A 47,572-nucleotide genomic window follows, 5' to 3' on the forward strand; every position below is an offset into this window, starting at 1 on the left:
CGGTACGGGACGCCGGTTGTCGGGGTCGACCAGGGCCCGGTACTCGGCCTCCGTGCCCTGATAGAGGTCCGGTACGCCGGGCATCGTCAGCTGGACCAGGGCGGCGCCCAGCATGTTGGCCCGGATGTGCGGCTCCAGTGCCGTGCGCAACGCGGCCACGTGCTCGCCCGGCGCCCCGCACGGGCCCGCCGCGACGAACGCCGCCACCGTCTCCTCGTACGGCGGCTCCTGCTCCGTCCAGCTCGTGTACAGGCCCGCCTCGCGCACATGCTTCAGCAGGGCCTCCTGGACGCGCTCCGCGTCCGCGGGGCCGAGCCCGAACACCGTCTGCCAGGCCGCCCACGCCAGTTGCGCGTCCGGCACGCCCTCCCCGGTACGGGTCACCTCGGACAGCACGTCCGCCCAGCGCTCCGGCACCTCGGTGAGCACGGCCAGCGCGGCCCGTACGTCGGCGCTGCGCTTGGTGTCGTGGGTCGACAGGACGGTGCCCATGGCGGGCCAGTCGCGCTGCACGCGCGCGCAGTACGCGTGGAAGTCCTCCGGGGACACCGCGGGGCTGCCCGGGTTCCCGCCCACCTCGGTCGCCGACAGCAGCGGCACATAGCGGTAGAAGGCCGTGTCCTCCACGGACTTGGCCCGCAGCGCGGACGCGGTCTGCGCGAACCGCGTCCGGAACTCGACCTGCTCGGGCCCGTCCCCGTACCGCCCCAGCAGCAGCTCCCGTACGACGTCGACGGCGCCCGCCTCCTCCGGGACGACGAACGCCTGCCGGGCCTCGGCCGCCGCCTCCTCGGTGACGACGGCGGCGGTGTCGCCCGAGATGTACGGCCGGTACACCTCCAGGCGGACCAGCAGCTCCAGCAGCGCGGTCCGCAGCGCCCAGGGGGCCCGGTCGCGCAGCGCCGGGTCCGGGGAGGTGGCGCACAGGTGGGCCGCGACCCGGGTCAGCCGGTCCATCTCGGCGACCAGCTCGTGCGTGAGCACCTTGTACGCCGCCCGCCGTACCGTCGCCTCCCACTGCCCGCCCCGGTCGGTCTGCGGGGCCGCGAACCTCCGGTACTGGCCCAGGAGTTCACCGGCGCCCGCCGGGTCCGTGAACAGCCCGTCGACCTGCCTCAGGGCGTCGTAGCCGGTGGTGCCCGCGACGGGCCAGGACGCCGGCAGGTGCTCCCCGTCCGCGAGGATCTTCTCGACGACCGTCCAGCGGCCCCCGGTCGCCTCGTGCAGCCGCCGGAGGTAGTCGTCGGGGTCGGCGAGGCCGTCGGGGTGGTCGACGCGCAGCCCGTCGACGACACCCTCGCGCAGCAGCTGCAGCATCTTCGCGTGGGTGGCGTCGAAGACCTCCGGGTCCTCGACGCGCACCCCGATCAGCTCCGAGATGCTGAAGAAGCGCCGGTAGTTGAGCTCGGTGCGGGCCAGCCGCCACCACACGGGGCGGTACCACTGCGCGTCCAGGAGCCGCGGCAGCGGCAGTTCCGCGGTGCCCTCCCGCAGCGGGAAGACGTGGTCGTAGTAGCGCAGGACGTCCCCGTCGACCTCCAGGTGCTCCAGCTCCGCGCCGACCGGACCGCCCAGCACCGGCAGCAGCACCTGCCCGCCCTGCGCCTCCCAGTCGATGTCGAACCAGCGTGCGTACGGCGATTTGGGGCCCTCCCGGAGGACCTCCCACAGGGCGTGGTTGTGGCGCGGGGCCATCGCCATGTGGTTGGGGACGATGTCCACCACGAGCCCGAGACCGTGCTCCCGCGCGGTGCGCGCGAGGGCCCGCAGGCCGTCCTCGCCGCCGAGTTCGTCCCGTACGCGCGCGTGGTCGACGACGTCGTAGCCGTGCGTCGAGCCCGGGACGGACTCCAGGACGGGGGACAGGTGCAGGTGCGAGACGCCGAGCGACGCCAGGTACGGCACGGCCGACGCCGCCGCCGCGAACGGGAACTCGGGCTGCAGCTGCAGCCGGTAGGTGGCCGTGGGCACTGCCGGGTCGGGTCGCTCAGGTGTCATGCAGACCTACGTACCCGCCCGGCCGTCTTTCGTGTCATCGGCTCCCGCATCCGGTCCGCTGATCGGCGGACCGGAGCGTCCGCCTAGGTGGGCCGTCGCAGCACCGTCATGCTGCGGTCCACCAGGGTCAGCCGGTCACCGGCCTTCACCTTCGCGCCCGTGCCCGCCGGCACGCCCTCCGGGCGGCCCGTGTCCACGATCACCTCCCACTGGCGGCCGTGATTGACCGGCACGACGAATTCCAGCGTCTCCGGGGAGGCGTTGAACATCATCAGGAAGGAGTCGTCGGCGATGCGCTCCCCGCGCGGGCCGGGCTCCGAGATGGCGTTGCCGTTCAGGAACACCGACAGCGCGGACGCCTGCGCCGAGTCCCAGTCCCGCTGCGCCATCTCCTTGCCCTCCGGGGTGAACCAGGCGATGTCCGACAGCTCGTCGTGGGTGCCCTCCACGGGCCGCCCGTGGAAGAACCGCCGGCGCCGGAACACGGGATGCTCCTTGCGCAGCCACACCAACGCGCGCGTGAAGGCCAGCAGCTCCGCCGAATCGCCGTCGCCCTCCGGCCACTTCACCCAGGCCAGCTCGCTGTCCTGGCAGTACGCGTTGTTGTTGCCCTTCTGGGTGCGCGCGAACTCATCCCCGTGGCTGACCATCGGCACACCCTGGGACAGCATCAGCGTGGCGATGAAGTTGCGCTTCTGCCGCTCGCGCAGTTCCAGGACGGCCGGGTCATCGGTGTCACCTTCGGCCCCGCAGTTCCAGGACCGGTTGTGGCTCTCGCCGTCCCGGTTGTCCTCGCCGTTGGCCTGGTTGTACTTGTCGTTGTACGACACCAGGTCGTTCAGGGTGAACCCGTCGTGGCAGGTCACGAAGTTGATGGACGCCAGGGGACGACGGCCGTCGTCCTGGTAGAGGTCGGACGAGCCGGTCAGCCGGGACGCGAACTCCGCGAGCGCGCGCCCCTCGCCCCGCCACAGGTCCCGCACGGTGTCGCGGTACTTGCCGTTCCACTCCGTCCACAGGGGTGGGAAGTTGCCCACCTGGTAGCCGCCCTCGCCGACGTCCCAGGGCTCGGCGATCAGCTTCACCTGGGAGACCACCGGGTCCTGCTGCACCAGGTCGAAGAACGACGACAGCCGGTCCACCTCGTGGAACTGCCGTGCCAGGGTGGCCGCGAGGTCGAAGCGGAAGCCGTCGACGTGCATCTCGGTGACCCAGTAGCGCAACGAGTCCATGATCAGCTGGAGCACGTGCGGGGACCGCATGAGCAGCGAATTGCCCGTCCCCGTGGTGTCCGTGTAGTAGCGGGGGTCCTCCGCCAGCCGGTAGTAGGAGGGGTTGTCGAGGCCCCTGAAGGACAGCGTCGGCCCCAGGTGGTTGCCCTCGGCGGTGTGGTTGTAGACGACGTCCAGGATGACCTCGATACCGGCCTCGTGCAGCGCCCGCACCGCCGACTTGAACTCCAGGACCTGCTGGCCGCGGTCGCCCCAGGAGGCGTACGCGTTGTGCGGGGCGAAGAAACCGATCGTGTTGTAGCCCCAGTAGTTGTTCAGCCCCATGTCGACCAGCCGGTGGTCGTTCACGAACTGGTGCACGGGCATCAGCTCCAGGGCGGTCACCCCCAGCTGCACCAGGTGCTCGATGACCGCCGGATGGGCGAGCGCCGCGTACGTGCCGCGCAACTCCTCGGGCAGCCCCGGGTGTTGCATCGTCAGGCCCTTCACATGGGCCTCGTAGAGCACCGTCTCGTGGTATCCGTGCCGGGGCAGCCGGTCGTCGCCCCAGTCGAAGTACGGGTTGACCACGACCGACGTCATGGTGTGCGGCGCCGAGTCCAGGTCGTTGCGCTTGTCGGGCGCGTCGAAGTGGTAGCCGTACACCTCCTCGCCCCAGGCGATCGATCCGCTGACCGCCTTCGCGTACGGATCGAGCAGCAGCTTCGCGGAGTTGCACCGCTGGCCGCGCTCGGGGGCGTACGGGCCGTGCGCGCGGAAGCCGTAGCGCTGGCCGGGCATGATGCCGGGCACGTACGCGTGCCGCACGAAAGCGTCGCTCTCGCGCAGTTCCACCGCCGTCTCCGAGCCGTCGTCGTGCAGCAGACACAGCTCTACTCGGTCCGCGGCCTCGGTGAAGACCGCGAAGTTGGTGCCGGCGCCGTCGTACGTGGCACCGAGTGGATACGCCTCTCCAGGCCAGACCTGCATGGTCACGACTCTTTCAGCCGGGCCCCGCCACCGGGGCTCCTTGGCCATGAGTCTCCCCGAAAGTGAGGGAACCACCTATGACTTACGTCCCTCTTACCAAATGACCAGTGGATACGACGTATGCCGTATCCCGAACCGAGTGGGACAGACACCGCTCCCGATGGTCCGGGGAGGACCCAGGGGGAGTAGGGGGAAATGTGCGAAGGACAGTGCACCGCCACCTGGGCAAAGTGGTGGCGGGGACGGCCATAGCGGTGGCCGGGACCGCCGTGATGGTCGCCGTCACCCTGCCGGGCACGGCGGGGGCCGACGAGTCGGGCGGCACCGGAAAGGCGGCCGGGTCCGCCCAGCAGGCGGCGGACGGACAGGGCGCGGCACCCGGAGTGGTGCAACAGGCCCCCGCCGAGGGCGAGAAGGGCAAGGGCCGAGACCCGCTCACCGACGACGAGACCAAGCGCGTCGAGCAGATCGCGGTGAACCAGCAGTTCCTCAACTCCAGTGAGAACGTGGACGGGAAGCGCGGACCGCAGCGCCTCGACGTGGAACTCGCCGACCCCGAGACCAGCGAGCTGGACAACCCGGACGCGCCGCGCCGCGCGGACGTGACGTTCTACGACTACAAGGACGACACCGTCGTCACCAAGACCGTCAACCTCGACAGCGGCAAGGTCGAACAGACCGGCACCCAGCACGGGGTGCAGCCGCCGGCGAGCCACGCCGAGGACGTCGAGGCGGCCGAGCTGCTGCTCGCCAGCCCGCTGGGCGCGGGCCTGAAGGCCGACTACAAGGACGCCACCGGCAACGAACTCACCTCGCCCGACCAGCTGTTGCTGACGGCCATGGTCTACAAGGCCACCCCGGGACGGCAGTCCGCCGACCTCGACCAGTGCGGCGAGCACCGCTGCGTACGGCTGTTCCCGAAGGTCAAGAACGGGCCGTGGATCGACGCCCGTGACTTCGTCATCGACCTGAGCGCCCGCAAGGTCGGCAAGCTCACCGGCTGAACCGACCGCGCCCACCGCGCGGTTCCTCGTCCACTGTCCCAACTTGCTTCTCCTGTAAGGGAGTCACTTCTTCATGCGTGTCAACAGAATCAGCCGTGCCCGCAGGCGGGGGGCCGTCGGGCTCGCCCTCGCCACCCTGGCCGCCGGTGCCACGGCCGGCGCGGGACCGGCCGTCGCCCAGCCGAAGGCCGCCCCGGCCGCCGCCGCACCCGGGTGCAGCGCCGCCTACACCATTGAGCAGAAGCTCTCCACCGGCACCACCTGGCGGATGTGCTGGCACTACGAGCGCGAGGCCGGCCTCGTCCTGGAGAACATCTCCTACCAGCCGCCCGGCCAGGCCACCCCCATCAAGGTGCTCGCCGACGCCAAACTCGCCCAGATCCATGTCCCGTACGACGACGGCAAGAACGAGTACAGCGACCTCACCCAGTACGGCTTCGGCACCGGCCTGATGAACATGCAGCCCGGCGAATGCCCCGGCGGCACCATCAAGACCGTCAAGGTCCCCGACGCTCAGGACCCGGCCCATCCGAACGTCAAGGGCCTCTGTACGACGACCCGTTCGCGCGGTCACGCCTTCCGCATGCAGGGCGACAGCGCCAACAAGGTCTTCCAGACCCAGGGCAAGGACTTCCTCGTCTACACGGTCAACCAGGTCGGCTGGTACGAGTACATCACCGAGTGGCGCTTCCAGGACGACGGCACCATCAACATGAACGTCGGTGCCACCGGCAGCCTTTCGCCCTACGACTACGACGCGGGCGACGGCCGCGGCTGGCCACTCGGCAAGGGCGCCACGGCGTACGCGACGAGCCACCAGCACGACGTCTTCTGGAAGTTGGACTTCGCGCTCGACGGCTCCTCCAAGGGACGCGTCGAGCAGTACGACTCCAAGGTCACCACGCACGGCGCCAACACGCCCACCAACAAGACCACGTTGACCAAGGTCACCAAGGAACTCGCGGGCGACGCCAAGAACATGCGCTGGTGGCGCGTCGTCAGCGCGACCGGCAAGAACACGGACAAGCACGCCCGGTCCTACGAGATAGTCCCCGGCCCCAGCACCAAGTACCCGGGCCGCAGCTTCACCCAGCACGACGTGTACTTCACCGAGTACAACAAGTGCGAGCAGTTCGCCAGCGACAACCTGCCCAACTGCGGTGCGGGGCACCCGAAGCAGGTCGACAAGTGGGTCAACGGACAGACCCTCACCCACCCCGTGGTCTGGGTGAACGTCGGTTTCCACCACATCGCCCGTGACGAGGACCAGCAGCCGATGCCGGTCCACTGGCAGGGGTTCTCCATCGCCCCGCGCGACGTCACCGCTATGAATCCGCTCACTCCGGCCGCGCTCGCCGACCAGAACGGCAATGTGAACGGCGGAAGTTGAGAAACGACCCTGTCCATCCGGCTGCACCGCCGACCGGTCCCGGAGTACCCTTCCTTGATCGTTGAGACTGGGGAGAGCTCGGGGGAGCGGAAGGCGGTGCACGGGTGGGCTCGGGAGGGCTGGAGTTGCCCCCTGGTGACGAGGGTCACGAGGGGAACTCCGCAGAAGTCCCGCCCGGCGCGGTGTCCCTGGCACGTCCGATGGACGCGGCTGGTTCCATCGGTCCGGAGCTGGACTGGGACGCCGACGCCTGGCGCGAGGTGCGTACGCGCGCCCAGCGAGCCGGCCGCGCCTACATCTGGCTGAACCTGGTCGAGCAGCGGCTGCGCGCCGTCGTGGCCGCCGTGCTGCGGCCCATCTACGAACCCGTCCACGGCGACGAGTGGGTGGTCGCCGCGGCCGGTCCGGCAGGCCAGGAGTGGGTGCAGCGCGCGGTCGCCGTCCGCGAAGTCAGCCGCCGCAAGGGCTACTTGCTCGACCCGGCCGACGACAACGTGCTCAGTTTCCTGACGCTGCCGCAATTGCGCGAGCTGATGGTGCAGCACTGGCCGTGCTTCGAGCCGTACTTCGACGAGCGCCGGGACGTCGAACTCGCCCTGGACGAACTGGAAGTGACCCGCAACGTCGTCTCCCGCAACCGCGCCCTGTCCGAGGCCGTCCTCAACCAGGCCGAGCGGGCCTCCGCGAAACTCCTGGAGACCCTCGGCGCCGGCAGCGACGTGCCCTCGGCGCGCCGGCTGCCCGTCGACGCGGTCGAGGAACTCATCGGCGACCGGTTCGCGGACGTGGTCGCCGTACACCCCGACCGGGTGCGGCTGATGCGGCAGTTCCCGGCCGAGGACATCTTCGGCGGGGCCCGCCGGGTCGACGCCATCGGCATCGGCCTCAATCTGCTCGTGCAGAACTTCTCCGGCCGACGCCTGGTCCGCCTCGCCGAGTCGGGCTGCCGGGTACGCCTGCTGTTCCTCAACCCCGCCTCCAGCGCGGTGAAGCGGCGCGAGCGTGAACTCGGCATCAAGCGGGGCGAGTTGAGCCGCGCGGTCGAGATGAACATCCTGCACATGCGGCGGGTGCGGTCCCGGCTGCGCGACCCGGCCGCCTTCGAGATCCAGGTCTTCGACGAGACACCCCGCTTCACGGCGTACCTCGTCGACGGCGACGGCTCGGACGGCATAGCCGTCGTGCAGTCCTATCTGCGCCGCACCCGCGGCATGGAGGCGCCGGTGCTGGTGCTGCGGAACGGCAGTCGACTGGTCAAGTCGGACGAAATGGATGACAGCGCACTTTTCCCCACCTACCGCGATGAGTTCGAGCAGATGTGGGCGGATTCGCGACCGGTGTCCTGACCTGTCCCAGGGCCGGGGCCGCGACCGGGGTCCGCTCCGGCGGTAAGCGGAACGCGGTCATCGGATTGTCAGTGGCTCATGCGATCGTGGAGACCACTGGGGGAAAGCACCACCGAGAAGGGGGGCCGTGATGGCCTGGCACCAGGAGCTGCTCATCGGCTTCGACCTGGAGACGACGGGGACCGAGCCGCGCGAGGCGCGCATCGTCACGGGCGCGGTCATCGAGGTCAGGGGCGGACGGCCGATAGGCCGCCGGGAGTGGCTGGCCGATCCGGGCGTGGAGATCCCGGCGGACGCCGTCGCCGTGCACGGCATCACGAACGAGCGGGCCACCGCCGAGGGCCGCCCCGCCGACCAGGTCGCCGAGTCGATCGCGGACGTCCTCGTGACGTACTGGAAGACGGGCGTCCCCGTCGTCGCCTACAACGCGGCCTTCGACCTGACCCTGCTCTCCGCCGAGCTGCGCCGGCACGGACTGCCGTCCCTGCGCGACCGGTTGGGCGGCACCGACCCCGCCCCGGTCATCGACCCGTACACGATCGACCGCTCCGTCGACCGCTACCGCCGCGGCAAGCGCAACCTCGAAGCGGTCTGCCAGGAGTACGGCGTGGTCCTCGACTCCGCGCACGACGCCTCGGCCGACGCCCTCGCCGCCGCCCGCCTGGCCGGCGCGATAGCCGACCGCCACCCCAAGGTCGCCGCCCTGGGCCCGGCCGAACTCCACCGCAGCCAGATCGAGTGGTACGCGGAATGGGCCGCCGACTTCCAGAGCTTCCTACGCCGCAAGGGCGACCAGGACGCGGTGGTAGACGGCACGTGGCCACTCCGCGAGCTGGAGGACGAGACAGTCTGACCCGTCGCACTCCTGTGGCGCCCCAAAGGGAGGCGCCCCAAAGGGGCGCGGGGAACTGCGCGACCAGCCACAGACGACCGTCAGCCGCCCGAACACCTATCGGCCCCGTTCAATAGGCGCTCAGAACGGAAACCACCGCACAGTCTCGTCCCCGTCCCGCAAAGACGCCACCCGCCGCCGAAACTCAACCAGCGCCTCAGGGTTGCTCGGCGCATGCTGAGCAACCCAGGCACAGCTGGCCGTCTCCCGAGCCCCGCGGAGCACCCCGCAGCCGTCCCACTCCCGCACATCCCACCCGTACGCCTCGATGAACGAGTCGTAGGCCCGGGCCGGAAAGGCATACCGGTCGCGGGAGAGAGCCATCACCACCAGGTCGTGCTCGCGCAGGTCGGCGGAGAAGGTCTCCAGATCGACCAGCACCGGCCCGTCCGGCCCGACATGCACATTGCGGGGCAACGCGTCACCGTGAATCGGCCCCGGCGGCAGGTGCGGCGTGAGCGCGGCGGCGGCCGCCGCGAAACCGTCCCGCCGCTCCCGCAGATACACCGCGTCCGCCGGGTCGATCGCGTCGCCCGCCAGACGCAGCCAGCGTTCCACACCGCCCAGCAGCTCCCGGGGCGGGAGCTCGAAGGGGGGAGAAGGGAGGGCGTGGACCACCCGTAGGAGTTCGGCCAAATCCCGGGGCTCGGCGGGTCGTACGGAATCGGCCAGCCGGTGCCACACCGTCACCGGGTGCCCCTCGACCAGGCGGGCTTTCGGCTCGGCGGCCCGCACCGCGGGGACGCCCGACTCGGCCAGCCACAGCGCGACATCCAGCTCGCGCCGGGCGCGGTCGAGGAGTTCGGCGTCACGGCCCACCTTGACGACCAGGTCACCGGCGGCGAACACCGCGTTCTCGCCGAGGGCGAGGAGCCGCGCGTCCCGCGCCGGGCCGGGCAGTACGTCCGCCGCGTCCAGTACGTCCCGGGCCCGTGCCTCGTCCATCGTGCGCCTCCGAGTGATCCCTGTGCGTGTGCGTACGGCGTCGGGTTCCCGCCATCCGACGGCCAGTGTCGCATTCGCACAGGTGGGACGGCGTGCGAGGTGCCTTGACGAGGCACGACGCGTTCACGACCATGACGGGGCCCGACCAGGCCGCGCAAAGGGGCTGATTCCATGACATCGGTGACGGGGGTATCGGTCACGGAGGTGCGGAGGCCGCCGAGCCGCGCGCCGGGCAGGGGCCGTCAGCGGCGCGCCTCCGACCACGCGGCCTGGTTCCTGGTGTTACCCGCCCTGATCCCGATCCTCGTGCTCAGCGTCGGACCCCTCCTCTACGGAATCCTGCTGGCCTTCACCGACTCCCAGTCGGGCCGGACCGCTCCCACCCAGTGGATCGGCGGGCTCAACTTCCGGGACCTGCTGCACGACACGCTGTTCTGGGAGTCGTTCCGGATCGGGCTGGTGTGGGCGGTCGGTGTGACCGTCCCGCAGTTCCTGCTCGCCCTCGGCCTCGCCCTCCTCCTCAACCAGGACCTGCGGATGCGCTGGCTCGCCCGGGCGCTCGCGATCGTCCCGTGGGCGATGCCCGAGGTCGTCGTCGGCATCATGTGGCGGATCGTCTACAACCCGGACGCGGGCATCCTCAACGAGACCCTGCGCGACCTCGGCCTCGGGGACGGCCGGGACTGGCTCAGCAGCCTGACGACCGCGCTGCCCGCCGTGATCGTCGTCGGCGTCTGGGCCGGCATGCCCCAGACGACGGTCGCCCTGCTCGCCGGACTGCAGAACACCCCGCGCGAACTCCACGAGGCGGCGGCGGTCGACGGCGCCGGAGCCTGGCGCCGCTTCCGCACGGTCACCTGGCCCGCCCTCAGACCGGTGGCGCTGGCGATCACGGCCCTCAACCTCATCTGGAACTTCAACTCGTTCGCCCTGGTCTACGTCCTGACCAACGGCGGACCCGGCGGCCGCACCCGGCTGCCCATGCTCTTCGCCTACGAAGAGGCCTTCCGCTACGGGCAGTTCGGCTACGCGGCGGCGATGGGATGTGTGATGGTCGCGGTGATCTCGGTACTCCTCGCCGTCTTCCTCGTAGGCAGGTTGAGGGGAGGAGACGACGCATGAGGACCAGCGCCAAGTCCGGTACGCGGACCAACGCCACGTCAGGGATGAGGACGAGCACCGGAGCCCGCGCCGGACAGTACACCGCCCTGCTCGCGTACCTCGTCTTCCTCGCCTTCCCCCTCCTCTGGCTGATCTCCACCGCATTCAAGTCCCCGCAGGAGCTGGGCAGTCTGCACCCCACCTGGATCCCGAGGCACCCCACCCTCGCCAACTTCCGCCAGGCCTTCGACGAACAGCCGCTGCTGCACGCCGCGTTGAACTCCCTGCTCGCCGCGCTCGGGGCCGCGCTGATCGCCGTGGTGATCGCGACACCGATGGCCTGGGTCGTGGCCCGGCGCCGGACACCGCTCGCGCGGGCCGCGACCGGGTGGGTGGTGGTCAGCCAGGCGTTCCCGTTCGTGCTGGTGATCATCCCGCTGTTCCTGGTGCTGAAGAACCTGCGGCTGATCGACTCCCTGGCCGGGCTGGTGCTCGTCTACGTCGTATGGTCGCTGCCGTTCGCTCTGTGGATGCTGGTTGGCTATGTCCGGGCGGTACCACCGGAGTTGGAGGAAGCGGCGGCGGTCGACGGCGCCGGGAGGCTCCGCACACTCGTGTCGGTGACGGCACCGCTGCTCGCGCCCGGGATCGTGGCGACGGCGCTGTTCGCGTTCGTCACCGCGTGGAACGAGTTCTTCTTCGCGCTGGTCCTCCTCAAGACCCCGGAGAAACAGACCCTGCCGGTCGTCCTCACCCACTTCATCGGCGCGGAGGGCGTAGCGGACCTCGGCCCGCTGGCCGCCGCCGCGTTCCTCGCGACCCTGCCCTCGCTGATCGTCTTCTCGCTGATCCAACGGCGGCTCACCGGCGGCATGGTGACCGGGGCGGTGAAGAGCTGATGCGACCCCGATGGATCCTCGCCCTCGCCCTGACCCTGCTCCTCACCGGTTGCACAGGCGGCGGAAGCAACTCCGCGAACGGCCGGATCACCCTCCGCTTCCAGTCCCTGGCCTGGCAGGACGAGTCCGTCACCGCCAACAAGGAACTGGTGGAGGAGTGGAACGCCGCCCATCCGGACGTCAAGGTCGAGTACGTCCAGGGCAGTTGGGACAGCGTCCACGACCAACTGCTCACCTCCTTCGAGGGTGGTGAGGCGCCGGACATCATCCACGACGCCTCCGACGACCTCGCGGACTTCGCCTACGGCGGCTACCTCGCCGACCTCCGCGACCTGCTGCCCGCCCGCCTCAAGTCCGATATCCCGCAACGCAGTTGGGACACGACGACCTTCGGGGACGGGATCTACGGCGTGCCCTTCCTCCAGGAGCCGCGGGTACTCATCGCCAACGCCACCTGGCTGAAGAAGGCGCGCGTACGCATCCCGACTCCCGAACACCCCTGGAGCTGGGCCGAGTTCAGGGACATCACCGGGCGGCTGAGCGGCGACGGCAAGTACGGCGTGGCCTGGCCGCTCAAGGAGCCGGTGTCCGCCACGCTCAACCTGTCGCTGTCCGCGGGCGGCGAACTCTTTCACCGGGGTGAGGACGGCAAGGTGACCGTCCGCTTCGACAAGGCCGATCAGGTAGTCCCCCGCACGATCCACGATCAGGCGAACGTGGAACACAGCGCCTCACCCACCACCCTCGGCAGCGGCGGCTCGGACACGCTCCCCGGCTTCTTCGGCGGCAAGTACGCGATGATCCCGCTCGGCTTCTCCTACCGCCAGCAGATCGTGCAGCAGGCACCCAAGGGCTTCGACTGGCAGGTCCTGCCCGCCCCGGCAGGCGCCGACGGCCTCACCCAGGGCGTCAGCCCACAGACCCTGTCCATCGCCGAGGACAGCCCGCACAAGAAGCAGGCCGCCGAGTTCATCGACTTCCTCCTCCAGCCCAAGAACATGGTCCGCCTGGCCCTCGGCGACTGGATGCTCCCCACCGGAACCCAGGCCCTCAAGTCCCCGGCCCTGCACACCCCCAAGGACGACTGGTCCACCGGCACCGCACTGGCCACCGACCTGGTCTCGGCCCCCGCACAGTCGGTACGCGGCTACCCCGAGTGGAAGGACAAGGTGGCAACCCCGGCATTCCAGGAGTACTACAGCGGAGCAATCACACTCGCCGAGCTGCGCCAACGCCTGGAGAGGGACGGCAACTTGGTCCTGGCGAGATACCAACGCTGACGAGGGTTTTTAGGGGCGCGGGGAACTGCGCGACCAGCCCCCACGGGCCTTCACCCGCCGAACAACCGCACCACGCTCCCCGGATGGCGCCACCACAAAAATCCCGTTGCCCCGCCCCACCCGAACCCCCTAGCGTCCCCCACATGTCAGCCGCGAACGCGATCACGAACTCCGGTCTCGGCCGGAGCTGCACGTATGCGATCCGCATCCGCCGCAGCCCCGGTGCCCTGACCGGCCCGGGCATGCACGCCCGCTGACTCTTCTCCCCTTTCTTCCGGTCAGGGCCTTCGTCTGCCCGTATGCCCTTCACGGAAGACAAGGACCGCAGGCCATGGCCCGCCGCCCCACCCACGTTTCCCGCGCGCTCTCGCAGAACTTCCTGGCCGACCGCGCCACCGCCGAATACGTAGCCCGCCTAGCCGTCCCGCAGGGACAACAGGTACCGCTTCTCCTCGAAGTGGGCGCAGGAAAAGGCGCGTTGACCGCGAAACTCGCACCCCGCTGCCACGAACTCCACGCCCACGAGATCGACCCCCGCCTCGTACCGAAACTCCGCACCCGCTTCTCGACCACACCCCAAGTACACGTGGTCGCCGGGGACTTCATGGACACCCGGCCCCCACGCACCCCGTTCGCCGTCGCCGGCAACGTGCCGTTCTCCCGCACCGCCGACATCGTCGACTGGTGCCTGCGCGCCCCCGCCCTCACCGACGCCACCCTGCTCACCCAACTCGAATACGCCCGCAAACGCACCGGGGACTACGGCAGTTGGACCCTGCTGACGGTCCGCAGCTGGCCCCGGTACGAGTGGCGACTGGTCGGGCGGGTCGACCGGCGCCGGTTCAGTCCCGTGCCGCGCGTCGACGCCGGGATCGTACGGATCGAGCGGCGCCGGACCCCGCTGCTCGAACCGGCTGAACTGCCCGCTTGGCGACACCTGGTCGAGCTGGGTTTCTCGGGCGTCGGCGGCTCCCTGCACGCTTCCCTGCGCCGGGCCCACCCGAGGCGACGCGTGGACGCCGCGTTCCGTACGGCACGCCTGGATCCACGCGTCCTGGTGGGCGAGGTGTCCCCGGACCACTGGCTGCGGCTGCACGCGGCGCTGAAGATGCCGTAGGACACGGGTGAGGGCCTGTTGGTTCCCCCGGGATACCAACAGGCCCTCGATCAGGGGGAGTCACACCAGCGGACTCAGACCCGCAGGGGCTCGCCCTCGCCCGTCACCGCGGACGTGGGCGCGATCTCCTCCGGGGACTCGTCATGGGTCAGGTCGGGCAGGCGGTGGAGCCACTTCGGGAAGTACCAGTTGCGCTCGCCGAGCAGGGCCATCACCGCGGGGAGCAGGACGCCCCGGATGACCGTCGCGTCGATGAGGACCGCGGCGGCGAGGCCGACGCCCATCTGCTTCATGGACTGCATGGACAGGGTGCCGAAGATCGCGAAGACGGCGACCATGATGACGGCGGCGCTGGTGACGACGCCGGCCGTGGTGACCACCCCGTGCCGGATCGCGTCCTGTGTCGAACGGCCGCGCAGCCGCGCCTCGCGGATACGGGAGACGACGAACACGTGGTAGTCCATCGACAGGCCGAACAGGATGACGAAGAGGAACAGCGGCAGCCAGGTGACGATCGCGCCGACACCCTCCGCGCCCACCAGCGAGGCGCCCCAGCCGTGTTGGAAGACGGCGACGAGGATGCCGTAAGCGGCGCCCACGGAAAGGAGGTTGAGGACGATCGAGGTGATCGCGACCGTCAGTGAGCGGAACGAGAGCAGCATCAGCAGGAAGGCGAAGACCACGACGAACGCGAAGACCGGCACGACCGACCCGATCAACTGGTCGTTGAAGTCCTTCGAACCGGCGACCTGTCCGGTGATCGGTGCCTGGACGCCGTCGACCTTGCCGAGGGTGGCGGGCCGTACGTCGTCGCGCAGTTTCTCCAGGCTCTTCGAGGCCTTGTCCTGGTCGGAGCCGCCGACGAGCGGGACGTAGACGAAGGCGACGTTCTGCGCGTCGTGCAGCTTGATGTCGACCGGGCCGCGCGAGGCACCCGAACTGACCGCCTGCGCCTTGAAGTCGGCCAACGCCTGCTTCACATCAGGTGCGTTGATGTCCTTCGCCTTGACGATGACCTCGGCCGGATCGGAGCCGCCCGGGAAGGCGTCGTTGACGCGGTTGTAAGTGCCCACGATCGGCAGGGAGTTGCCGAACTCCTGGTCCAGGGTGAGGTTCTCGGTCTTCATGCCGACCGCGGGAGCGGCGATCGCGAGCAGCGCGCCGGCCGCGACGAGGACGGAGACGAGGGGCTTGGCGAGGACGCCCTTGAGGACGGCGGTCCAGAACCGGCTCTCGCCGTTGCCCCGGCGGCCGCGCCGGCGCAGGAACGGGATGCGGCCCTTCTCGACCCGCTCGCCCAACAGCGAGAGCAGCGCGGGCAGTACGGTCACCGAGCCGACCATGGCGACCGCGACGACCATCAGCGAGGCCAGGCCCATCGCCTCGAACTCGGCGAGCCCGGTGAACAGCATGCCCGCCATCGCCACGCACACCGTGACACCGGAGACGATGACGGCGCGGCCACTGGTCGCGGCGGCGATCCGCAGCGCGGCCCCGGCGTCGCGGCCGGCCTCGCGCTCCTCGCGTTCGCGGCGCAGATAGAACAGGCAGTAGTCGACGCCGACGGCCAACCCCACCAGCAGCATCACGGAGTTGGCGGTGTCGCTCATCGGCTGGACGTGGCTGACGAGGCCCATCAGGCCCATCGTCGCCACGATCGCGGTCATGGCCAGAGCCACCGGCAGCAGCGCCGCCACCAGCGCGCCGAAGGCGATCAGCAGGATGCCGAAGGCGACGGGTACGGCGGAGTACTCGGCCTTCTTGAAGTCGTTGCCGAAGGCGTCCTTGTATTGCTTCGCCATGCTGGCGCCGCCGATCTCCTCGATCCGCAGCGAGCCGTGGTCCTTCTGCACCCCGGCGACGGCTTTCAGGACCGGCTCCACCCGGTCGCCGGCGGTGTCCGCGTCGCCGCGCATGTCGAACTGGACGAGCGCGCTCCGGCCGTCCTTCGAGATCGTCTTCGTGTCGTACGGCGAGGTCACGTCCGTGACCCGGCCGGTCCCCTCGACGGCCTTGACGACGGCGGTGACCGTGGAGCGGAACTCGCTGTCGGTGGACGTGACCGACGCGTCCTTCGACTGGATCAGGATGGTCTCACCGGCCGGTTCCTTGATCCCGGCGTCGTCGATGATCGTGGCGGCGGTGTGCGTCTCGCCCTTCAGCTGGTCGCTCTCGTCGACGTCGACGCGGCCCGCCGCCGAACCGATCCCCATCGCCAGCACCACGAACAGCACCCAGATGCCGACCGCGGCCCACCGGTGCCGGGCGCTCCAGCCGCCGGCTCGGGCGGCGAGCCCCCGTACCCGCGAATCTCCGTTCCCCATGACGGGCTTGCCCCCTTGTGCACGGTGACAGCCCCCTGCCGCCACCTCATGGTTCGAAGGTATGCGCGGAATAAGAAGATCCCCTCGTGCTGACCGGTGAGGTATCGGACGACCGGCTCCTCCGCACGGACAGCGGGCCCTCAGCACTGGGGAGGACGGCGGCCCCTTACATCTATCGGAGCGGCTCGGGGGTGATGATCAGGGTGTCCGATGCGTCGGCAGGGGTCCGCTTTGTTATTACGAAACCTTGTTGAACAAGTCACAGGTGTCGGCAGGTGTGCCTGTAGGTGTTGATCCGGAGCCACCTCATCCGCCAGAGTTTCCGCACACCCGCGCACCACAGGGAGCGGTCGTCGTGCCCACCCCCACGGGGCACGAAGGCCGCTCTATGGTGTGCGGATGACGACGACCTATGCGGCGCTCCTGCGCGGAATCAACGTGGGCGGCAACAAGAAGCTCCCGATGGCCGAGCTGCGCACGCTCCTCGAAGGCCTCGGACACGACAACGTCCGCACCTATCTGCAGAGCGGCCAGGCCGTGTTCACGAGCGGCCACGGCGACGGGGAGTCCCTCGCGACGGAACTCGCGCAGGCGATCGAGAAGCGGTTCGGCTTCACGGTCGACGTCATCGTCCGCGACCACGCCTACCTCAAGGCGATCGCCGACAACTGCCCGTTCCCGGCAGCCGAGTTGGAGGGCAAGCAACTCCACGTCACGTACTACTCGGCGCCGGTCGCCGAGGACCGCTTCGCAGAGATCGACCAACCCGCGTACCTCCCCGAGGAGTTCCGCCTCGGCGACCGCGCCCTGTACCTCTACGCCCCCGACGGCCTCGGCCGCTCCAAGCTCGCCGCGGAACTCTCCCGGCCGCGGCTGAACAAGGGGCTGATCGCGACGTCCCGCAACTGGAACACCGTGGTCAAACTCGTTGAGATGACCGCCGGTTGACCTGATGCCGTACCCGCCGACCGGGCCCGCACGCGCTGTGCGAGGCTCGTCCCATGCGCTACATCATCATCGGAGCAGGGGCGGTCGGCGGGGCCATCGGTGGCCGGCTGGCCGGAGCGGGGTGCGAGGTCGTGCTGGTCGCGCGGGGCGCGCAGCGGGCGGCGCTGGCCGAGCACGGGCTGCGGCTCAAGGTGCCGGACGGCGAGTCGTCGTATCGGCTGCCGGTCGTCGAAGGGCCCGCCGAACTGGGCGAGTTGAGGACCGACGACGTCCTCGTCCTCGCCGTCAAGACACAGGACAGCGAGGCCGCGCTCGCGGCCTGGGGCCCGGCACCGGTCGCAGGCGGCGGTACGGCCGCCGAACGACTCCCCGTCGTCTGCGCGCAGAACGGGGTGGAGAGCGGGCGGCTGGCGCTGCGCCGCTTCCAGCGGGTCTACGGCGTCTGCGTCTGGCTGCCCGCGACCTTCGTCGAGCCGGGTGTGGTCGCCGCCGGGGGAACCCCGCTCACCGGCATCCTGCACCTCGGCCGCTACCCGCACGGCACGGACGAGACCGCCCGGCTGATCGCCGCCGACCTGGAGAAGTCGCGGTTCGAGGCGCCGGTCGTGCCGGACGTGACGCGCTGGCAGTACGCCAAGCTGCTCAGCAATCTCGGCAACGCGATCGAGGCCGTCGTCGAGGTGCTCGACGCCGAGGAGCACCTGGCGTTCTACCGGCGGGTGCGGGCCGAGGGCGCGGCCGTGCTCGGCGCGGCCGGTATCGCGTACGCGAGCGCCGAGGAGGAGAAGGAGGCGCGCGGCGACAAGATCCGGCTGGTGGAGATCGACGGCGCCCCGCGCGGCGGCGGCTCCTCCTGGCAGTCGCTGAACCGGGGCACCGGCACCATCGAGGCCGACTACCTCAACGGCGAGATCGCGCTGCTGGGGCGGCTGCACGGTGTACCGACACCGCTCAACGACCTGCTGCAACGGCTCGCGAACGGCTTCGCGCGTGAGCGCAGGGCGCCCGGTTCGCTGCCGTTCGACGAACTGGTCCGCCTCGCCGACGACGCTGTCGCGTTTGTTCAAGAGTCCTGACGGCGCCCTCCCTAGCGTGGCGGGCATGAGCAACCACGACCTGCACCCGTACATGATCGAATGCGCCGCCGAGGCCGCCCGTGTCGCGCGCGGTGTCCGTGCGACACAGCTCGACGACCCCACGCACTGCCCCGACTGGGACGTCCGCGCGATGGTCAACCACTGGGTCCTCTACACCTCGCACGGCCTGGAACACCGTGCTCTGCGCAAGCAGCTCTCCGAGGAGCTGACCGCGCGCGACTTCACCGCCGACCCGGACTGGGCGGAGGCGTACGCCGCCCAGCTGGACCGGGCCGTCGCCGCATGGGCCGACCCGGCGGTGTGGGAGGGCGAGGTCGACCTCGGCATGGCGAAGATGCCGGCCGACGAGATCGCCTCGATGATCATCAAGGAGCTGGCGGTCCACGGCTGGGACGTGGCCACGGCCACCGGCCAGCGGTACACCGTCTCGGACGGCGCGGCCCGCCTCGTCCTCGCCGTGGTCGAGAAGCACGGCGACCTCTACCGCCAGTACGACGGCTTCGCCGACCCGGTCCCCGTACCGGACGACGCCCCCGTCTTCGAACGCGCCCTCGCGGCCGGCGGACGGAACCCGCGGCAGCGGGCCATGGGCAAAGTGGACCAGTGAAAGAGTGCCGTATTGGGCCGGGCGCTCGGCCTAATCGGCGTTTAGCGTTGCCTGCATGAGTCACGACAACCCGGTCCGCGTCGACTTCTACTTCGACCCCGCCTGCCCCTTCGCGTGGATCACCTCCCGCTGGCTGCTGGAGGTCGAGCGCGAGCGCCCGCTCGACCTCCGCTTCCACGCGATGAGCCTCTACCTCCACAACACCGGCAACGAACTCCCCGACTGGTACCGGGAGTTGGTCGACAAGTCCATCGGCCCGGTCCGGGTCGCCGTGGCCGCCGCCGAACAGCGGGGCGACAAGGTACTGCGGGACCTGTACACGGCCTTCGGCATCCGCATCCACGAGCGGCGCTACGACGACTTCGACGCCGTCATCGCCGAGTCCCTCGCCGAGCTCGGACTCCCCGCAGAACTGGCCGACGCCGCACATGACGTGTCGTACGACGACGCCGTGCGCCGCAGCCATGAGGCGGGCGTGGAGGCGGAGTCGGGCGGTTATGTGGGGACGCCGACCCTGCATGTCGACGGCACGGTGTGGTTCGGGCCTGTGCTGCGGGCGATTCCGCGCGGCACGAAGGCGGCCGAACTCTTCGACAGCTTCCGGGTGTTGGCCACGTGCCCGGACTTCTTCGAGTTGAAGCGGACGCGTACCGGGGGTCTGTCCCTCGACTGAGCCCGAGCTTCGTGGACGGGGGTTCACCGGTGACGGGGTACACGGCCCGGGTGTACGACGCGTCGGGCGGCGAGGCGGGTCAACAGACGGTGAGCGTCGGCGAGTTCAAGAGGACCGCCCTCGTGCGCGTCGGCGGACTCACCGGTGGCCCCTTCACCGTGACCGTCACCACGGCCAACGCCCACGGCAGCAGCGCGCCACCCTGGCCTGGACGCCGCCGACCGCGACGGGGGACGCGAAGGCCGTCGGATACCTGGTCAGCGTCTCCGACGGGTGGGAGCCGATCTCCGTCACCGGCCGGGACGTCCTGGTCGGCCGGCCCTCCGCGAAGGGCATGTTCCGGGTGATCGGCGGGCTCCGGCCCGGCACGTCCTGCACGGTCACCGTCGCGACGGTCACGGCGGCGGGCGCCGGGCCCGCGGCCGAGGTCACGGCGACGACTCGGACGTGAGACCCCTCCGGAAACGGGGTCCGGGACCTGTTCTCGTCGCGCAGTGACATAAACGCGGCGCGAGACGCAGTACAAAAAGCGACCCCCGCGATCATGTTCATGCCGCCGGGGGCCGTGCTGCGGACGGGCCGTCCGGGGTCCGACATCACAGGGGAGTGCCGGACTTCGGGCGGCGCCTCCCCGTCGATCGCCGGGCCGGTCACGTCCCGAGGCCGGTCGTCTCCGACGTCGGTCACGCGCCGGGCTGCTCGGTGCGCCGCCCCCGTCCCGACAGCCGTCCCGCGAGGCGCCCCAGCGCGCCGGGGCGGTTCCAGGCGCGGAACGCGTCGAGTTTGCCGCGGCCCGCGCGATCGAGCGCCGCCTCGACCTCGGCCTGGTCCCCGGCGGGCAGCGCCCGCACGATCGGCCGCAACACCTTCGCCAGCAGGGCCGTACGGGTCTCGTCCCAGGCCGGATGGGTCCCCGGGAACGCGCTCCAGTCGCAGAACCGGGCGGCGACATACGCGGGCCCGGTCCGCAGCCGCTCGCCCACCCGCTCCGAACGGGCCGCCCGCTCGTACGCCGCGAGAAGGCGCGGCTCGGCCGAACGGGCGAGCGCGTACAGCTCGTTCTCCGGTGCCGTCCCCTCCAGGAGCCGCCACGCGAGGGCCTCGAAGGCGCGTTCGGCGACGGTCTCCGGCAGTGGTTCGGCGGCGTCGGCCTTCAGGCTCAGCACCCGGGCGACCCACTCCTCGCCCTCGGCCGCGGTGCCGAGCGCCCCGGTGAATTCCAGAAGGAGCAGTGCCGTACGCCGAGTCGGGCCCAGTTCCGTGCTGAAGCAGCGGAGCAGATCGGTGGCGAGCGCCGGTACGTCGGAGTCCTCCGGGGGAGCGGCGAGTGCCGCCTCGATCAGCGACTCCCGGGTGCCGGCGGCGCGGTGGGTGTCGGAGCCCAGTTTCCTCAGCAGCAGGCTCGCCTCCCGGCCGGTCGGCAGCTCGCCGCCGGGCCAGGTGAGGCGGAGTGCGGTGTGCAGCACGGCGGGATCGGCCAGCGGTGAGACACCGGCCGTGCGGAGCAGACCGTGGAACCCGTCGAGCCGGTCCTCCGGCCCGATGGGCGCGACACACATCCGCAGATGCGGGAAACCGGACTGCTGGAGGTCGAGCGGCAGCCCGGAACCCTTCAACACCCTTGCCACAGACGCTGGTTCCGCCAAGGCGAGCGTGTCGAGCGACCCGAACAGCGCGACCCGCAGCCCGGGGTGGGTGTGCACCGCGTCCAGGAGCGCGGGCGGACAGCCCATGGCGGGAGGCTCGCCGCCCGGACGGCGCTCGGCGGGTTCGGGCGAGGGCTTCGTGCCGCCGCCCGACAAGGACGCGGCCGGGGAGCCCACCAGCTCCCGCGCCAACCGTTCGGCCAGCTCCGGGAGTTGGTCCTGGCAGTCGACGTCGAGCAGGTCGGCGGCCCGCAGCAGTGCGAGAGGCCGTCCGACGGCCGGTTCCGCCGTGTCCGCGATACCGGCCCGCAGGGAGGGCGCGAGATCGCGGGCCAGGTCGGCATGGTCCCGCGCGGTCAGGGACCCGGCGCGCAGCACGGGCACCGGTCCATGGGCGAGGACCGCCGACGCCAGCACGCGCGCGGCGAGCGGCGCCGACACCGTGGCCGTCACGCGCCCGTCCAGCCGGGCCAACAGCGCGGCCAGGGCGACCTGTTCGGCCTCGCCGGGCAGGGTCGCCGAGCTGGACCCCAGGTGCGGCACCGGGCCGCCGCACAATCCGGCGACCAACGCCGCCAGTCTGTCGTCGGGCAGTGCGTCCACCTGCTCGGCCGCCCAACTCGCCGCCACCGCACGGGCGTCCGTCCGCAGGTCGATGCCCGCGACGAGGGCGCTCACCGCCAACGCGCCCAGATCTTCGGGGTCGTTGTGGAACAGGTCGGGACGGCCCGCGCGCCAGACGCGGGCGCACACCTCCGCCCAGGTGTCCGCGACCGGCCCGGACGGCTGCCGGCCCGTGCAGTTGTGCACGCGATAGCGCTCGTCGTCGGCGACGGATTCGGAGGACGGCAGCGCGCCGACGAGCTGCTGACGGGCCTGCCGGGGGTCGTGGGTGTACGTCGTGAAGGTGAGCCGGTGCGCCTGTTCGCGGGGCAGGACCGTGCAGGCGAGCGCTATCCAGCGGGCCACGTCGGCGCTGTCGTGCTCCACGACCACGATCTGCCCGGCACCCGGATCCGCGGCCACCGCCCGCAGATCGGCGAAGAACGCGGCGAGCCGTCCGGCCCGGGACACCGCGAACGGGACCAGCGCCTCCTTGCGCAACAACCCGGAAGGTTCGACACGGTCGACGGGACCGGGCCCGCCCGGGGGAGTCGACTCGGCCCAACGCGGGGACTCCCAGGTGGAGATGGGCAGGACGCCGTCCGGCAGCCGGGTCCCGGCCGGCAGCAGGAGGGCGTGTGTGTGGAAGGAGACCGGGCCCCCGGCCCAGTCCGTGCCGGTGCACACGGAACGGCTCAACAGCCGCCCGCCGTCGGTGAGTTCACTGAAGCCGAACACCGTGGGGAACCTCTTGAGCTGCTCGGCGTCGGGCTGCCGCGGGCTGTCGGGGGGTGGCTCGTACCCGAGGAGCCGCTCGGCCTCCCGCAACACTCCCGGCGGCACCTCCGCGCCGACCGCCGTGAACCGGGGGCCGGGATCCTCGGATCCGGACGGCCCCGAGGTGTAGTGCAGCTGGGCCGGCACAGGCCCTTCGCGATGCCCGAACTCCCGACCCGCCACGTGTACTTGCTCCCCACTAGCCCTCAGAGGAACCATCCCAGCAGATCCGGAGGCCGGGGGAGACCCCTTTCCGGGAAACCGGGCAGGTGGGAACCGTGAAGGCGCTACGCCCCGACGGCCGCGAGCATCGGAGCCAGGGCCGCGTCGTAGCGCTCCAGCAGGACCCGCGCCACCTCGGGTGCCGGACCCAGCACGTCGGCGAGCACGTCCGCCTCCGCCGCGCCCCGCGCGATGCGGTCGGGCAGGAAGCCGGGCGCGAGGACGTACGGCGCGACTGCGATCCGCCGGCAGCCGAGCGCCCGGAGTTCGCGGACCGCGTCCTCGGTGCGGGGGAGCGCCGCCGAGGCGAACGCGGGACGCACGGCGCGCCAGCCGGTGTGCCACCACTCCCGCGCGAGGCCGTCGATCACCGCGATCGCCTCCGGGTCGGTGGACCCGGCCGAGGCCAGCACGATCCCGGTCGAGGACTTGTCGGCGGGCGTCAACCCGGCCTCGTAGAGCCGCCGTTCGAGCGCGCGCAGCAACAGCGGCGACGGTCCCAGCACCTCCGCCTGCCTGATCCGCAGCCGCGGCGGTGCGTCCCGCAGGACCGCGGGGATGTCCGACTTCGCGTGGAACGCGCGGGTCAGCAGCAGGGGGAGGGCCACGACGTCCTGCCCGCCCTCTGCCGCGAGGGACTCCAACACCCCTTGCACGGAAGGGACGTTGAAGTCCAGGAAGCCGGTCTCCACGCGCAGCCCGGGCCGCCGCGACCGGACCCGCCGCACCAGGGCGTGGACGGTCGCGGCGTGCCGCGGATCGCGGCTGCCGTGGGCGATGACGAGAAGGACCGGCTTCGTGTGCATGGGATCAGCTCAGCTCTTCACCAGCAGACCTCGGCTGCGCAGCACCCACCGCTCCAGTGGGCTGAAGAGCAGCAGGTCGATGGCGATACCGACGAACAGGATCAGGATGATCGCCTCGAACACCATGGCCATGTCGCTGTTGGTACGGCCGTTCTCCAGCAACTGGCCCAGGCCCACGCCCAGATCGGGGAACTGGGCGATGATCTCGGCCGCCATCAGCGAGCGCCACGAGAACGCCCAGCCCTGCTTCAGGCCCGCCACATACCCGGGGAGCGCCGCCGGCAGTGTGACGTGCCAGATGCCCTTGACGCCCGTCGCGCCCATCGTGCGGCCCGCGCGCAGGAACAGCGGCGGCACCTGGTCGACGCCGGACACCAGCCCGTTGGCGATCGAGGGGACCGCGCCGAGCAGGATCACCGCGTACATCATCGAGTTGTTCAGGCCCAGCCAGATCACGGCCGGCGGCACCCAGGCCACCGACGGCAGCGACTGGAGGCCGGACAGGATCGGGCCGATCGCCGCGCGCACGAACTTCACCCGGGCCACCAGCAGTCCCAGCGGGGTGCCGATCAGCAGCGCGAAGAAGAAGCCCAGCAGACCGCGCGAGACGCTGGTCCAGATGTAGCCGAGGAGATCGCCCTGGAGCCAGGCGTTCTTGAACTCGGTGCCCACGGCGCCCGGCGAGGGCAGCTTGCTCGGGTCGTCGACGATCGGGGTCAGGATCAGCCAGACCACCAGGACCACCGCGAGCGCGACGAGCGGCGGGAAGATCTTGTTGACGAAGGTCTGCCGGAAGGTCGGACGGCCCGTGACCTGACTCTCCAGGGCGTCGAGGCCCGCCTCGACGCTCCCGCCGTCCTGGACGGTCGTGGTCTCAGTGCTGGCCATGACGGCGGATCTCCCCACGCAGTACATCGGTGATCTCAAGGGACAGTTCGGCCACGGGCGCGTCCTCGATGCGGCGCGGCTGCGGGATGCCGACCGTCCACTCGCGGGCGATCCGGCCGGGCCGCGAGGACAGCAGGATGACCCGCTGGGCGAGCCGTACCGCCTCGCGCACGTTGTGCGTGACGAACAGGACCGAGAGCCCCGTCTCGCCCCAGATACGGGTCAGTTCGTCGTGCAGGACGTCCCGCGTGATGGCGTCCAGCGCCGCGAACGGCTCGTCCATCAGCAGGATGCGGCTCTCCTGGGCGAGCGCCCGGGCCATGGCGACACGCTGGCGCATACCGCCCGACAGCTCGTGCACCCGCTTGCCGTACGCGCCCGGCAGCCGGACCAGGTCGAGCAGCTCCTCGGTCCTGCCGCGCCGCTCCTCCTTCGCGACTCCCCTGAGTTTCAGGGCGAGTTCGATGTTCTTGCCCGCGGTGAGCCAGGGGAACAGGGCGTGCTCCTGGAACATCAGCGCGGGACGGCCGTCGGCCGTGATGGAGCCGACGGTGGGCTTGTCCAGGCCCGCCACCAGGTTCAGCAGCGTCGACTTGCCGCAGCCCGAGGCTCCCAGGAGGGTGACGAACTCGCCCGGCGCGACATCGATGCTGATGTCGTCCAGGACGAGCTGCTGCCCAGCCGGAGTCGCGAAGGACTTCGAGACATGCTCAAGGCGTGCCGCGTACTCGACCGACGCGGTGGTCTCCTTGGCGAAAGTCGTGGCCATGGTCGTCACCTCCTGGGAAGTCATCGGGCTCCTCCGATCAGCTCGTGCCGAGGCCGGCGGCGTCGACCGTGCTGTCGCCGGCCGCCTTGAGGACCTTGTTGAGCAGCGTGAGGTCGTAGATGCCCTTCAGATCGGGCTTCTCCAGCAGACCGGCCTTCACCGCGTGCTCCGCCTCGGTGTTGAGGGTGGCGGCCAGCGGGTCGTTGGTGAACTGGATCGAACTCCACGCCGGGTCAAGGACGTTGGCGGGCAGCGCCTTGCCGGAGTCGGCCTCCAGCTGCTTGTTCGCCGCGGCCTTCGCCTCCGTCGGGTTGGCGTTGATCCACTTGTTGGCCGCGACCGAGCCCTTCAGGACCGCCTCGACGACCTTCGGGTGCGCCTTCAGGAACTTCTGCGACACGATGATGTTCGTGATCACGAACTTCTTGTCGGGCCACAGCGTCGACTCGTCGAGGATCGTCTTGCCGCCCTCGGCGACCAGCTTCGACGCGGTCGGCTCCGGCACCCAGGCGCCGTCGATCGAACCGGCCTTGAAGGCGTCCGGGGTGATCTTGTTGTCGGTGCGGACGACGGTCACGTCACCCTTGCCGCTCTGCGCGTCGACCTTCCAGCCCTGGTCCGCGATCCAGTTGAGGAACGCCACGTCCTGCGTGTTGCCCAGCTGAGGCGTCGCGATCTTCTTGCCCTTGACGTCCGCCAGGGACTTGATCTTCTTCGGGTTCACGACGAGCTTCACGCCACCCGACGCCGAACCACCGATGATCTTCAGGCTCTTGCCGCCGGACTTGGTGTAGCCGTTGATCGAAGGGGAGGGACCGATCCAACCGATGTCGATGGAGCCCGAGTTGAGCGCCTCGATCTCGGACGGGCCCGCGTTGAAGGTCGCGTAGTCGGCCTTGGTGGCGCCCAGTTCCTTCTGGAACAGGCCCTGTTCACGGCCGACCAGCGCGGTCCCGTGGGTCAGGTTGCCGAAGTAGCCGATCTTCACGGAGGCGAGACCGTCGATCTTGGCGGATCCGGCGGCGACCTTCTCCTTGGAGTTGGTGCTCTTGGAGTCCGACCCGTAACCGCAGGCGGCGAGGGTGAGCAGAGGGAGCGCGGCGATCACGGCTATGCCGCGGCGCAGATAGGTCGAGCGGTTGGCAGGCACGGGAGGTGTTCCTCTCGTTGGCCCGGCGGTCACGGTCTCAGGTCGTGGCCGGGAGGTCGGCAGGTCTTCGTTTTCGTCGCGTCCGGGACGTCGGGTGGGGGGACTGGGCGCGCAAGCGGTGCGCGTACGTCAGCACGCACATCGCGCCACCCCGCCCTGCCCGCTGCCGAGGGCGCCGCTGCCGACGCGGCCGCCCTCCTTCGCGAACGTGGAGTAGAAGTCCGTGGAGTTCATGGTCAGAAGTCCCAACCGTCTTCGTCCGACGCGTCCTTGACCGGCTCCGGCGCCGCGAACGACTCGCCGACCATGCCGGCGGTGAGCGTGGTCCCGTCCGCCGGGTCGATCAGGATGAACGAGCCCGTACGGCGCGAGTCGGCGTACGAGTCGACCGGCAGCGGCTCCGCGGTGCGGATCTTCACCCGGCCGATGTCGTTGGCGACGAGCTGTCCCGGATGCGGGTGCAGGGACAGGTCGTCGAGCGTGAGCCGGGACGGGATGTCCTTCACGATCGCCTTCACCGTGCGGGTGCCGTGCTTGAGGAGCACCCGGTGGCCCACGGTCAGCGGCGCGTCGGCGACATGGCAGACCGTCGCCTCGATGTCCTGCGTGGTCGCCGGGGCGTCCTTGCTGGGCACGATGAGGTCGCCGCGGGAGACGTCGATGTCGTCCTCCAGCAGGATCGTCACCGACTGCGTGGTCCAGGCGGTCCGCACCGGCTTGCCGAGCAGGTCGATCCCGGAGATCTTGGTGGCACGCCCGGACGGCAGGACCGTCACCGGGTCGCCGACGCGGAACGTACCGGCCGCGATCTGACCCGCGTACCCCCGGTAGTCCGGAAGGTCGCTGCTCTGCGGCCGGATCACGTACTGCACGGGCAGCCGCGCGTGGCAGTGCGCCAGGTCGTGGCTGACCGGCACCGACTCCAGGTGCTCCAGGAAGGTCGGCCCGCCGTACCAGTCCATGTGCGCGGACGGGTCCACCACGTTGTCGCCGGCCAGTGCCGAGATCGGGATCGCGGTGATCTCCGGGACGCCCAACTCGCTGGCGTACGCGGTGAATTCCTCGGCGATCGCGGCGAACACGGTCTCCTTGTACTCGACCAGGTCCATCTTGTTGACCGCGAGCACCACGTGCGGGACGCGCAGCAGCGCGGCGATCGCGGCGTGGCGCCGGGTCTGTTCGACGACGCCGTTGCGCGCGTCGACGAGGATCACCGTCAGCTCGGCCGTGGAGGCACCCGTCACCATGTTGCGGGTGTACTGCACGTGGCCGGGCGTGTCGGCGAGGATGAACCGGCGCCGGGGCGTGGCGAAGTAGCGGTACGCCACGTCGATCGTGATGCCCTGCTCCCGCTCGGCCCGCAGGCCGTCGGTGAGCAGCGCGAGGTCGGGACCGTCCTGGCCGCGGTCGGCCGACACCCGCTGCACGGCTTCGAGTTGGTCGGTCAGCACCGACTTGGAGTCGTGCAACAGCCGTCCCACGAGCGTGGACTTGCCGTCGTCGACGGAGCCCGCCGTGGCGAACCGCAGCAGCGTGGTGGCCGAGAGTTCCTCGGTCGTGATGGTGCTCATGGTTAGAAGTACCCCTCGCGCTTGCGGTCTTCCATCGCGGCCTCGGACAGCTTGTCGTCGGCCCGCGTCGCGCCCCGCTCGGTCAGCCGGGAGGCGGCGATCTCGGTGATGACCTGCTCCAGCGTCACCGCGTCGGAGTCCACGGCACCCGTGCAGGACATGTCACCCACGGTCCGGTACCGGATGAGCCGCTTCTCCACGGTCTCGTCCGACTTCGGCCCGCCCCACTCACCGGCGGTCAGCCACATGCCGTCCCGCGCGAACACCTCACGCTCGTGCGCGAAGTAGATCTCGGGCAGCTCGATGCCCTCACGGGCGATGTACTGCCAGACGTCCAGCTCGGTCCAGTTGGAGAGGGGGAAGACCCGGACGTGCTCGCCGGGCGCGTGCCGTCCGTTGTAGAGGTTCCACAGCTCGGGGCGCTGCCGGCGCGGGTCCCACTGCGAGAACTCGTCGCGAAGGCTGAACACCCGCTCCTTCGCCCGCGCCTTCTCCTCGTCCCTACGACCCCCACCGAAGACCGCGTCGAACTTCTCGCTCTGGATCTTCTCGGTGAGCGGGAGCGTCTGGAGCGGGTTGCGTGTCCCGTCGGGGCGTTCGCGCAGCACACCGCGGTCGATGTAGTCCTGTACGGAGGCCACATGGAGCCGCAGCCCATGTGCGGCCACCACACGGTCGCGGTACTCAAGCACCTCGGGGAAGTTGTGTCCGGTATCCACATGCAGCAGCGTGAACGGCACCGGCGCGGGCGCGAACGCCTTCAGTGCCAGGTGCAGCATCACGATCGAGTCCTTGCCTCCGGAGAACAGGATCACCGGCCGCTCGAACTCACCCGCCACCTCACGGAAGATGTGCACCGCCTCGGACTCAAGGGCGTCCAGGTGCGAGAGGGCGTACGGCGTGTCCGTACCGTCCTCGGCCTTGGCAACGGTCGTCGTCATGCCAGTCCCCTCTCGGTGAGCAGCGCGTGGAGTGCCGCCGCCGACTCCTGCACGGTCTGGTGCTGCGACTCGATCCGCAGGTCGGGCGACTCGGGCTCCTCGTACGGGTCGTCGACCCCGGTGAGCCCGGTCAGTTCACCGGCGGCCTGCTTGGCGTAGAGACCCTTCACATCGCGGACGGAGCACACGTCGACCGGGGTCGCCACATGCACCTCGATGTAGGCGGCGCCGCTCTCCTGGTGCCGCTTGCGGACGGCCTCGCGGCTGTCGGTGTACGGCGCGATGACCGGGACGAGCGCCTTGACGCCGTTGCGGGCGAGCAGTTCGGCGAGGAAGCCGATGCGCTGCACGTTGGTGTGCCGGTCCTCGCGGCTGAAGCCGAGGCCCGCCGAGATGAACTCGCGGATCTCGTCGCCGTCGAGCACCTCGACGAGGTGGCCCTCCTCGCGGAGCCGGCCGGCCAGCTCGTACGCGATGGTGGTCTTGCCGGCACTCGGCAGTCCGGTGAGCCAGACGGTGGCTCCGGTCGTCACGTGGTTCTCCTGATTCGTAGAAAGCACAGCCGTGGTCATTCGTGCAGCCCGCACTCGGTCTTCCCGCGCCCCGCCCAGCGGCCGGCGCGGGCGTCCTCGCCCTCCAGGACCCGGCGGGTGCAGGGCGCGCAGCCGACGGACGCGTAGCCGTCCATCAGCAACGGGTTGGTCAGCACGCCGTGTTCGGCGACGTACGCGTCCACGTCGTCCTGGGTCCAGCGGGCGATGGGCGAGATCTTGACCTTCTGGCGCTTCTCGTCCCAGCCGACGACCGGCGTGTTGGCCCGTGTCGGGGACTCGTCGCGGCGCAGCCCGGTCGCCCAGGCCGCGTACTTGGTGAGGCCCTGCTCCAGCGGCTGCACCTTGCGCAGCTTGCAGCACAGGTCCGGGTCACGGTCGTGCAGTCGGGGGCCGTACTCGGCGTCCTGCTCGGCGACGGTCTGGCGCGGGGTGAGCGTGATGACGTTGACGTCCATCACGGCCTCGACCGCGTCGCGGGTGCCGATGGTCTCGGGGAAGTGGTAGCCGGTGTCGAGGAACACCACGTCGACGCCGGGCATCGCGCGGGAGGCGAGGTGGGCGACCACCGCGTCCTCCATCGAGGAGGTCACACAGAACTGCTTGCCGAAGGTCCGCACCGCCCACTGGAGGATCTCCAGCGCGGAGGCGTCCTCCAGGTCGCGGCCCGCCTGCTCGGCCAGGGCTTTCAAGTCGTCGGTGGGGCGCGCTTTCTGAGTCGTCGTCATATCTGTTCTCCCCCTGCGTCGGTCTGCCGGAGCCCCCGGGCGAGGAGCCCGAGGAACTTCAGCTGAAAGGCCCGATTGCATGCCGCGCATTCCCACGCGCCGTGGCCCTGCTCGTTGGGACGCAGGTCCTCGTCGCCGCAGTAGGGGCAGTAGAAGGGGGCGGCGCGCTCGCTCACGACAGGGACTCCTCGCTGGCGCGCGTGGCCCACGCGGCGAAGCGCTCGCCGTCCTCGCGCTCCTGCTGGAACCGGGTGAGGACCCGCTCGACGTAGTCGGGCAGTTCCTCCGAAGTGACCTTCAGGCCACGGACCTTGCGGCCGAAGCCGGCCTCCAGGCCGAGGGCGCCGCCGAGGTGCACCTGGAAGCCCTCGACCTGCTCGCCCTGGTCGTTGAGGACCAACTGGCCCTTGAGACCGATGTCCGCGACCTGGATCCGGGCGCAGGCGTTCGGGCAGCCGTTGATGTTGATGGTGATCGGCTCGTCGAACTCCGGGATGCGGCGCTCCAGTTCGTCGATGAGCGTGATGCCGCGCTGCTTGGTCTCGACGATCGCGAGCTTGCAGTACTCGATGCCGGTGCAGGCCATCGTGCCGCGCCGGAAGGGGGAGGGCTTGGCGGTGAGGCCGAGGGCTTCGAGACCCTCGACCAGCGAGTCGATCTGCCCTTCCTCGACATCGAGCACGATCATCTTCTGCTCGACCGTCGTGCGCAGCCGGCCCGAACCGTGCGCCTGGGCCAGCTCGGCGATCTTCGTGAGCGTGGTGCCGTCGACGCGGCCGACACGCGGGGCGAAACCGACGTAGAACAGGCCGTCCTGCTGGCGGTGGACGCCGACGTGGTCGCGCCAGCGGGCCACCGGCTGGGCGGGGGCGGGGCCGTCGACGAGCTTGCGCTTGAGGTACTCGTCCTCCAGGACCTGGCGGAACTTCTCCTGGCCCCAGTCGGCGACGAGGAACTTCAGGCGGGCGCGGGTGCGCAGCCGCCGGTAGCCGTAGTCGCGGAAGATGCCGATCACGCCGGCCCAGACGTCCGGGACCTCGTCCAGCGGGACCCAGGCGCCGAGCCGGACGCCGATCTTCGGGTTGGTGGACAGACCGCCGCCGACCCACAGGTCGAAGCCGGGGCCGTGCTCGGGGTGGTTGACGCCGACGAACGCGATGTCGTTGATCTCGTGGGCGACGTCCAGGAGCGGGGAGCCGGAGATCGCCGTCTTGAACTTGCGCGGCAGGTTGGAGAATTCCCTGGTACCGATGTAACGGCTGTGGATCTCGTCGATCGCCGGGGTGCCGTCGATGATCTCGTCCTCGGCGATGCCCGCGACGGGCGAGCCGAGGATCACGCGGGGCGTGTCGCCGCAGGCCTCGGTGGTGGAGAGACCGACCGCCTCCAGGCGGTTCCAGATCTCGGGCACGTCCTCGATGCGGATCCAGTGGTACTGCACGTTCTGCCGGTCGGTGAGGTCGGCCGTGCCGCGCGCGAACTCCTGCGAGATCTCGCCGATCACCCGCAGCTGGTCCGTGGTCAGCCGGCCGCCGTCGATGCGGACCCGCAGCATGAAGTACTTGTCGTCCAGCTCCTCCGGCTCCAGGATCGCGGTCTTGCCGCCGTCGATCCCGGGCTTGCGCTGGGTGTACAGCCCCCACCAGCGCATACGGCCGCGCAGGTCGTTCGGGTCGATCGAGTCGAAGCCGCGCTTGGAGTAGATCGTCTCAATGCGTGTCCGCACATTGAGACCGTCGTCGTCCTTCTTGAACTGCTCGTTGCCGTTGAGCGGGGTGAAGTGTCCGGCTGCCCACTGACCCTCGCCGCGGTGACGGCTCACCTTGCGGCGGGGCGCTGCGGCTGCAGGGTTCTCGGGGGTGGCGGCCATGTTTCTACGTCCTCCGGGACAGGCGGGTGATCGGCTCTGACCTGCGTGTACGGGCGCATGCGGGCATACGCGCGCGTCTTTGCGCAGTATGAGGCAGATACGGGGAAATCCGGCGGTGCTGCGGCTCGGCTAGCCCGCCGGACAGATGGCGCTGGACATGCGGCCGAGGTCGACGTGCCGCCGACTCACCAAGGCAATTCCAGTTCCGGACATGACGGAAGCGTGTCACGGCATTCTGGACACAGTCCAGCTTCGTCCGCCATGCGGACACCCTGGTCCCGCTATGTGAGACGAGGGTGTCGTCGGTCACAAGCCGCGCACGCTGTCTTGTCGGCGCAGGTCAGACGCGGTAGGCCCCCGGCCAGGGACCCGGCGTGGTCACCAGTGTCACTTCCTCGACCTGCGTGTCGAAGAGCTTGAAGCCCCGGCGCTGGTAGTTGTCCATCGCGTGCGCCCCGTCCAGGCTGCAGGTATGCACCCACACACGGCTGGTCGGCGCCCGCCCCGGCCAGCGGTCCGCGAGGTCCCAGGCGCGGGCGGTGCCGTAGGAGAGGAGGTGGCCGCCGAGGCGGCGGCCGCGGAAGGCGGGGACCAGTCCGAAGTAGGCGATCTCGACGACGCCGTCGTCATGCGAGTCCAGTTCCAGGTACCCGGCGGGCGTGCCCCGGTCGTACACGACCCAGGTCTCCGTGCCCGGCCGGTCCAGGTACTCCTGCCACTGCGCGAACGTCCAGCCGAGCCGGTCGATCCAGAGGATGTCCCCGCCCACGGACGCGTACAGAAAGCGGCTGAACTCGGGGGAGGGTACTTCGGCGCGGACGATCCGCACGTCTCCGTCCGGCGCGATGGCCGGGAGGAGGTCGCGCGGGTCGGTCTGCTCCAGGTACCAGGTGGTCACGGGGGTGTTCGTCATGCCCGCCAGGGAACCATCCGGCCCGGGGATCTGTCGATCAGATGATCAACCGAGCGAGCTGTCGATCGAGTTCAGTGGCAGTGCGAACAGCATCCGTCCGGACACCGACCAGACCTCGCCGGTCTCCTGCCAGTAGGAGAGGGAGTCGGTCTGCGCGCTCCAGCACTGGTGCGTCTCGTCGGCCCCGCACTCGGTGGCCTTGGCGCCCCGGGTGTCCTGACGCCACATCGAGCCCCGGCCGCCGTCCGTCCCGGCCGCGCCGCCCACATACCAGTCGGACCGGTTCGCGAGCACGCCCCCGGCGCCGTCGACCTTCGTCGCGTACGCCTCCTCGGGCACCGCGCGGCCCGCCGAGTCGGTGGCGAGCAGCCCCGGACGCGCGGGGTCCAGGCTGAAGGGATAGCGCCACAGGCGCTTCGCCCCGCTCGCGACCAGACTGTCCGGCACCGTGCTCCGGTCCAGGGACAGACCCACGGGCCGTACGGCCGCTGTGCCGCCGGTCAGCCGGTACGACCCGATCGCGGGCAGCACATACCGGTACCCGGCCGCCGACCAGCCGTCACGCACCCGGCCGACCGCACCGGCCGTCACCGTGGTGCGCTGGATGCGGTTCATGTCGTACACGTACAGCGCGTCGCGGGTCCCGCTCGTGGTCGTGACCAGGAGCTTGTCCTGGTACCAGACCATGCCGGAGATCTTGGAGACGAGCCCTCGGTAGTCACGACCGCCGTCCGTCGGTACGGCGAGGAGGGCCCAGGTGTAGGTGAGACGGGCGGTGTCGGCGGCGTTCACGAAGGCGACCTTGGCCAGGCCGCGGGTGTTCGCGGTCCAGCCGGAGAGGATCACCCGGTTCGAGCCCCACCAGCCGTCCTCGTCGGCGTCGCCCGAGGTGGTCACCGAGCGGGGCGTCCAGGCCGGGTCGGCCGCGTCGCCGCTGTCCCAGCAGTACGCGCGCGTGGCCGCCGGTTCGACGGGCAGCGCCGACTTCTCGCCGGTCGTGCAGTCCGCGGCGTCGCGCAGGGTGTGGTCAGCGCTCTCCAGGACGGCGCCGACACCGACCGGGCGGCCCATCGCCGAGGCGAGCCGGTCCAGGGACCGCTGTGGCTCCAGGTGCTCCCGCAGCCGCAACGCGCTCAGATCGGAGGCCGAGGTGAGGGGCTTCAGCGCCCCGGGATCGGAACCGACCGTCGCCTGCGAGGCGCTGATCATCGTCGCGGCCGCGGTGAGGCCGAGCGCGGCCCCGGTCAGCACGGCGCGCAGCGCCCTGCCCCGCTTGCGCCGGCGGTGTCGCCCACGTGCACTCATAGTGTCCTCCCGAGGCGAGCCAACTGCGCCTGGTGATCCGTGCGTTGACCAGGGAGCAGGTGGGGTGGCCCGTACAGGGATGCTACGGCAGTCATGGCCGCCCCATGGGTAAGACCCCGCAAATATGCGGAAGATGCAGCCGGACGCGCCTTTTGCGCCACCTGTCCGCCACACCGCCCTGACCCGCGCCTCCGCCTCCGGCCGCGCCCTTCCGTCTCCGTCACGGTGGTCGAACCGACGTCTCCGCTACGGCACTTGGGTCGACGTCCGCCCCCTGGTCACCCCGGGTGCCGTCGAGTGCGGCAGCAGCTCCCGCGGGTCGTCCGGCAGCAGCACCTCGACCTCCGCGTCCTCGCGGAACCGGTACGGCCGGTGCTCCAGGAACGCCCCGAGATAGCGCCGTACCCGCGACATCTCGGCACGCACCGTCACCGTGCGGCCGGGATCGCCGAACATGTCCTCGGCCAGGGCCGCGGCGCTGCGGCCGGTGCGGTGCAGGGCCAGGAAGTAGAGCAACTCGGCGTGCCGGGGGCTCAGTTCATGGGTCCAGGAGCCCGCACCGCCGTAGACCGTCACCGACCAGCGGCGCGGCAGCGCGAGGTCGAGGACGATCCGGGTGGCGCCCGGCACCGGTTCGTCGGCGGCGCGGACCAGCCAGCCCCCGGCCAGCGGCTCCAGGGAGCACAGCCCGAGCGACGGCAGCCAACGGCGGCCCCCGGAGGGCGACTTGGGCAGCGCGATCCGCTTCACGTACGGCATCCCGGTGACCGCGGCCGTCCAGCCGTCCCGGTCCACCACCAGGGCCCGGCCGCCGATCCGGGGCAGGATCGGCGCCGCCACCGCGCGCAGCCGCTCCAGCGAGGTCATGTGCAGCTCGCGCAGCCTGGCCTCGGCGAGTTTGGCCACCGAGTCGACCCAGGCGAGGGTGGCCGGGTGCATGGTCTCCAGCGGGCCGCTGACATCGACGACACCGATCAGCCGGCCGTCCCTGGGGTCGGTGATCGGGGCTCCCGCGCAGGTGAACGCGGCCAGCGCGCGCGAGAGATGCTCGGCGGCGAAGACCTGAACGGGACGGCGTATTACCGCCGGGGTGCCCAGTCCGTTGGTACCGACGACGTCCTCGCGCCAGTCCGTGCCGACCTCGATGCCGGCCTCGTCGGCCTTGCGCAGCACGGCGGCGCTGCCCTCCCGCCACAGCGCCCGGCCCTCGTCGTCGGCGACCAGCACGATGTGGTGGGCGGCGTCCGCGACCGACACCAGACCCTCCCGCAGCACCGGCAGGACGTGCCTCAACGGGCTTGCGCCGCGCCGCCGTTCGACCTCCTCGCGGGACAGCAGCCCGGTCCGCAGATCATGGTCGGGGTGGGTCCCGCCGCGTAACGCGCGCTCCCAGGACTCCTCGATCACCGGGCGCGGAGCGGCGCGGACGCGCTGGCCGAAGGGCGTGGCGTGCCGGGCGTCGCTCAGCATCCGGGCCGTCCGCGCCGCGTCGACGGTGGTGCGCCGCGGCAGTCCGGCCGCCGGGTTCGCCATGGGTCCTTCTCTCCGGTCCCGTATCAACTGCTGTTCTCGTGTCGAGCGCTGTTCCCGTATCGACTGTTGGTCTCATAGTGCCGCTCCGCGGTGACGGAGGGAGACAGTCCGGACACAGAAGCCGCCAAGTTGCAACCCTCTGCAACCCTGGTGAACAGCCGTGCGGTGTCTGAAACTTGTCCCACGCTGCGAGGGTGGTGCCGTGTCGGCGCAGCACCACCCTCGCGTTGTGCCGGTGTCGGCTCAGGCCGCCGGCCGGGCGCGTTCCGCGATCGACGTGAGGTCCAGGCTCGGCGGCAGGGTGCCGAACGCGGAGCCCCAGTCGCCGCCCAGCCGGGACGCGCAGAACGCGTCGGCGACCTCCGGCGGCGCGTGCCGCACGAGCAGCGCACCCTGAAGCACCAGCGCCATCCGCTCGACCACGCGCCGGGCGCGGCCCTCGATGCCCTCCAGGTCGGCGAACTCGGCGAGCAGGTTCTTCATCGCCCCGTCCAGCCGGTGATCGGCGCCGCGCACCCGGCCGACCTCGACCAGGAAGGCGTTCAGTGCCTGCGGTTCGCGCCGCAACGCGCGCAGGACGTCGAGGGCCTGGATGTTCCCGGCGCCCTCCCAGACCGAGTTGAGCGGCGACTCCCGTACCAGGCGCGGCAGTCCGGACTCCTCGACGTATCCGTTGCCGCCCAGGCACTCGGCCGCCTCGACCGCGACCGGCGAACAGCGCTTGGTCACCCAGTACTTGGCGGCCGGCACCGCCAACCGCAGGAACGCCAGCTCCTGTTCGCCACCGTCGTCGTAGGCCGCCGCGAGTCTGAGTCCGAGCGTGGTGGCCGCCTCCGACTCCAGGGCGAGATCGGCCAGCACGTTGCGCATGAGCGGCTTGTCCAAGAGCTTGCCGCCGAACGCCTCGCGGTGGGCGCTGTGATGGACGGCCTGCGCGACGGCCTGCCGCATCAGACCGGCCGAGCCGAGCACACAGTCGAGCCGGGTCGCCGCGACCATCCCGATGATCGTGCGTACGCCGGCACCCTCGTCGCCGACCCGGCGCGCCCAGGTGCCGTCGAACTCGACCTCGGCGGAGGCGTTCGACCGGTTGCCCAGCTTGTCCTTGAGCCGCTGGAGGAGGAACACGTTGCGGGTGCCGTCGTCCAGTACACGGGGGACCAGGAAGCAGGTCAGCCCGCCGGGTGCCTGCGCCAGCACGAGGAAACCGTCGGACATGGGCGCCGAGCAGAACCACTTGTGGCCGGTCAGCTCGTACGTTCCGTCCTCGGCGAGCGGGCGCGCCTGTGTCGTGTTGGCGCGGACGTCGCTGCCGCCCTGCTTCTCCGTCATGCCCATCCCGAAGACCGCCCCGGCCTTGAGGTGGGCGGGCCGCAGCTCACGGTCATAGACCGTGGACGTCAGCCGAGGCTCCCACTCGGCGGCGAGCGCGGGGTCGGCGCGCAGGGCGGGCACCGCCGCGTGGGTCATCGACAGGGGGCAGCAGTTGCCCGCCTCGACCTGGGTCCAGACGACGAAACCCGCGGCCCGCCGCACATGTCCGGCGGGGCGGTCCCAGGCGGCGGTCAGCCCGGCCGACACGCCCTTGCCGAGCAGCCGGTGCCAGGCCGGATGGAACTCGACCTCGTCGATCCGGTGGCCGTAACGGTCGTGGGTGCGCAGGCCCGGGGGGTTGTCGTTGGCCTGCACACCCCACTCCTGGAGCTGGGGCGAACCGGTGGCGCGGCCCAGCGCGGAGAGTTCGTCCCCGACCTCGTCCAGCAGTCCGGGCGGGGTGTGCCGCTCGACCGCCTCCGTCAGGACGCGGTCGGCGGTGAAGACGTCGTAGCCGACCAGTGGGGGAGTCTGGTTCGTCACGGTGTGGGTGGTGCGTGCCATGGCTGGAACCTACCCGTGGGGACGGCGGTGGTCGGGATCTCCACCTGCGGGTGCTCTGGATCTCCACCCTGACACAACCGCCGTCGCCTACGTCAGGCCGAGCGGGACATCTCCGCCAGCATGGCGGTCCCGGGCGCCTCCTCCTCCAGCCAGCCGGTGCGGTAGACGGTGTCCAGATAGCGTTCGCCGAGGTCAGGGGCGATCGCCACCGCCGTCGTGCCGTGCCGTCCGTCGCGCGCGAGCCACTGCTCGGCCCCGCTGACGACCGTGCCGGTGGACCCGCCGAACAGGAAGCCCCGCGCGGCCAGCCGGCGGCAGGTCGCCACGGTGTCCGGCTCCCCTACATGGATCACGTCGTCGATGTACGACGTGTCGAGGAAGGGCGGCGCCACGCTGGTGCCCAGACCCGGGATCATCCGCGGCCCGGCCTCCCCGCCGAACGTGACCGACCCGGCCGCGTCCACGGCGACGATCCGCACCCGGCGCCGCCACTGCCAGAACCAGCGTGCGCAGCCCATCAGCGTCCCGGTGGTGCCGGCGCCGACGAACAGCACGTCCAGCTGCGGGAACCGGCGGGCGATGGCGGGTGCCGTGGTGCGGTAGTGCGCCCGCCAATTCCCCTGGTTCGTGTACTGGTTGAGCCACACGTACCGCTCGTCGGAGGCGCACAGCGCCCGCACGTACGCGATCCTGGCGCCCAGAAAGCCGCCGTGCACGTCGGGCTGGTCGATGACGTGGACCCGGCTGCCGAGCGCCTCCATCAGCTGCACCGTGGGCACGTTGCAGCGTCTGTCGGTGATGCAGAGAAACCCGTAACCGCGGCTCGCCGCGATCACGCTCAGAGCCACCCCCAGGTTGCCGGACGACGACTCGACCAGCACCGAGCCGGGCCGCAGGATGCCGGCCCGCTCGGCGGCGTTCACCATCTCGGTGGCGGCCTTCAGCTTGACCGAGCCGGCGAAGTTGAACCCCTCGCACTTCAGATAGAGCGGTAGTTCCAGTGCTGCCCGCAGGTCGACGTAGAGGTCGTCCTCGTTGAACTCCGCGGGATCGGAAATAACAGCCATGTTCTCCCCCTAGTGGTGCGCCACGACCGCCGTCAGCCGTACCGGCGCAGCTCGTGGAAGAACCCGTCGACGACGTGGAGTTCGCCCTGTCGGACCACTTCGTCATGGACGAACCTGCCGACCGCGAGGTCGAGCACCCCCAGCCCGAACGGCGAGAACACCACCGTCCGGTCGGTCGGTACGCTCACGCGGCCTGTCAGCACGTCGTCCAGCGTGCCGTCGATGAACTCCCGCCCCCCGGTGGCCTGTTCGGCCAGATGCGGCGAGGTGTCGGCCTTCAGGCAGTGCTCGACATCGTCCACGAAGTTCGCGGACGCGAGCAGGATCGCCGGGTCGAGATCCCGCAATGACACGTGCAGGACCAGCGGATGATGGTCGAACCAGGCCGGATCGTGCACATGCGGCGAGCCGGCGATCGTCGCGAACACCAGCAAGTCGCTGGAGCGGACCAGGCCTTCCGCCTTGTCGTGCACGGTGATGCGCCCCGGCGCACCCGACCGCTCCAGGTATCCCCGGAACCCCTCCGCGCTCTCCGCGGACAGGTCGTGGACGCCCGTCTCCTCGAACTCCCAGCCGGTGGCCCGGAGATGGGTGTGGATGTAGCGGGCGATCAGACCCGTCCCCACGAACCCGACCCGCGGCGGACGCGTCCGGCCCTGGCTGAGCTTGTCGGCCGCGAGCGCCGCCGAACTCGCCGTACGGGTCGCGCTGATCACCGAACTCTCCAGGCAGGCATACGGATAGCCGGTGTCCGGGTCGTTGAGGATCAGCACCGCCGACGCCCTGGGCAGCCCCGACCCGGTGTTCCCCGGGAAACTGGAGATCCACTTCAGGCCGTCCACGGGCAACGGCCCCCCGAGCGACGCGGGCAGCGCGATGATCCGGGACGACGGGCGGTCCGGGAAGCGCAGGAAGTACGACGGCGGGTTCACCGAGTCGCCCGCGCCGTGCAGCCGGTAGGTGGCCTCCACGAGGGCGCCGATCTCCGACTCCCGGCCGGCCAGGGCATGTTGGACCTGTTCGCCGCTGATGACCGCGAAGGAAGGTGTGTCGGTGCTCATGCGGCCCTCCCGTCGGCCGTCGGGGCGAGGTCCGTCAGGCGCACCGGATCGCCGAGCCCGGCGAGCACCTCGCGCGGCCCCTCGAACGGCTCCCGGCCGTGCGCGGTACGGATGTTGTCCACCAGCAGCAGATCCCCGGACCGCCACGGCTCGCGCCGCACGTGCCGGTCGTAGGCCTCGTTGACGGTCGTCACGATGCCCGCGTCGATCGGATCGCCGTTCCCGAAGCGGGTGTTGAAGGGCAGCGCGTCGGCGCCGTAGACGTCGACGAGGTACTCGCGGACCTCGGGTTCCATCGTCCACTCGTTCAGGAACGCGATCTGGTTGAACCAGCAGCGGCGGCCGGTGACCGGGTGGCGGAGGACGGCGGCGCGGTGCTGGCGGGTGCGCAGCGAACCGTCGTGCTGCCAGGCGAACTCGATGCCCTGGGTGCGGCAGTAGCGTTCCACCACGGCACGGTCGTCGGTGCCGAAGGCCTCGGCGACCGACGCCCCGATCTCCTCGTGGTACGTCCGCGCCAGCATCCAGCCCTCCCGCTCGAACCGCTCCACCAGCGGCGCGGGCAGTGACCGCAGGACGGCCTCGGCGTCGGCGACCGGGGTCGCGCCGCCCTCCGTCGGTGCCTCCAGGCAGGCGAAGAGCAGCAGTCCGGGGAACTCCAGGGCGTAGCTCAACTCGTGGTGCTGGCACATCGGTTGGTCGGTCGGCCACTTCGTGGCGGAGTACACGCCCTCCGCATAGGTACGGCGGGGCGCGAACGGCTCCCGGTCCGCCATCAGGGAGTCGGTGAGCCGCCGGAAGACGGTCTCGGCCCCGGCCGGGTCGGCGAGCCCGAGCCCGCGGACCAGGACGCAGCCGTGCTCGGCGACGACGGACCGCAGCGCCGCACGGTGCCCGGCGGCCCAGCCGACCGGGTCTCCGCCGACATCGGCGTGCAGCAACGGTGGACTGTTCGGGCTGAGAGCAACGGAGTTGAGCGGAGTCGCGGAAGAGAGCGACATCTCGGTGTTCCTTTCGGTGGTGCTGTTGAGCATTCGACCGGGGGTGCGGCTGGGCTCAGGAGGAGGCCGGCGGGTCCAGCAGTCCGGCCAGGTCCGCGAGGACCGGGTGTCGGGTGACGTCCTTGAGGCTGATCGCCCGGTCGAGGGCGACCGCCAGCTTCACCGCGGCCAGCGAGGTGCCGCCGCGGTCGAAGAAGTGGTCCTGACGGCCGATCCGGTCGGCCGGGATGCCCAGCACCACGGCCCAGGCCGCGGCCAGCCGACGTTCGGCGGCCGTGTCGGGCCCGTCTCCCACGGCGTCCAGGTCACCGGCGAGCGCGGTGAGCGTCCTGCGGTCGGTCTTGCCGTTGGCGGTCAGCGGCAGGCTCGCCCGCCAGTGCACGACCGACGGCACCATGTACGCGGGCAGCGACTCGGCGAGCCGGGTCCGCACCGCGTCGGCCCCGACGGGCCGCGGGCCGGTGCAGAACGCCACCAGCTGTGTCCCGCGGACGACGACCACCGCGCCGTCCCGGACCCCGTCCACCCGCAGCAGCGCGTTCTCGATCTCGCCGATCTCGACGCGGAAGCCGCGGATCTTCACCTGGCTGTCCCGGCGCCCCAGGAACTCCAGCTTGCCGTCCGGCCGCCAGCGCCCGTGGTCGCCGCTGCGGTACAGCCGCTCACCGGGCCGGTACGGGTCCTCGGTGAACGCGGCCTTCGTGCGCTCGGGATCGTTGACGTACCCCCGGCCCACGCACACACCGGAGAACACGATCTCGCCGGGCGCCCCCAGCGGCACGGGCACCAGATCCTCGTCGACGACGTACACCCGCACATTGGAGACGGGCCGCCCCAGCGGGACGCGGTCGCCGTCCGGCGCCCGGTCCATGACCTCGTGGTTGGTGTCGTCCGAAGTCTCCGTCAGGCCATAGGCGTTGACGAGCCGTACCCCGGGCCGAGCGGTGAACCAGCGCTCCACGAGCTCCTTCTTCACGGCCTCCCCGGTGACCGACACACAGCGCAGGTCCGGGAGTTCACGCGGCCGCCGCTCCAACTCCGCCAGGACGGCCTCCAGATACGACGGCACGACCTGGAGCACGTTGACGCGCCCCGCCTCGATCGTGTCGACGAACCGCGCCACGTCCAGGATCACGTCCTGCTCCACCAGCAGCGTCCGCCCGCCCACGAGCGGCGCGCAGACCAGCTGCCACAGCGAGATGTCGAAGCACTGCGGCGCGGTCTGCGCCACCACCTGCCCGGCCCCGATCCCCAGGTCGTCTAGCTTCGCGAACACGTGGTTCAGGAAACCCGCGTGCTCGCACATGGCGCCCTTGGGCTCACCCGTGGAGCCCGACGTGAAGTAGATGTAGGCGAGTTGACCCGGCGACACCGCGATCCCGAGGTCGCCGTCCGAGTGCCCCTCGCCGTACGCCTCGTCGACGTAGAGCGTGCGGTCGGTCGGGTCGCCCAGCGCGCCGTCGCTGCCGCGCTCGGTCAGCACCAGCTCGCACCCGGCGCGGTCGAGCACCCTCGCCACCCGGTCGGCCGGGAAGTGCGGTTCGACGGGCAGATACACCCCGCCCGCCTTGAACACGGCGAGCACGGCGGCCATCCAGTCCAGGTTCCGCTCCAGCACCACGGCGACGACACCCTCGCGGGTCAGTCCCCGGGAGAGCAGCGCCCGACTCAGCTGGTTCGCCCGGGAGTTGAGCTCCCGGTACGTCCACTGCCGGTCGCCCTGCACGGCGGCCACGGCATCCGGCCGCACCGACACCCGCTCCTCGAACAGCTCGTGCACCCGCCGCTCGGGCAGCTCGCGGTGCGGGCCCGCCAACTCGTCTAGCTGGAAGCGGAGTTCGGCGTCCGACAGCAGCACCGGCCGGTCCGGCTCGGTGAGCGCCGTGACGTGATAGCCCGCGACACGGGCGGCGGCCTCGGCGTCGAGGACATCGGTGCGGTACCGCAGCCGCAGCGTGCGGCCGGTGACACTCACCCGCACCGCCGGGTCCTCCTCGGCGGGTTCGCCGGACAGCGCCCCGAGGACCTTGGTATGGGCGACTTGCAGTGCGGCGGGCTCGACCAACAGCCCGTCGGGCAGGGACACTTCGTACTCCGCCACACCGGGCACCGGAGTGAGCGTCCACCGCGGAATGATCTCCATCGTTCTCTTCCCCCCTGTTTCCTTCCCCCTGCGGCACGAGCCGTCAGGGAGTCCTGTGCTGTCCGGCGCGCCGTGGCGCCACCGCCGGATTCCCGCCCCACCGGGACCGCGCCGGCATCTCCTCGCCCTTCATCAGGAAGGAGTCGGCGGCGAGTTCGGCCCCGTCACCCATCGAGACGCCGTAGTGGACGAGCGCACCCACCCCGAGGGTGCAGCCGGCGCCGATGGTGATCATTTCGGACTTGAAGGTGCCGTCCTCCTGCGAGTGCGACTGCACCTTGGTGTGCGCCGCCAGCGTGCAGTCGTCGCCGATCGCGGTCAGCGTGCGCTCGGTGATGTAGGCGCCGTCGTCGAAGACCCGGCGTCCCATGCGCACGCCCAGCAGCCGCCAGACGAGGTTCTTGAACGGCGTCCCGTTGAACACCTGGATGTAGGTGTCCGGTACCTTCCACAGCCGCTCGTGCCACCAGAAGTACGGGTCGTAGATCGAGCACAACTTCGGCTCCAGCGGCCGGAATCCACCGACCAGGCGCTCCACCAGCACGTAGTACCCGGCGGTGAAACCGAGCCCGAGCATCAGGGACGCGCCGATCAGCAGCCCCCCGCCGATGCCCTCGCCCCCGTACAGGTCGACGGCCGCGAAGCCGAGGACGGTGAGCAGGAACCAGTGCAGCCAGCGCACGAACAGATACAGGCCCATCGAGCGCAGGTTGGAGCGGTTCTTCGCGGCCAGCCGGCGTTTCAGCTCGTCGCCCTCGCGCAGATGGTCGAAGCGGCTGTCGCGCTCCACCGAACGCGGGATCTCGAAGCACGGCGAGCCCAACAGGCCCACGCCCTCACGGAGTTCGCCGTCGATCGGCACCATCACCTTGGTGGCGAGCAGACAGTTGTCGCCGGTGCGGCCGCCCGAAGGGTAGGCGATGTTGTTGCCCAGGAAGTTGCGCGGTCCGATCACGGTGCGCGAGAGCCTGAACGACGTACTGGAGAAGTCCGCGTTGACGATCGACAGACCGTCCGCGACCATCGTGCCGCTGCCCACGGTGGCCAGATACGGCGTCTCGTGCTGCACCTCCGTACCGAAGTTGGAGCCGGTCTGCTCCACCTCGCCGAGGTCGTAACCGATGGCCTTGAGATAGCCGACGATGTACGAGCTGTCGCCGCACAGCCACTTGAAGAACTTCAGGTTGGTCGTCCGCGCCACCGCGCGCTGCACCGAGTAGTGGAAGCCGTACAGCGGATACACCTTGTCGGGGCGCAGCAGCGGACGCAGCAGCCTGGGTAACAGCGACACGGCGGCGAAGCCGAGCACGACGAACCCGACGAACGCCACGAGCGACAGGGCCAGCGCCTCGCCGTAGAACCGGGCGGAGTCGAGGTCCTGGGTGTCCGGGTCCAGCAGGTGGTCGAGGGCCGGGACCACGGTCAGCAGCATGTAGGTGCCGCCGATCGCGAACGGGACGTAGACCAGCAGCATCTGGAGGACCGCGCCCAGGCCGTAGCCGAAGCGGCGCAGGGTCGAGCAGTCCGCGTGCGGGATACGGACGTAGTCGACGTCCGTGGGCTGGGCCGGGGAGCCGTGCATGCGCTGCCCCGCCGGGACCTGGGCGTCGTCGTACAGGGCGGAGGAGTGGCCGAGTTGGGACCCGTCGCCCATGACCGTGCCGATGTCGAGGACGGTCTTCTCCCCGACGTACACCTCGCTGCCCAGGGTGACCCGGCCGGTGCGGATGCGGCCGGCTCGCGCCTGGTAGCAGAGGAAGAAGGTGTCCTTGCGGATGACCGTTCCGTCTCCGATGGTCAGCAGGTCGGTGCAGACCGGTACGGAGTGGGACAGGATCGTGACGCCCTTGCCGATCCGGGCGCCGAGGGCGCGCAGATACAGGACGTAGACCGGGTTGCCGGCGAACAGGATCATCGGGTTGGCGTGCAGCAGCGCCTTGACCGTCCAGAACCGGACGTAGGCGAGGCCCCAGACCGGGAACCCGGTCTCCTTCCAGCGGCCCACGAGAATCCACTTGGCCACCACCGGCACCGTGCACACACCGATGAACACCGCGCCGCCGAATATCGCGGACCGCAGATATACCTGGACCACTCCGGTACCGGAGGAGACCCATTCGTAACCCTGTCCCGTGACCGTCCCGGCGAGCACGCAATACATCGCGAAAACCAGGAACTGCAGTAGCCCGCACAGCAGATAGCGGGCCGTGCTCCCGGCCGGCGGAGCCTCCGCCTCGACCGGTGCGACGGACTCGGGTGTGTCGGCGAGTGCCGCCGCCAGACTGCGGATCGTCGGATATCCGTAGACGTCCCGCATCGACACCGACGGCAGATCCTCGCGTTTCCTGACCCGGGCACAGAAATGTGCCATCACCAACGAGTTGGCGCCCAGGTCGTCGAAGAAGTGACTGTCGAGGGGTATGACTTCCTTGCGTACGACACCGGCCAGGACCTCCGCGAGGACGGTCTCGGTGACGGTGCCGGGTTTTCCCACCACGTGGCTCCTTGGTGCTGATCGTCGCCTTTGAATTGGCAAAGACGAATACGGTGGAGTCGCGCCCGTTGTTCACGGCAGGGGCAAATTGAATAACACGCGAAACGGGTGGGGTAAATGGGAATTCGTGAGATTTGAGTTCCCTGTTGCGTGCTGAGTTTCCACATGGACTGGGCCCTGGTCCTGGGCCAATTGATTCCCCCGAGTCGTGTGCGCTGACGTCGTCCCAACGCGCGCAACGAATGCAGTCCGGATTATTTCTGGACATTCCGGAACGGGTCAAGGATGTTTCGGTCAATGGCGCTTTTTCGTCTTCGCCGGGCGGAGGGCGGGTCAACATGAATTGACGCCCGAAGTCCTCACCGGGACACTCTCCGAAACGGCCGGCAAAGTATCGAATACGGCTTCGATTGTCCGGGTGATTATTTTCGGCCACCGCGAGCATGACACGACCGCCCCCGCGGGCGTCCCGCCCGGCCGACGACCCCGGGGGACGAGTGCATCCCGGCTCGGCGGATACCTTTAAGGCGTGCAGTCAGCAAGTGAACCCACCGAGCGGCCCACCAGCCGGTTCCACCGGGCGCGTGCCCTCTACCGGAACGTCTCCAAGCGCAGGACCGCCTGGCTGCTGGTCAAGGACACCGTCAACTCCTGCATGGAGTACCGCATCCTGGGCCTCGCGGCCGAGGCCGCGTTCTTCACGCTGCTGTCCGTGCCGCCGCTCCTGCTGAGCCTCATCGGCCTGCTCGGCTACGTCGACAGCTGGACCGGCGCCGACAGCATCGCCGGCCTGGAGAACAACATCCTGGAGGCGTCCCGCACGGTCCTCTCCGACAAGGGCGTGCACGAGATCGCCCAGCCGATCCTGCACGACGTGATGAAGGGCGGCCGGCCCGACGTCATCTCCATCGGCTTCCTGTTCGCCCTGTGGTCGGGCTCCCGCGCGGTCAACGTCTTCATCGACACCATCACCGTCATGTACGGCCTCGACGGCGTGCGCGGCATCGTCAAGACCCGGATCGTGTCCTTCGCCCTGTTCGTCGCGGCCCTGCTGATCGGCTCGATCGCGCTGCCGCTGATGGTGGCCGGACCGGACGCCGTGGTGAACGTCGTGCCGTGGTCCGAGACGGTCGTCCAGGTCCTGTACTGGCCGGTTGTCATCGTCCTGTCCGTCGTCTTCCTGACGACCCTGTACCACGTGTCGGTCCCCGTCCGCTCCCCGTGGATCGAGGACGTCCCCGGCGCCCTGGTCGCCCTCGCCATGTGGGTCCTCGGCAGCTACCTGCTGCGTATCTACCTCACCAGCACGGTCGAGGGCCCCACCATCTACGGCTCCCTCGCCGCACCCGTCGCCGTCCTCCTCTGGATCGGCGTCTCCGCGTTCGCCGTCCTCGTCGGAGCCGCCGTCAACGCGGCCATCGACCGCGTCTGGCCGGCCGCCGCGACCGCCGCGGCCCGCGCCGCCAACGAACGCCGCCAGGACGAGCAGGTCGCCGAGTACGTCGCCCACATGACCGCGATCCGCGCCCGCGACGGCGAGGACGACGACGACCCCGACGACTCCTACATGCCCTCCGAGTTCCCGGAACGCTGGTCCCGCTTCCTCCCTCCGGAGGACGTGAGTTCCAGGCTGCGCACGCATGCGAAGAGCACCCACACCCACAAGGGCCCTGGGGACAACTCCCCATCACCGGACAAGTGAGGCGCCCCTGAAAGGGGCGCGGGGCTGTGTCGATCTGGGGCTCCGCCGCGCGGGCGCGACAAGCCACGACGGACCCGCAGCCAACACACCGGCTCCCCCCCGTAGGGACTACGCCCCGACCGTCCAGACCC

39 protein-coding genes are annotated in these 47,572 nt (G+C 70.4%); 14 read left to right on the top strand and 25 right to left on the bottom strand.

What is annotated here, in order from left to right; genetic code table 11:
• The coding region (treY, locus tag AC31A1_RS07250) for a malto-oligosyltrehalose synthase (RefSeq protein ID WP_489652423.1) at window positions 1–1,998 on the bottom strand (1,998 nt) is incomplete at its 3' end.
• Window positions 1,999–2,081: 83 nt separating this feature from the next.
• A complete protein-coding gene (gene glgX, locus AC31A1_RS07255) occupies window positions 2,082–4,199 on the bottom strand; it encodes a glycogen debranching protein GlgX (RefSeq protein ID WP_489652424.1) in 2,118 nt (705 codons plus the stop codon).
• A gap of 197 nt (window positions 4,200–4,396) precedes the next feature.
• On the opposite strand from glgX, the gene AC31A1_RS07260 reads away from it, so the two are divergent.
• The 4 genes from AC31A1_RS07260 to AC31A1_RS07275 all read left to right on the top strand — a co-directional run bounded on the left by AC31A1_RS07260 (window position 4,397) and on the right by AC31A1_RS07275 (window position 8,792).
• The gene (locus AC31A1_RS07260) at window positions 4,397–5,203 is read left to right on the top strand and encodes a Tat pathway signal sequence domain protein (RefSeq protein ID WP_489652425.1); all 807 of its coding nucleotides are present in this window, start codon (window positions 4,397–4,399) and stop codon (window positions 5,201–5,203) included.
• Between the two features lie 73 nt (window positions 5,204–5,276).
• Window positions 5,277–6,593, top strand: coding sequence for a copper amine oxidase (locus tag AC31A1_RS07265; RefSeq protein ID WP_489652426.1), 1,317 nt, complete (start codon window positions 5,277–5,279; stop codon window positions 6,591–6,593).
• Between the two features lie 104 nt (window positions 6,594–6,697).
• Window positions 6,698–7,939 carry a DUF5919 domain-containing protein gene (locus AC31A1_RS07270; protein WP_489652427.1) on the top strand — a complete coding sequence of 414 codons (1,242 nt, stop codon included), beginning with the start codon at window positions 6,698–6,700 and terminating at the stop codon, window positions 7,937–7,939.
• Window positions 7,940–8,069: 130 nt separating this feature from the next.
• Window positions 8,070–8,792 (top strand): 3'-5' exonuclease, encoded by a 723-nt coding sequence (locus tag AC31A1_RS07275; RefSeq protein ID WP_489652428.1) that lies wholly within the window; start codon window positions 8,070–8,072, stop codon window positions 8,790–8,792.
• A 120-nt stretch (window positions 8,793–8,912) separates the two neighbouring features.
• Here the strand turns inward: AC31A1_RS07275 and AC31A1_RS07280 are convergent, their stop codons facing one another.
• Complete coding sequence (locus AC31A1_RS07280; RefSeq protein ID WP_489652429.1) at window positions 8,913–9,776, bottom strand: phosphotransferase enzyme family protein; 864 nt, start codon at window positions 9,774–9,776, stop codon at window positions 8,913–8,915.
• Between the two features lie 171 nt (window positions 9,777–9,947).
• Between AC31A1_RS07280 and AC31A1_RS07285 the strand changes: the two genes are divergently transcribed.
• From AC31A1_RS07285 to erm, 4 genes are all read left to right on the top strand, one after another.
• Window positions 9,948–10,898: a carbohydrate ABC transporter permease gene (locus AC31A1_RS07285; RefSeq protein ID WP_489652430.1), complete on the top strand. Its 951-nt coding sequence runs from the start codon at window positions 9,948–9,950 to the stop codon at window positions 10,896–10,898.
• A gap of 44 nt (window positions 10,899–10,942) precedes the next feature.
• A complete protein-coding gene (locus AC31A1_RS07290; RefSeq protein WP_489652458.1) occupies window positions 10,943–11,776 on the top strand; it encodes a carbohydrate ABC transporter permease in 834 nt (277 codons plus the stop codon).
• Window positions 11,776–13,056: an ABC transporter substrate-binding protein gene (locus AC31A1_RS07295; protein ID WP_489652431.1), complete on the top strand. Its 1,281-nt coding sequence runs from the start codon at window positions 11,776–11,778 to the stop codon at window positions 13,054–13,056. The genes AC31A1_RS07290 and AC31A1_RS07295 overlap by 1 nt, the downstream gene beginning before the upstream one ends.
• A gap of 331 nt (window positions 13,057–13,387) precedes the next feature.
• The gene (erm, locus tag AC31A1_RS07300; RefSeq protein WP_489652432.1) at window positions 13,388–14,173 is read left to right on the top strand and encodes an ErmE/ErmH/ErmO/ErmR family 23S rRNA (adenine(2058)-N(6))-methyltransferase; all 786 of its coding nucleotides are present in this window, start codon (window positions 13,388–13,390) and stop codon (window positions 14,171–14,173) included.
• A gap of 74 nt (window positions 14,174–14,247) precedes the next feature.
• On the opposite strand, the gene AC31A1_RS07305 is transcribed toward erm, so the two are convergent.
• Window positions 14,248–16,497 carry an MMPL family transporter gene (locus AC31A1_RS07305; protein WP_489652433.1) on the bottom strand — a complete coding sequence of 750 codons (2,250 nt, stop codon included), beginning with the start codon at window positions 16,495–16,497 and terminating at the stop codon, window positions 14,248–14,250.
• Window positions 16,498–16,896: 399 nt separating this feature from the next.
• Between AC31A1_RS07305 and AC31A1_RS07310 the strand changes: the two genes are divergently transcribed.
• The 5 genes from AC31A1_RS07310 to AC31A1_RS07330 all read left to right on the top strand — a co-directional run bounded on the left by AC31A1_RS07310 (window position 16,897) and on the right by AC31A1_RS07330 (window position 20,273).
• Window positions 16,897–17,445 carry a DUF1697 domain-containing protein gene (locus tag AC31A1_RS07310; protein ID WP_489652434.1) on the top strand — a complete coding sequence of 183 codons (549 nt, stop codon included), beginning with the start codon at window positions 16,897–16,899 and terminating at the stop codon, window positions 17,443–17,445.
• 53 nt (window positions 17,446–17,498) lie between these two features.
• On the top strand, window positions 17,499–18,521 hold the full coding sequence (locus AC31A1_RS07315; RefSeq protein WP_489652435.1) for a ketopantoate reductase family protein: 1,023 nt from the start codon (window positions 17,499–17,501) through the stop codon (window positions 18,519–18,521).
• Window positions 18,522–18,546: 25 nt separating this feature from the next.
• Complete coding sequence (locus AC31A1_RS07320) at window positions 18,547–19,149, top strand: TIGR03086 family metal-binding protein (protein WP_489652436.1); 603 nt, start codon at window positions 18,547–18,549, stop codon at window positions 19,147–19,149.
• 55 nt (window positions 19,150–19,204) lie between these two features.
• Window positions 19,205–19,822, top strand: a complete 618-nt coding sequence (locus AC31A1_RS07325; protein ID WP_489652437.1) for a mycothiol-dependent nitroreductase Rv2466c family protein — start codon at window positions 19,205–19,207, stop codon at window positions 19,820–19,822.
• A 202-nt stretch (window positions 19,823–20,024) separates the two neighbouring features.
• Window positions 20,025–20,273 (top strand): fibronectin type III domain-containing protein, encoded by a 249-nt coding sequence (locus tag AC31A1_RS07330; RefSeq protein ID WP_489652459.1) that lies wholly within the window; start codon window positions 20,025–20,027, stop codon window positions 20,271–20,273.
• A gap of 232 nt (window positions 20,274–20,505) precedes the next feature.
• Here the strand turns inward: AC31A1_RS07330 and AC31A1_RS07335 are convergent, their stop codons facing one another.
• The 21 genes from AC31A1_RS07335 to AC31A1_RS07435 form a co-directional block, all read right to left on the bottom strand.
• Complete coding sequence (locus AC31A1_RS07335) at window positions 20,506–23,031, bottom strand: GTPase-associated protein 1-related protein (protein ID WP_489652438.1); 2,526 nt, start codon at window positions 23,029–23,031, stop codon at window positions 20,506–20,508.
• A 104-nt stretch (window positions 23,032–23,135) separates the two neighbouring features.
• A complete protein-coding gene (locus AC31A1_RS07340) occupies window positions 23,136–23,876 on the bottom strand; it encodes a sirohydrochlorin chelatase (protein WP_489652439.1) in 741 nt (246 codons plus the stop codon).
• Between the two features lie 9 nt (window positions 23,877–23,885).
• Window positions 23,886–24,764, bottom strand: coding sequence for an ABC transporter permease (locus AC31A1_RS07345; RefSeq protein WP_489652440.1), 879 nt, complete (start codon window positions 24,762–24,764; stop codon window positions 23,886–23,888).
• Window positions 24,751–25,557, bottom strand: a complete 807-nt coding sequence (locus AC31A1_RS07350; protein ID WP_489652441.1) for an ABC transporter ATP-binding protein — start codon at window positions 25,555–25,557, stop codon at window positions 24,751–24,753. The genes AC31A1_RS07345 and AC31A1_RS07350 overlap by 14 nt, the downstream gene beginning before the upstream one ends.
• A gap of 13 nt (window positions 25,558–25,570) precedes the next feature.
• Entirely contained in the window at window positions 25,571–26,683 is a 1,113-nt protein-coding gene (locus tag AC31A1_RS07355) for an aliphatic sulfonate ABC transporter substrate-binding protein (RefSeq protein ID WP_489652442.1), read from the bottom strand.
• A gap of 236 nt (window positions 26,684–26,919) precedes the next feature.
• Window positions 26,920–28,254: a sulfate adenylyltransferase subunit 1 gene (locus AC31A1_RS07360; RefSeq protein ID WP_489652443.1), complete on the bottom strand. Its 1,335-nt coding sequence runs from the start codon at window positions 28,252–28,254 to the stop codon at window positions 26,920–26,922.
• Between the two features lie 2 nt (window positions 28,255–28,256).
• Entirely contained in the window at window positions 28,257–29,195 is a 939-nt protein-coding gene (gene cysD, locus AC31A1_RS07365) for a sulfate adenylyltransferase subunit CysD (RefSeq protein ID WP_489652444.1), read from the bottom strand.
• A complete protein-coding gene (gene cysC / locus AC31A1_RS07370; RefSeq protein ID WP_489652445.1) occupies window positions 29,192–29,767 on the bottom strand; it encodes an adenylyl-sulfate kinase in 576 nt (191 codons plus the stop codon). The genes cysD and cysC overlap by 4 nt, the downstream gene beginning before the upstream one ends.
• A complete protein-coding gene (locus tag AC31A1_RS07375) occupies window positions 29,764–30,474 on the bottom strand; it encodes a phosphoadenylyl-sulfate reductase (protein WP_489652446.1) in 711 nt (236 codons plus the stop codon). The genes cysC and AC31A1_RS07375 overlap by 4 nt, the downstream gene beginning before the upstream one ends.
• Complete coding sequence (locus AC31A1_RS07380; RefSeq protein WP_489652447.1) at window positions 30,471–30,650, bottom strand: hypothetical protein; 180 nt, start codon at window positions 30,648–30,650, stop codon at window positions 30,471–30,473. The genes AC31A1_RS07375 and AC31A1_RS07380 overlap by 4 nt, the downstream gene beginning before the upstream one ends.
• Complete coding sequence (locus AC31A1_RS07385) at window positions 30,647–32,344, bottom strand: nitrite/sulfite reductase (protein WP_489652448.1); 1,698 nt, start codon at window positions 32,342–32,344, stop codon at window positions 30,647–30,649. Before AC31A1_RS07385 ends, AC31A1_RS07380 begins: the two co-directional genes overlap by 4 nt.
• A 129-nt stretch (window positions 32,345–32,473) precedes the next feature.
• Window positions 32,474–32,557 carry a putative leader peptide gene (locus AC31A1_RS07390; protein WP_309500612.1) on the bottom strand — a complete coding sequence of 28 codons (84 nt, stop codon included), beginning with the start codon at window positions 32,555–32,557 and terminating at the stop codon, window positions 32,474–32,476.
• A gap of 127 nt (window positions 32,558–32,684) precedes the next feature.
• The gene (locus AC31A1_RS07395) at window positions 32,685–33,257 is read right to left on the bottom strand and encodes a GNAT family N-acetyltransferase (RefSeq protein WP_489652449.1); all 573 of its coding nucleotides are present in this window, start codon (window positions 33,255–33,257) and stop codon (window positions 32,685–32,687) included.
• Between the two features lie 45 nt (window positions 33,258–33,302).
• Window positions 33,303–34,562 (bottom strand): hypothetical protein, encoded by a 1,260-nt coding sequence (locus AC31A1_RS07400; protein WP_489652450.1) that lies wholly within the window; start codon window positions 34,560–34,562, stop codon window positions 33,303–33,305.
• A gap of 246 nt (window positions 34,563–34,808) precedes the next feature.
• A complete protein-coding gene (locus AC31A1_RS07405; protein ID WP_489652451.1) occupies window positions 34,809–36,095 on the bottom strand; it encodes a helix-turn-helix domain-containing protein in 1,287 nt (428 codons plus the stop codon).
• A gap of 243 nt (window positions 36,096–36,338) precedes the next feature.
• Window positions 36,339–37,973 (bottom strand): acyl-CoA dehydrogenase family protein, encoded by a 1,635-nt coding sequence (locus tag AC31A1_RS07410; protein WP_489652452.1) that lies wholly within the window; start codon window positions 37,971–37,973, stop codon window positions 36,339–36,341.
• Between the two features lie 92 nt (window positions 37,974–38,065).
• A complete protein-coding gene (sbnA, locus tag AC31A1_RS07415) occupies window positions 38,066–39,040 on the bottom strand; it encodes a 2,3-diaminopropionate biosynthesis protein SbnA (protein ID WP_489652453.1) in 975 nt (324 codons plus the stop codon).
• Between the two features lie 32 nt (window positions 39,041–39,072).
• Window positions 39,073–40,101, bottom strand: coding sequence for a 2,3-diaminopropionate biosynthesis protein SbnB (gene sbnB / locus AC31A1_RS07420; protein ID WP_489652454.1), 1,029 nt, complete (start codon window positions 40,099–40,101; stop codon window positions 39,073–39,075).
• A complete protein-coding gene (locus AC31A1_RS07425; protein WP_489652455.1) occupies window positions 40,098–41,102 on the bottom strand; it encodes a TauD/TfdA family dioxygenase in 1,005 nt (334 codons plus the stop codon). The genes sbnB and AC31A1_RS07425 overlap by 4 nt, the downstream gene beginning before the upstream one ends.
• 55 nt (window positions 41,103–41,157) lie before the next feature.
• Window positions 41,158–43,245: a non-ribosomal peptide synthetase gene (locus tag AC31A1_RS07430; RefSeq protein WP_489652456.1), complete on the bottom strand. Its 2,088-nt coding sequence runs from the start codon at window positions 43,243–43,245 to the stop codon at window positions 41,158–41,160.
• Between the two features lie 43 nt (window positions 43,246–43,288).
• Complete coding sequence (locus AC31A1_RS07435; RefSeq protein WP_489652460.1) at window positions 43,289–45,739, bottom strand: Pls/PosA family non-ribosomal peptide synthetase; 2,451 nt, start codon at window positions 45,737–45,739, stop codon at window positions 43,289–43,291.
• Window positions 45,740–46,268: 529 nt separating this feature from the next.
• Here AC31A1_RS07435 and AC31A1_RS07440 point away from each other — a divergent pair.
• The gene (locus tag AC31A1_RS07440) at window positions 46,269–47,441 is read left to right on the top strand and encodes a YihY/virulence factor BrkB family protein (RefSeq protein WP_489652457.1); all 1,173 of its coding nucleotides are present in this window, start codon (window positions 46,269–46,271) and stop codon (window positions 47,439–47,441) included.
• Window positions 47,442–47,572: the final 131 nt, after the last annotated feature.

The sequence above is a fragment of the Streptomyces sp. P5F9 genome (assembly GCF_057961495.1).

What these genes read in the sequence shown, in the direction of transcription:
- glgX (WP_489652424.1), bottom strand. Translation starts at nt 4,199, where the DNA reads ATGCAGGTCTGGCCTGGAGAGGCGTATCCACTCGGTGCCACGTACGAC.
- AC31A1_RS07265 (WP_489652426.1), top strand. Translation starts at nt 5,277, where the DNA reads ATGCGTGTCAACAGAATCAGCCGTGCCCGCAGGCGGGGGGCCGTCGGG.
- AC31A1_RS07275 (WP_489652428.1), top strand. Translation starts at nt 8,070, where the DNA reads ATGGCCTGGCACCAGGAGCTGCTCATCGGCTTCGACCTGGAGACGACG.
- AC31A1_RS07280 (WP_489652429.1), bottom strand. Translation starts at nt 9,776, where the DNA reads ATGGACGAGGCACGGGCCCGGGACGTACTGGACGCGGCGGACGTACTG.
- AC31A1_RS07285 (WP_489652430.1), top strand. Translation starts at nt 9,948, where the DNA reads ATGACATCGGTGACGGGGGTATCGGTCACGGAGGTGCGGAGGCCGCCG.
- AC31A1_RS07290 (WP_489652458.1), top strand. Translation starts at nt 10,943, where the DNA reads ATGAGGACGAGCACCGGAGCCCGCGCCGGACAGTACACCGCCCTGCTC.
- AC31A1_RS07295 (WP_489652431.1), top strand. Translation starts at nt 11,776, where the DNA reads ATGCGACCCCGATGGATCCTCGCCCTCGCCCTGACCCTGCTCCTCACC.
- erm (WP_489652432.1), top strand. Translation starts at nt 13,388, where the DNA reads ATGGCCCGCCGCCCCACCCACGTTTCCCGCGCGCTCTCGCAGAACTTC.
- AC31A1_RS07305 (WP_489652433.1), bottom strand. Translation starts at nt 16,497, where the DNA reads ATGGGGAACGGAGATTCGCGGGTACGGGGGCTCGCCGCCCGAGCCGGC.
- AC31A1_RS07310 (WP_489652434.1), top strand. Translation starts at nt 16,897, where the DNA reads ATGACGACGACCTATGCGGCGCTCCTGCGCGGAATCAACGTGGGCGGC.
- AC31A1_RS07315 (WP_489652435.1), top strand. Translation starts at nt 17,499, where the DNA reads ATGCGCTACATCATCATCGGAGCAGGGGCGGTCGGCGGGGCCATCGGT.
- AC31A1_RS07320 (WP_489652436.1), top strand. Translation starts at nt 18,547, where the DNA reads ATGAGCAACCACGACCTGCACCCGTACATGATCGAATGCGCCGCCGAG.
- AC31A1_RS07325 (WP_489652437.1), top strand. Translation starts at nt 19,205, where the DNA reads ATGAGTCACGACAACCCGGTCCGCGTCGACTTCTACTTCGACCCCGCC.
- AC31A1_RS07340 (WP_489652439.1), bottom strand. Translation starts at nt 23,876, where the DNA reads ATGCACACGAAGCCGGTCCTTCTCGTCATCGCCCACGGCAGCCGCGAT.
- AC31A1_RS07345 (WP_489652440.1), bottom strand. Translation starts at nt 24,764, where the DNA reads ATGGCCAGCACTGAGACCACGACCGTCCAGGACGGCGGGAGCGTCGAG.
- AC31A1_RS07350 (WP_489652441.1), bottom strand. Translation starts at nt 25,557, where the DNA reads ATGACTTCCCAGGAGGTGACGACCATGGCCACGACTTTCGCCAAGGAG.
- AC31A1_RS07360 (WP_489652443.1), bottom strand. Translation starts at nt 28,254, where the DNA reads ATGAGCACCATCACGACCGAGGAACTCTCGGCCACCACGCTGCTGCGG.
- cysD (WP_489652444.1), bottom strand. Translation starts at nt 29,195, where the DNA reads ATGACGACGACCGTTGCCAAGGCCGAGGACGGTACGGACACGCCGTAC.
- cysC (WP_489652445.1), bottom strand. Translation starts at nt 29,767, where the DNA reads ATGACCACGGCTGTGCTTTCTACGAATCAGGAGAACCACGTGACGACC.
- AC31A1_RS07375 (WP_489652446.1), bottom strand. Translation starts at nt 30,474, where the DNA reads ATGACGACGACTCAGAAAGCGCGCCCCACCGACGACTTGAAAGCCCTG.
- AC31A1_RS07385 (WP_489652448.1), bottom strand. Translation starts at nt 32,344, where the DNA reads ATGGCCGCCACCCCCGAGAACCCTGCAGCCGCAGCGCCCCGCCGCAAG.
- AC31A1_RS07390 (WP_309500612.1), bottom strand. Translation starts at nt 32,557, where the DNA reads ATGTCCGGAACTGGAATTGCCTTGGTGAGTCGGCGGCACGTCGACCTC.
- AC31A1_RS07395 (WP_489652449.1), bottom strand. Translation starts at nt 33,257, where the DNA reads ATGACGAACACCCCCGTGACCACCTGGTACCTGGAGCAGACCGACCCG.
- AC31A1_RS07400 (WP_489652450.1), bottom strand. Translation starts at nt 34,562, where the DNA reads ATGAGTGCACGTGGGCGACACCGCCGGCGCAAGCGGGGCAGGGCGCTG.
- AC31A1_RS07405 (WP_489652451.1), bottom strand. Translation starts at nt 36,095, where the DNA reads ATGGCGAACCCGGCGGCCGGACTGCCGCGGCGCACCACCGTCGACGCG.
- AC31A1_RS07410 (WP_489652452.1), bottom strand. Translation starts at nt 37,973, where the DNA reads ATGGCACGCACCACCCACACCGTGACGAACCAGACTCCCCCACTGGTC.
- sbnA (WP_489652453.1), bottom strand. Translation starts at nt 39,040, where the DNA reads ATGGCTGTTATTTCCGATCCCGCGGAGTTCAACGAGGACGACCTCTAC.
- sbnB (WP_489652454.1), bottom strand. Translation starts at nt 40,101, where the DNA reads ATGAGCACCGACACACCTTCCTTCGCGGTCATCAGCGGCGAACAGGTC.
- AC31A1_RS07425 (WP_489652455.1), bottom strand. Translation starts at nt 41,102, where the DNA reads ATGTCGCTCTCTTCCGCGACTCCGCTCAACTCCGTTGCTCTCAGCCCG.
- AC31A1_RS07430 (WP_489652456.1), bottom strand. Translation starts at nt 43,245, where the DNA reads ATGGAGATCATTCCGCGGTGGACGCTCACTCCGGTGCCCGGTGTGGCG.